Raw genomic sequence first — 57,671 nt, 5'->3', positions numbered from 1 at the left:
GATCGACGCCAACCAGCGGTGGGACCTGCCCGCGACATTCCGCGCCCTGGACGTGCTGGGGGAGTTCGGCCTTGAATGGCTGGAAGAACCCCTCCGGGCGGATGACCTGTGGGCCTACCGCAGGCTGCGCCAGCACTCGCCGGTACCCATCGCGCTGGGCGAGAACCTGCACAACATCTACCGCTTCCGCGATTTCATCGAGGCGGGAGCGGTGGACATCATCCAGCCCAACATCATCCGGGTGGGCGGCATTACCCCGTTCCGCCGCATCGTGGAACTCGCCCGCACCCACAGCATCAGGGTCATGCCGCACCTGCTGCCGGAACTCTCCGGCCAGCTCGCGCTGACCATGGCCGAGCCCACCCTGGTGGAGGACGTCGAGGACGCCTCCTTCGAACAGCTTGGCGTGCTGGACGAACCCTCACCCGTGCGGGTCGGCAACAGCCGGCTCACCCTCACGGGCCGGCCCGGGCTGGGGTTCGCCTTCTCCGGACCATCCGCTGACAACCAGAACAGGAATTCACTGTGACAACAGCAACCCTCGAACTCACCGCCCTGACGGCCGCCGCCACACGGGCGGCCAAAGCCGCCGCGGCAGCGCCCGACGTCGAACGGGCAGCCTGGCTGAACGCCGTCGCCGATGCGCTGGACGCCCACGTGACTGAACTGGTGGCCCTTGCCGATGCGGAGACCCGGCTGGGTACCGCGCGGCTCACCGGCGAGGTGGCCCGCACCTCGGGGCAGCTCCGGCTCTTCGCCGCGGTGATCACCGAAGGCTCCTACCTTGAAGCGGTCATCGACCACGCCGACCCTTCGGCCACTCCGCCCCGGCCCGACCTGCGGCGGCTGCTGAAGCCGATCGGCCCGGTGGCTGTCTTCTCGGCGTCGAACTTCCCGTTTGCGTTCTCGGTGGCGGGGGGCGACACCGCATCGGCGCTCGCCGTCGGCTGTTCCGTCATTGTGAAGGCGCACTCCGGCCACCTCAGGCTCTCCGAGCGGACGGCGGAAATCGTCACGGACGCACTGGCCGCGGCCGGTGCTCCCGACGGCCTGTTTGCGCTGGTCAGCGGACGGGACGCCGGCACCGCGCTGGTGCAGGATCCCGCCATCAAGGCCGTGGGTTTCACCGGGTCCATTCCCGGCGGCCGGGCGTTGTTCGACCTCGCGGTCTCCCGGCCCGAACCCATCCCCTTCTATGGCGAACTTGGCAGCCTTAACCCCGTCGTGGTCACGGCCGGGGCGCTCAAGGCCCGCGCCGGCGAGCTCGCTGCAGGCCTCGCGGGTTCCTTCACCCTCGGCGCCGGCCAGTTCTGCACCAAGCCGGGACTCGTGTTCATCCCCGCAGGAACCGACTTCCCGGGGCTGCTGGCGGAAGCCGCCAAGGACAAGGGCGCGGCCCCGATGCTGACGGAGCGCATCGCCGACGCCTACCCGGACGGACTCCGGGCGGTGGCTTCACTGACGGATGGGTCCGGCCGGGCCGCCGTACAGGTGGTCAGCGGCTCGGTTGACCAGGATGCCGCAGCGGACGGCGCGGCACCGGTGATCTTCAGGACCACCGCAGCCAGCGTCCTGGAGCGCCCGGAGGACCTGCTGGAGGAGTGCTTCGGCCCCACCACGCTGCTGATCGAATACTCCGGCAACGATGAGCTGACTGAGGCGCTCGCGCTGGTGCCCGGCAGCCTGACCGCCACCGTTCACGCGCAGCCGCGCGAGGACGTTTCCGGAATGGTGGAGCAGCTGTCCGGGCTCGCCGGCCGCGTGCTGTTCGACGGCTGGCCCACCGGTGTCGCGGTGAACTGGGCCCAGCAGCACGGCGGGCCGTACCCGGCCACCACCTCGCTGTTCACATCGGTGGGGGCGACGGCGGTGCGCCGCTTCCAGCGCCCCGTGGCCTACCAGGACGCTCCCGAAGCAGTCCTGCACCCCGCCCTGCGGGAAGCCAACCCGCTGGGAATACCGCGGCGTGTGGACGGCACACTGGTGCTGCCTTAGCCTCATGGGCCGGTTGGGGCGCAAGTGACACAGGAAAATCACCCTCCGGAAACGTTGCTGCAATCTTGCCGGGGGATGCTGTTCCCAGGAGTAGCACCAGGGGAGGGGCTCATCGTGGATACAGGCGGCAATACCATCGTCCGCACCAGCTCGGAGTTGTCGGCCGGGGAAGAAATCGAAGCCTGGCACAGGGGGCGGTTGTTCCACCGGGGTCTGGTTACGGAAACGATCCCGTCTGCGGACCTGTTCTGGATCGTGGATTCGCGGACGGGGGCGCGCAAGCTGCTGGACGTGGAAGCCCTGGAAATAGTCAGGGTGGAAAAGACTGTGGCGGTGGATTCTGCCCGCGTGGACAAGGTGGCCCGCGCGGAGCGGCTCGCCGCTCCGCGCGCAGCCCGGCGGGAACCGCACGTCGTGTGGTTCTCCAACGCCTGAGCCAGGCCCGCTTAGCGGGTGACTGCCGCGGCAGGGTCGAGGTGGCTGATGCTGTCCGGCGTGATCCGCAGGACCCGTGCCGTGGAGATGTCATAAAACAACCCCGCAACATGGATGCGCCCGGACTCGAGCGGTTCCTGCAGGCCGGAGTGGCGCCGGAGCCTGTCCAGCTGCACGGCAACGTTCACCATGGCCAGCTGGTCCACGGCACCGTAACCCGCCTCGGCTGCCGCGGCCTGCACCGGGTGCCCCTCGCGGAAGGCGGCCAGGCTTGGCCGTGCGTGGTCGAGCCAGACGTCGATGGCCCCACGCTCGTCCGCGCCGTCAGGATCAGCCCCGTCCGGATCAGCCCGCAGAGCGGTCATGGCACCGCAGCCCGAATGCCCGCAGACAACGATGGACTCCACCGACAGTTCGTTGAGGGCAAACTCCAAGGCTGCCTCGATGGAAGCGTCCCTGCCGTCGTCTCCCACCACATTGCCCACATTCCGGACGGTGAAGAGGTCGCCCGGGCCGCTGCTGGTGATCAGGTTGGGCACCAGGCGGGAGTCCGAGCAGGCCACGAACAGCGTGCCCGGATCCTGGAACGAGGACAGCTCCTGGACATGGGGACGCACCAGGTGCGCGTTGCGCCGGTGGTAGTTGTCCACGCCGGTCAGCACGGAACGCAGCGGTCCCGGAACCCCGGTGCCTGCAACCTCAGACCCCGAAAGTTCCGTTCCTGCAACAGCCGTCCCGGAGGCCGCGTGCCCGGCAAGCATCCGCCGCTGCCAGCTGCGCCAGGGGGCGAATCCGCTCCGAAGGGCGGAGCGTGAACTGCCGCGGCTCGGCGGGCCCGCCTGCGCATCGTGGAGCGTGGCCGTGCCGCTTTCCTCCATGACCACGGTGCCGTCGTTGCCCACGTGCCTGCTGCGCCAGGCATCAAGGGTGTCGTGGACGGGATGGTCCAGGAAGTCCACCTCCAGCTCTACCGTGACGTGCGCACCGGCAGGAACCGAGGCCAGCACGGCGCTCAGGCGCGGGAGGGAGAGGAAACTGCAGGAGCCGTCGATCACCACCCGCCAGCGGTTCCGGTCGCCGTCGCCGGTGCCGGCCGGTTCCGCGTGGATGCTGGCCCTCGCCACCCGCCAGAGAACCAGTGCAACGGCAAGGACCAGGCCGGTCAAAACTCCCGCGAGCAGGTTGACGAACACCACGCAGAACAGGGTCACACCGTAGACGGTCAGGTCGCCGGTCCGCCGTGCGGTCCTGATGTCGGCCGCCCGGACCAGGCGGGAGCCGATGACGATCAGCAGGCCTGCGAGGACAGCTTGGGGAATCAGCTGGATCAGGCCTGCCAGCAGCAGCGAGAAGACCAGCACCCAGACGCCGTGGAGTATCGCGGACTTCCGAGTCCGGGCGCCGGCCTCAATGTTGGTGGCACTCCGGACGATCACCCCGGTGACGGGCAGGCCTCCCAGCATCCCGGAGGTCACATTGGCGGCACCCTGCCCCAGGAGCTCGCGGTTGAAGTCCGTTCGCCGGCCGTGGTGCATCTTGTCCACGGCCACGGCGGAGAGCAGGGATTCCACACTGGCGATCAGCGCGATCGTCACCACGCCCATGACGACGGCTGCCCAGTTACCGTCGGGCAGCTCGGGAAGGGCCAGCGCGCCGAGCAGGGATCCATCGAAGGTGATCCGGTCCACGTTCAAGGGCAGGGAGAGGACGGTGGCTGCGATGACCGCAACGAGGGGCCCGGGAACCCTGCGTACAGCGGCGGGGAGGTGCTTCCAGCCGAGCAGCAGGGCGATGACCACCGCACCCAGTGCCGCGGCGGCGATGTCGGCGGCGATGAAGCTCCCCGGCATGGCCATGATGTTCTGCCAGGCTTCACTTGCCGACTCTGCGCCGAGCATCACGTGCAGCTGCTGCAGCACGATGGTGATGCCGATGCCGGCGAGCATGGCATGCACCACCACCGGCGCAATGGCCAGCGCGACGCGGCCCACCCGCGCCAGGCCCAGCATCGCCTGGAGCACGCCGGCCGCCGCTGTGATGGCGCAGGTGACGGGCCAGCCGAACTGTTCGATCAGGCCGGCAACGATGACCGTCAGGCCGGCGGCGGGTCCGCTGACCTGCAGCGGTGAGCCGCCCAGGCTGCCGGCAACGATCCCGCCCACGGCGGCGGCAATCAGGCCGGCCATGACCGGGGCGCCCGAGGCGGCCGCGATGCCCAGCGACAGCGGGACGGCCACCAGGAACACCACCAGCGATGCGGGCAGGTCCCAACGGAGACCGGTTGTCAGGAAACTCCGGAGGCTCCGGGTGCCTGGTTGGTCAGGCGAACCTCCCCGGGCTGTGGCGGGATCCTGTTCTTTCCGGTTCTGGCCTGTCTGTGCGGGCGAGTCCGTCTTGGCGGGTGCTGGTGGCATTGCAGTCCTTCGCTGGTGCTTCGCGGTCCCGTGCCACGCTATTGACGCTCCAGTTCAGCCCGCAAGGGACCAGATCGTGACAAAGAACACGCCCAGGAACCGCTCCCGCCGCGTAACGGAAGCTCAACATTCCCGGCGCGGAGGCCGGGTGAACCGCCCGTTTCCCCGCTGCAGGGAGCTGGCCCGGCCCCACCGAATCAGGCTAGGTTTTCAAGTCAAATCCACTCGATGGGGGATTTCATCGGCCTTCGGGGCGAAAAAATTCCGGCGGTTCCTTCCCGAAAGTACCTGCCGGTCTATACCAGTGACGTCATGTTGCGCGCTCACAGCTCCAGGGTCAGCGGCCGCCGGAGGCCGTTCACCACGGCGGCCGGCCAGCGCGGGTCCACGCTGAGGACGGTGATCCCCGAGTCGGTGAGCTGCACCGTGTCCTCGATCTTGACTCCCGGGGCGGAGGGATTCCAGGTGAAGGTCTGGTGAGGGACCACAGCGTCGTCGGTACCGGGAGTCGCCCGGGGATCGCGGCCCGCGTAACCGGCCGGACCGCCCTGGTGGTGGAGGGTCCACTGGTCCGCACCGAACCCGTGGCGGAGGTAGGCTTCCTGGATTTCCGCGAAGATGCCGCCAAGCCGCGCCCCCGGAACAGTGGCGTCAAAGATGTCCGCCTCTACTGCCGCAATGCGGGTTTCGGCGTCGAGCTCTTCCGGGGTCCCGGCGTCGAACCGCACCCAGCGGGTCACGTTGGCCACCAGCCCGTTGCGCCGTGCGCACACCACTGCCATGGCCCGCCGGCCGATCGGCGCGCGGGTGGGAAGCGGGTGGCGGAACGCGCTGCGTGCGGAACCGTTGCACAGGAGAACCAGCGGCTCGGCGCCCATCGCCACGACCCGCGCGGCCAGGGCCGAAGCCACAGCGAACTCGGTGGTTTCCGGGGTGGCGCCGGCGAGTACGTCGGTCATCGCGGCGGCCGCGTCAGCGCACAGCCGGGCGTACCGGGCGCTCTCGCCGGGCAGGAACTGCTGGCGTGCGGTCCTCAGCTCTGCAGCGACGTCAGCCTCTGCGAGCGGCTTACCGCCGGCGGCGAGCATGGCTGCGGCGGCATGCAGCTGCCCGTGCCAGGGCACGGTGTGGAGGGCGACGCCGTCGGGCAGCTCCTCCGCGGCGATACGGGCGGCCTCGTTGTTGTACGTGACCAGGTGGTCGCCGTCGCGGTCAACCAGCATGGCCGCGACGGGGTCGCCGGCCAGGCTGATGTGGACGCGGCTCCCGTCCAGGTACCAGGTCAGTGCCGTGTTGGTGGTCAGGAGGAGCGAGTCCCGGCCCACAGCGTCCAGGATATCCAGGACTCGGCGCCGTTTGACTGCCCGGTCGGCCGGGTTCCCGGGGGCGGCTGTTGCTGATGCGGCGTTCTGCTGTGCCTGTTGCGTAGCGGTGTTCACGTGGATTCCCCCAAAGTAGTGATGAGCTGTTCGATATCGCTGGTGGACAGGAGGCCGTCGGCCACCAGGACGGTGACGGTGCGGTGCAGCGGGGTGGCATGGCTGGCTGTTGCCGGCTGCTCCCACGCCAGGGACAGCCCGACGCCGGGGTACCCCGACATGCGGACAAACCAGGGATCGCGGGGCTGCTCCGGCTCCGGCCGGGGCAGGAAGACGAGCGTGGCCGGTCCGCCGTCGGGCTCTCCCTTCCGGAAGGTGCCCGCCCACGCCAGCCACGGCGCCGCAGCGGAGGGGACAGCGCCGTGGACGGCGTCTTCCCCTTCCGCGGAGGCTGTCCACACCCTTGCACCGTCGACGGCGGGAAGGCGCCAGAAGAAGCCACCGTAGCCGCCCTGCGGGCGGCCGTTCGAGCCCGGGCTGCCGAGCGCGACCGGGTCCGGCCCGGAGGGCGTCAGTGTGAAATCCAGCGTGAGCTGCCACGTGGAGGAGTCGACGGCGGCCCAGCTCCACGTCCGGCGTTCGCTGAGGAGGGGAACCGCGGGTTCCGTGGAGTTGTCCGGTGCCAGCCAGCTCAGGGTTTCGGTCCGCGAGCCTCTGTGGACGCCGCTTTCCACCCCGAGGGTGACGATCCGTCCGTGGTCCTTCCGCCAGACGTAGGCCCCGGCGTCGCGGGTATAGGTGCGGCCGCCCCAGAAATTGACGCCGTCCACGTCCTGGATGGCAACCCCCGCTCCGAGGTGCCACACGTGGTCCTCGGGCAGATGATCGGTCACCACGGTGCCGGCCAGGGTGCTGACCGGATGGAGGTAGGGGCGGGGCGATGACGTGGGTGTTATCCGGCTGCCGTCCGCGAGCCTCGCCACCGCTTTCCCGTTCACCGTGAATGCGGGCCGCGGCTCGTCTGCAGGCAGCTCGCGGGCCCAGGGCGCGCCGAGCTCCGCGAAGGTGGCCTGCGCCGCGGCGGCCCGGCGCACCAGCTGGCGGATTCCGCGGACCACGGGGTGGGCGTCATCGCCCTCGCCTTCCCAGACCACATGCGCCGCGCCGATCGCGCGGGGCTGCTCCACCGTCCGGATGGCCTCCAGCACCTTCATGAAAGCGCCGTTCCCGGCCAACGGGCTGAGCAGCTGCTGCGCGCTGCCAGGGGAACGGCGGGCAGCCAGGAGGTTTTCCAGCAGATCCGTACGGCCGTATGTTTCGGTGCGCTCGCCGTCGGGCGTTGTCACGGCCAGCCGGTCCTCGGTGTAGAAGAAGTCTGCCCGGCCCAGGGTGCCGTGGACAGTGACGGTCGGCGCGGTCTGTTCGTCGGCGCAGAGGGTCAGGGCGCAGAGGAGGACGGTGCCGCCGGAGGTGCGGACCCGGAGCACCGAGGTGTCGTCGCTTTCGGTCGCGTGGGCACGGTACAGGTCCGTTTCCACGGACAGGACGTCATCGGCCAATTCCGCACCCGCGATCTTCAGTCCGGTGGCCACCGCATGCGCCAAAGCATTGGTGGCTACGCCGTCCACCACATCCGTGCCGTCCAGGCTGCGTTTGCCTGCCCAGCGTGATCGCTTGAAATAGCCCTTGGTGCGCACCCACGTGCCGACGGCGCTCACTCCGCGGACCTCGCCGATTTCCCCGGACGCCACGAGCCGGTCCAGCGCCGGCAGGGCGTGGGAGCCCAGGCTCTGGAAGCCCACCTGGACCAGCCGGCCGGCCGCCTGGGCCGCGGCAAGCACGGCGTCGAACTGGGCCAGGGACGCCATGGGCGGCTTCTCCACGTAGACATCGGCCCCGGCGGCGATCGCGGCAAGGGCCAGCGGCGCGTGCGTCTGGATGGGCGTGGCCAGGATTACCACGTCAGGGGCCGGACCGGAGCCCAGCAGCTGTTCCAGGTCCTGGAAGGCGGCCACAGTGTCAGCGAGTCTCCCGGGGGCGGGGGGAGTGGGGTCAGCCACTGCCACCAGTTCCAGGGCGCCGGCTTCCTCGAGCCGCACGAGGTTGGCCAGGTGCCGCTCACCGAATCCGTGCACGCCCACCAGGGCTATGCGCGGGCGGGCGGCCGGGTATGCGGAGCCAGCAGCCGTGCGGCTGCCGAAATCCGCGGCGACGGATTGCTGAGTCATGAAGTGGTCCTCAATGGCTAGGGGGCTGAAAGGCGGGAAGGGGCCTGCGGTCGCTGCCCCGGGCGTCCAGGGCTGCTGCCAGGAAACTGGTTGCTTCATGCTGCATCCGGGCGGTGAAAACGTGGCCGCCGGGCCAGAAACTTCCGGTGTAGGCGCCCCGGGGATGCAGGGACTCCAGTTTGCCGTGGGCGTCCCTCATGCCGGCCTCTGGAAAGAGCGGGTCCGCCAGGGCGTACTGGACCAGGAAACTGCCGGCACCGGACCTGGTGGTCAGCTCCGGCCAGTCACCGAGCTTCCAGAGCCCCGGGGTCTGCAGCAGCCAGGAATGTGCGTCCAGGTAGGCGGGCAGCAGGGACCGGAACGTGGTCATCATGCAGGTCACCACGTAGGTCCGGATCCGGGGGCTCAAGGCTGCCAGAGTCAGCGAACGGCCGCCGCCGCCGGAGAACCCGATGCAGCCCAGCCGGTCCTGGCTGACCTCCGGCAGGGCGGCCAGAACTTCCAGGGCGGCGAGGTCGTCGTGCGCCACCATTCCGGCGAGGCTGGTGCCAAGCAGTCCGGCCGCCTTGGCCACCGTATCCTCGTGGAAGCCGGCGGCGGCATTGTAGAGGTCCGCTTCGGAGGGCTCGACGCCGTCCTCCCGCCACTGCGCCTTGCGTGCGGCCAACCCCGAGGCTGTCCGCCACGGCGGATCCGCCAGGTCGAAGCGGCGGCTGCCCCAGCCGAACGTGTCATGTGCCAGGACTGCGAAGCCCTGGCGCGCCACGTCCGTCGCCAGCGCGTGCCCGTCATAATGCCCCGCGCGGGCCGCCGCAGCGGAGGGGTGGGTGCGGGGAAGTTCCACGAGCCGGTCCGCCCCGCCGAACTTGTTCCCGCCGTGGCAGTGCAGGGCAAGGACGCCAGGCAGGGGCTTGCTGCTTCCTGCCGGGCGGACCAGCCAGCCCGTCGTCCGGGGGCCGAAGCCCAGCTGCCAGCTGAGCTGGGAGGTGGTGACGCCGTCGTGCGTGTCCTCCCAGTGGACCTGCAGGTCCACCGGGACGGACGGACCCGGCACACCGAGGGCGGCGGAAAGTTCCTGTGCGGCCGGCCCGTAAGCCTGGTACCGGGGGTGCTGCCGGACCCAGCCGGGCCAGTCCTCGTAGCCGGCGATCGCGCTGGGCCGGACCGGCGGGATGGTTTCGTTCACTGGCCTGCCTACTGTTCGTTGCCGCAACCGGTCAGTACCAACGCCGGTGCCGCCGTCGCGCCGGCAACACCCATGGCAAACTTCTTGAGAGCTAACTTCATTGTCCTGCCCCTCAGTTGTTGCTACGACGGTGAGTGACCGGCGCAACAGAAAACGTTTTCTCAAAAACTAACAAAGGGCTATACAGGAGTCAAGAAACCGTTTACTTTGGTACAAAGCCGCAGTTATTCAGCACCGTCGCAAGGTGCCGGAAGAGGCTGTTGCGGGGAATCCTGCAGTACGGCCGGATCGGCCGCCAGAACAGTGCATGACCTGATCGCGCCGACGATCACCAAGACGTGGAGGGCCACGATGACCAAAGGAGACCACATGGCCGCTAAACACATTCCCAGGGCTGCGCGCCCGGCAGGCTTGCCGGTGGAAGCGCGCCCGCTGTTCCGGACGGAGTCGATGCAGTGAGCGCCATTAGCGAACTCAGCTCAATCTCCCGCCGCAAGGGCAAAGCCACCGCAGAGGAGAAGAAGGCTAACGGCCGCGACAACAAGGCCGCCTACATTTTCCTGCTGCCATGGCTGGTGGGGCTCGTGGCCATCACCATCGGCCCCATGCTGATGTCCCTGTACCTGTCCTTCACGGATTACAACCTGCTCCAGCCGCCGGAATGGACCGGCCTGGACAACTTCACCCGCATGCTCAGCGACGCCCGGCTGCACAATTCGCTGCGGGTAACGTTCACCTACGTCTTCGTTGGCGTACCGCTCCAGCTGGCCGTCGCGCTGTTGATCGCGCTGGTCCTTGACAAGGGGCTTCGCGGGCTGCCGTTCTATCGTTCGGTGTTCTACCTGCCGTCCCTGCTGGGCGGCTCAGTTGCTGTTGCCATCCTGTGGAAGCAGATCTTCGGCACCACGGGCCTGGTGAACCAGGTCCTGGCCATGTTCGGCATCCAGGGGCCCGGCTGGATCTCGGATCCCAGTACGGCCCTGGGCTCGATCATCCTGCTGCACGTCTGGACGTTCGGCGCTCCCATGATCATCTTCCTGGCCGGCCTGCGGCAGATCCCGGTCATGTACTACGAGGCGGCCAAGGTGGACGGTGCAAGTACGCTGCAGCAGTTCCGGCGGATCACCATGCCGATGCTCAGCCCCATCATCTTCTTCAACCTGGTGCTCCAGATCATCGGCTCGTTCCAGTCGTTCACCCAGGCGTTCATCGTCTCCGGCGGCAATGGCGGCCCGTCCGACTCGACCATGTTCTTCACGCTGTACCTCTACCAGAAGGGCTTCGGCCAGTTCGACATGGGCTACGCCTCGGCCATGGCCTGGTTCCTGCTGGTCATCATCGGCGTGTTCACCGCCATCAACTTCATCGCTTCTAAGTATTGGGTTTTCTATGACGACTAAGCTTGAGACGCTGCCCGCTCCGGACAAGACGCCCGGCGCCGGCAAGCCTACGAACCGCAAGCCCAAGGTGCGCGAGTCCAGGGGGACCCTGGCGTTCAGCCGGGCGCAGCGCAGCAAGGCGCTGATGAAGCACGCCATCCTGATCGTCGCCGGCGGCCTGATGATCTACCCGCTCCTGTGGATGGTTGTGTCCTCGCTGCGGCCCAACGAACTGATCTTCCGCGAGCCCGGACTGTGGCTGAACAGCCTGGAAATGGGCAACTACACCGATGGCTGGTCCGCCCTGACCCACCCGTTCGGCCACTACATGCTCAACTCGGCGATCGTGGTCCTGGGATCCATCCTGGGAAACCTGATCTCCTGCTCCATGGCGGCCTACGCCTTCGCCCGGCTGCAGTTCACCGGCAAGAAGCTGTTCTTCGGCATCATGCTCCTGACCATCATGCTGCCGTTCCACGTGATCATCGTTCCGCAGTACATCCTGTTCTCGCAGATCGGCTGGGTGAACACCTTCTGGCCGTTGATTGTGCCCAAGCTCCTGGCGACGGATGCGTTCTTCGTGTTCCTGATGGTGCAGTTCATCCGGGGCATTCCCAAGGAGCTGGATGAGGCCGCCAGGATCGACGGCGCCGGGCACCCCCGCATCTTCCTGCGGGTCATCCTGCCGCTGATGGTGCCGGCCCTGGCAACCACCACCATCTTCACGTTCATCTGGACGTGGAACGACTTCTTCGGGGCGCTCATCTACCTCACTGATCCGGACATGTTCACTGTTCCGGTGGCGTTGCGGGCTTTCGTGGACTCGCAGTCCGCCACGAGCTGGGGGTCGCTCTTCGCGATGTCCATCGTGTCCCTGCTGCCGGTGTTCCTGGTGTTCCTGTTCGGGCAGCGCTTCCTGATCAAGGGAATCGCGACGACGGGCATCAAGTAAATCCTGCAGGTTCAGCTTTGAACGGGGCGGAGGGGCGTTCGTCGCCCGTCCACCCCTTTCGTTGGACGGCCGCAAAATCAGCAGGCTACCATCTTGTATTACAAGTATCTTGCTTGTATTCTCAGTAAGAGAAAACGTTTTCTCAATGACTTTTCGAACCACCCTGTTTCCCCTTAATCGACATCAAGATCAAAGAAGATCGGAGAATCCAGTGCCGCTATTTTCCCGCCCTGCCTCAGCCGCCCGTCGTGGCGCAGCTGAGGCCACATCCGCCCGGGCCGGGCGCAGGCTCCGCCGGGCCGGCGCAGTTGCCGCAGCTGCCGCCGTCGTCCTGGCCCTTAGTGCCTGCGGCGGGGGAGCCGCCCCGCAAAGTGCCGACGGCAAGGTTGAACTCCGTTTCTCCTGGTGGGGAGGGGACAAGCGGGCGCAGCTGACGCAGGCCGCGATCGCCGCCTTCGAAGCCGAGAACCCGAACATCAAGATCAAGCCGGAGTTCGGCGACTGGAGCGGATACTGGGACAAGCTCGCCACGCAGGTTGCTGCGAACGACGCCCCGGACATCATCCAGATGGACGAGAAATACATCACGGAGTACTCCAGCCGCGGCGCCCTGCTGGACCTGTCCAAGTACGACATTGACACGTCAAAGTTTGACGAAGCCGCCCTCAACGCCGGGAAGAGCGAGGATGGACTGACGGGCATTGCCGCCGGCATCAACGCGGCAACCATCCTGGCCAACCCGGCCGTCTTCAAGGCTGCCGGCGTTGAACTTCCCGACGACAGCAAGTGGACGTGGGAAGATTTCGAGCGCATCGCGGCCGAGGTCACCGCAAAGTCCCCGAAGGGCACCTACGGGGCTGCGGCCTACGGCACGGACGAAGCTTCGCTCGGCGTATGGCTTCGACAGAACGGAAAATCGCTGTACACCAGTGACGGGAAGCTGGGCTTCGAGCCGGGCGACATCGCCGAATGGTGGGCGTTCCTGAAGGAACTCAGCGAAAAGAAGGCCGTCCCTTCGGCATCAGAGGTGGTTGAGGCCGAGGCGGCACCGCTGGACCAGAGCGGCCTGGCGACCGGCAAGAACGGGCTCGCGTTCTGGTGGTCCAACCAGCTTCCGGCGCTGGAGAAGGCCGCCGGCGGAGAGCTTCAGATCCTGCGGTTCCCGTCCAAGACCGGCACCTCCGCGGACGCCAAGCTTTGGTACAAGGCCTCGCAGTTCTGGTCAGCCTCTTCACGCACCAAGCACCCGGAGGAAACCGCCAAATTCATCAACTTCCTGGCCAACAACACCAAGGCCGGCGAAACACTCCTTGCCGACCGCGGCGTTTACCCCAACTCCGACGTCCGGGCAGCAATCGAACCCAAGCTGACCCCCGCCGACATCAAGGTGGTCAAGTTCATTGACCAGATCAAGGGCGAACTCGGCGAGGCCCCGGCGCCGCCGCCGAAGGGGGCGGGTGCCATCCAGGAAATCGTCAAGCGCTACACCTCGGAGGTTCTCTTCAACCGGCTGTCCACTGAGGAAGCCGGCAAGAAGGCGGTCGATGAAATGAAATCAGCCATCAGCAGCTAGCAGGAGCGTCAGCTTCGCCGCAGTTCCTTACAGACGTGCCCCTATCTGCCTAGTGATTCGGATAGGGGCACGTTTGTCGCCGCCCCCAGATGGCATTTGGCGGAGATGCGGGGCGCCCGCACTGCCGCCAAATGCCATCTCGGAACAGGGTCAGTCCTCCGCGATCACCGCCACGCCGCCTGCCGGAACTGTGCCGGTGAACTGCTCTCCGGACAGCAGCTCAGCCCCGGCCACGCGCACGGAGGCGTCGGCGCGTGAGTGGTTGATGGCGAAGACGAAGCTGGTGCCGTCGCCGGAGCGTCGCCGCGTCAATTCGACTCCCTGGTCCGCTTCGGCCACTGCGGAAACTTCCGAGTCGGCGAGCAGCCGGTCCACCAGTGCCTCGATGCCGTCCCGGTCCGGGAAGGTTGCGAGGTACCAGGCCGAGCCGGTTCCGACGGAGCGCCGCGTCAGGGCGGGAACGCCCTCCAGCGGGTAGTCGGTGAATGTCTGCACCGGCTCGGCCCCGGGGGCCCCCGCGGCTCCGGCCACGTGCACATGCTCGCTCCACACCGTCCCCGCTCCGCCGTCGCTGAGTTTGACCGTGGACCCGGCCAGCAGCGGGTGGAATTCCTCCACCCTGACCCCCAGCAGGTCGCGGAACGCGCCAGGGTAACCGCCGAGCCGGACGTGGTCCTGTTCGTCGACGATGCCGCTGAAATAGCTGACCAGGACTGTTGCGCCGGCGCGCGCAGCCGAGGCGATGTTCGCGGCCGCGGCGTCGGTCACGTTGTACAGGGTGCACACCAGGACCAGGTCGTACCCCTCGAGCGAGGCCGCAGGGTGCACAAAATCCGTCGAAATTCCGCGCAGGAACAGGCTCCGGTGGAAGGCGCGCATCAGGTCCAGGTACTTCACGTCCTGGCTGGGGTGGGAGTCGAGTTCGCTGGCCCACCATGCCTCGTAGTCGAACACGATGGCCACTCGCGCCTCCACCCGGGATCCCCGGACGGACGCCAGCTTCTGCAGCGCGGAGCCGAGCCCCACCACCTCCTGGAAGACCCGCGTCTCGCGCCCGCCGTGCGGCAACATGGCGGAGTGGAATTTCTCCGAGCCGGCGAAGCTCTGCCGCCACTGGAAGAACATCACGGCATCCGCTCCGCGGGCCACGTGCGCCAGGGAGTTGCGCAGCATTTCGCCGGGCATCTTGGGCTGGTTGCGGGGCTGCCAGTTCACTGCCGACGTCGAATGTTCCATCAGGATCCAGGGGTCACCGCCGGCAACGCCGCGGGTGAGGTCCGCGCTGAAGGCGAGCTCGATCTGACGCTCCGGATCGGCGGCCACGAGGTAGTGGTCGTTGGCGATGACGTCCAGGTCCTTTGCCCAGTCGAAATAGTCCATGGACTTGGTGGCGCTGGAAACCATGAGGTTGGTGGTGGCGGGCACTCCCGGAGTCACTTCCCGCAGCACCTCCAGCAGCGACCGGTAATAGTCCATTAGGCCCCAGGAATTGAAGCGTTGGAAGTCCAGCTGCTGGCCCGGATTCAGGGTGGACGGCGCCACTCCGGGCGGCAGGATTTCCTCGAACGAGGCGTAGTGCTGGGACCAGAAGGCCGTTCCCCAGGATGCGTTCAGGGCATCAATGTCCCCGTACCGCCGCTCGAGCCAGCGGCGGAAGGCGGCGGCGTCCTCGTCGCCGTAGAACTCCGAAACGTGGCAGCCGAGTTCGTTGTCCACATGCCACAGCGCCAGTGCCGGGTGGTCCTTGTACCGCTCTGCCAGCACCCGGGTGATGCCCGTTGCGTACCGCCGGTAGACGGCCGACGACGGCGTGTAGTGCCGCCGGGATCCCGGTCCCAGCACGGTTCCGTCAGCCGTGACCGGGAGGATTTCCGGGTGTTTGCGCACGAGCCATGCCGGGGGAGCAGCGGTGGCGGTGGCGAGGGCCACCTTGATGCCTGCCGCCGCCAGGTTGTCCAGGACGTCATCCAGCCAGCCAAAGTCGTAGTTGCCCTCGGACGGTTCCAGCAGGCCCCAGGAAAAGATGCCTACGCTGAGGAAGGTGACACCGGCTTCCTTCATGAGTCCGAGGTCTTCCAGCCGTGTGCTGACCGGCCACTGTTCGGGGTTGTAGTCGCCCCCGTAAGCGATGCCTTCAAGGCTGCCCCACACCGCTGGTGGAGTGGATTTTTCCTGGGATGACATGGGACTCCTTCGTCGATGCTGGTACCCGATCGTGGCATGAAAGCTGATGTTTGGAAAACGCTTGCCCAAATCTGTGAATGAGGATATTGTATCGTTTCAGAAAGCACGTGTAAGCCACGTCACTGCTCTCGTCGCAGAGAATCACAGGGAATCGCGCTTACACAACCGAGCAAGGAGGCTCTAATGATCAGCAGAAGGAATTTCCTCACCACCGTGGCGCTGGGCACCGCATCTGCCGCTGCGCTGGCGGCTTGTGGCTCCCCGGCCCCCGCCCAGACGGGTTCGGCGGCGAACCCGGTCACCATCAACTACACCTGGTGGGGCAACGATGACCGCGCCACCCGCACCCGCAAGGCCATCGCACTGTTCGAGTCCAAGAACCCGGATATCAAGGTCAACGGCAACTTCACCGACTTTGCCGGCTACTGGCAGAAGCGCGCCACCGAAGCTGCCGGCGGCGGCCTGCCTGACGTGATGCAGTGGGACCTCTCCTACCTTCGTGACTACGGCCAGCGGAACCAGCTTCTTGACCTGGGCACCGTGAAGATTGACACCTCGGGCTTCGATAAGTCGCTGCTGCCGTCCGGCCAGATTAAGGGCAAGACCTACGGCATCCCCACCAGCACCAACGCTTTTGCCGTTTACTACGATCCCGCCAAGCTCAAGTCCCTCGGGGTCTCCGAGCCCGACGGCAGCTGGACCTATGACGAATACAAGTCCTGGCTCAAGGAGGTCGGCGCCAAGGGCAACGGCACCATCTTCGGGTCCACGGACTTCACCGGCATCTGGTGGCAGTTCAACATCTGGCTCCGCCAGAACAACATCGAAGCCTTCACCGAGGACGGCAAGCTGGGCTTCAGCAAGGACGACCTAAAGACCTGGTGGAACATGGCGTCGGACCTGCGCGGGACGCCAGCCCTGGTCTCCGAGGAGCGGGCCACCCAGCTGGCCCCGAAATCCCCGTTCGGCTCCAACGTGACCGTTGCGGAAAACACCTGGGACAACTTCATGGCCGGCTACCTCGCTGACAGCGGCGCCAAGGAGCTGAAGATCGTTCCCGTTCCCTCCGACGATCCGGACAACCTGGGCCTCTTCCTCAAGCCGTCGATGCTGATGGTTGCCAGCGCCAAGACCAAGTTCAAGGACGCCTCCGCACGCTTCATCGACTTCATGATCAACGACCCCGAGGTGGGCCAGATCTTCAAGACTTCCCGCGGCGTTCCCGCCTCGAAGACCCAGCGCGACGGCACCACCTTCGAAGGCACTGACAAGATCGTGGTGGACTACGAGAAGTCAATTGAGAAGTACCTCAAGGATGCTCCCGAGCCGCCCATCGTCGGTTTCGGCACCCTGGAGGCTTCGTTCAAGCGGATCAGCTCGGACCTCAACTTCGGCAAGCTGACCGTTGACTCCGCGGCCGACGCCTGGTTCAAGGAAGCCGAAGACCTCATCAAGCAGAACGCCTGAGCAGCGTATTGTCTGCCCGGCATTCACAACTGACGGAATGAACTCGTGACCCAAAGCCCAACCCTGAGCAGGCGTTCGTCGTCGTCGTCCTCGCCCCCGCTGCCGCGCAAATCGCGGCAGCGGGGGGCGGATGCCCGCGCCGGCTACACCTTCCTGCTGCCCTGGCTGCTGGGATTCATCGCCCTCACCGTGGGCCCGATGATCTCCTCGCTCTACCTGTCCTTCACCAACTACAACCTCTTCGAACCGCCCAAATGGATCGGGCTGGACAACTACACCACCCTGTTCCAGGACGAACGGTTCCTGCAGTCGGTGGGCGTGACCCTGTCCTACGTGGTCTTCGGTACCCCGCTGAAGCTCGCCGCCGCACTGGCCGTCGCCATGCTGCTCAACAGCAAGCGCAAGGGCCAGGGGTTCTACCGCTCGGCCTTCTATGCCCCGTCCCTGATCGGCGCGTCCGTGTCCATCGCCATCGTCTGGAAGGCGATGTTCGGTGACTCCGGCCCGGTGGACCAGGGCCTGTCCTTCTTCGGCATCAACCTGGGCGGCTGGGTGGGCAACCCGTCCATGACCATGCCCATGATGATCCTGCTGACCGTCTGGCAGTTCGGTGCCCCGATGGTGATCTTCCTCGCCGGCCTCAAGCAGATCCCGGCGGACCTGTACGAAGCCGCCTCCATGGACGGTGCCGGTCCGGTCCGGAAGTTCTTCAACATCACCTGGCCCATGCTTTCCCCGGTGATCTTCTTCAACCTGCTGATGGAAACCATCCACGCCTTCCAGATCTTCGCCTCGGCCTACATCATCTCCAACGGTGAAGGCGGCCCGGCCGGCTCCACCCTCTTCTACACCCTCTACCTCTACCTGCGGGGCTTCAGCGACTTCCGGATGGGCTACGCCTCGGCGATGGCCTGGCTCCTGGTGGTCGTGGTGGGCATCATCACCCTCATCTTCTTCAAAACCTCCAAGTCCTGGGTCCACTACAGCGGTGATTCGAAATGACAACCATGGCAACACCCACCCAGCCGAAAGCCGGCGGTACCGCACCCGTTCAGGCACCCGAGTACAACCCCAAATCCGAGTCCGTGGGGGCCAAGCGGGCCAAGAGCGTCATCTTCCACATCGTGGCGCTCGCCCTCACCGCCGTCGTCCTCTACCCGGCGCTCTGGATGGTGGCCTCCTCGTTCAAGCCGAACGCCGAAATCGGCGGCACCAACACCTCCCTGTGGTCCAGCAACTTCAGCTTCGACAACTTCACCACCGCCATGGAGGGGATCGGCGGGGTGTCCACCCTGCAGTTCTTCACCAACTCGCTGGTCCTGGCCATCGGCGCCGTGGTGGGCACCATCCTGTCGGCCAGCGTTTCGGCCTATGCCTTCGCACGGATCAAGTTCCCGGGCCGCAGCGCGCTCTTCGGCATGATGATCGCCACCCTGCTGCTGCCGTTCCACGTGGTGATCATCCCGCAGTACATCATCTTCCAGCAGCTGGGCCTCGTGGACACCTACATCCCGCTGCTGATCGGAAAGTTCCTGGCCGCGGACGCGTTCTTCGTGTTCCTGATGGTCCAGTTCATGCGCAACCTCCCGGCGGAACTGGACGAGGCAGCACGCATCGACGGCGCCGGCCACGTCCGGATCTTCACTTCCATCATGCTCCCGCTGATGAAACCGGCGCTGATTTCGACGTCCATCTTCTCCTTCATCTGGAGCTGGAACGACTTCCTGGGCCCGCTGCTGTACCTGAACACCCCGGAGAAGTACCCGCTGCCGCTGGCCCTGCGCCTCTTCGTGGACCAGACCCAGAGTTCGGACTACGGCGCGATGATCGCCATGTCCGTCCTGGCTCTGCTGCCGGTGCTGATCTTCTTCCTGGTCTTCCAGCGCTACATTGTTGAAGGCGTCTCCACCCAGGGCCTCAAGGGCTGACGGAAGACTGAGATAGAAAATGAGCATCATGGACAGCACCACGCCCGCCTCAGGCCACGACGACCGGATCCCGGTAAACCGCTTCGCCCTGTTTTCCGAGACCCTGCTGGCCGGAGTGCTGGTGCTGGTGCTGTCCATTCCGCTGGTGACCATCCCCGCTGCCTATGCCGCGGGGATCGCCCACCTTGAGCGCCACCTCTCCGGCAGGGATGACTCCCTCCGTGCCCTCTGGGGCACGTTCCGCTCGGCCCTGCCGGGCAGTTGGAAGCTGGGAATCACGACGGCGGCAGCCGCCGTCGTGATTGTCCTGAACCTCCTGCTCGCGACGGTGGGGCAGCTGCCCGGCCGGGAAGTGGTTCTTCCCGCCACCCTCGTGCTCGCAGCGGCCGGCGCCATCCTGCTCCTGCGCACCGCTGCTGCATGGTCTGACGCCGCCGGCAGCACGGCTCCACGCAGTGCCTGGGCCGGGGCCCTCGATGCCGCCAAGACGCTTTCGTTCCGCGACTGGACCGGTTCCCTCCTGCTGGCCACCGCCCTCTTTGCCGCCGTTGTGTTCGTCTGGATGCTGGCCGCCCTGTTCGTGGTGGTGCCCGGCACCCTGATCCTGGCCTCGGCCGCCGTCAAGATGCGCTCGGCGCGCGCCTAGCACCACCCGCGCCGCAACACCGTCCCAGCAGGTCCACTTCACTACCGAGTTGAGCCCGACGTGTCTTCCGACCGCACCCAGTCCGCTGAGTCCCTCCAAGGCCCCGGACAGTCCTCAGAACGGCCGTTGCGCTGGTACCACCCGCTGGCGCAGCGCAACTACCGACTCTTCGTTGCCATCCAGCTCGCCGGCAGCACCGGCGTGTGGATGCAGCGCCTCGCCCAGGACTGGCTGGTCCTGCAGCTGACGGGAAGTCCCGCTGCGGTGGGCGTGGCGGTGGCGCTGCAGTTCCTGCCCATGCTGGTGGTGGGCCCGCTCAGCGGCATCCTGGTGGACCTGTTCCCGAAGCGCCGCATCCTGCTGATCTGCCAGTCCATCGCCGCCCTGCTGGCCCTAACCCTCGCGGTCCTTGACGCCCGCGGCGGCATCACCGTCTGGGCCGTGTACGCCTGCTGCGTGGCCCTGGGCATCACGTCCGCCGTCGACGGTCCGGCCCGCCAGGTGTTCGTGAACGAGGTGGTGGGGGACGCCGCACTGCGTCCCGCGATCGGGCTGAACAACGCGATCGGCCAGCTCGGGGCGATGGTGGGACCCGCCCTCGGCGGCCTGCTGATCGCCAAGGCTGGCTCCGCCGCGGCCTTCGCCGCGAACGCGGTGGTGTGCCTGGCGGTGCTGGGCCTGATCACCGCGATCCGGACGTCCCAGCTTTATGCCGGCGCACCGCCTCTCCGGGGCCGCGGGCAGGTGCTCGCGGGCTTCCGCTATGTCCGACGCCGGCCGTCCCTGCTGCTGGTCATGCTGCTGGCCGGGCTCCTCGGTGCCTTTGGCATGAACGGGCCGGTGGTGCTCGCGGCGTTCGCCGAAGACGTCTGGCACAGCGGCGCCGCTGGATTCGGGATCTTCAACACGTTCAGCGCGGCGGGCGCCCTTGCCGGCGCGCTGCTGGCGGCGCGGCTGCGGACCCTGGGCCGGCGGGGGATCGTGGTGAGTGCCGGGCTGTTCGGGCTGACCCAGCTCGTAGCCGCGCTCATGCCCACGCAGGAGCTGTTCGTGGCCATGCTGGTGCTGGTGGGCGTCATGACGCTGCTCTTCCTGACCAGTGCAGCCACCACCGTCCAGCTGGAGGCCGGCGCGGAAGTCCGCGGCCGCGTCCTGGCCCTCTACCTGCCGCTGCTGCTGGGCGGGCATGCCCTCGGCGGACTGCTGGCAGGGTGGCTCACTGAAGAGTTCGGCGTCAGGACCGGGCTGGTGGTGACCGGCGCGCTCGGCATGCTGTCCGCCGCAGTCATCGGACTGCTGCTGTGGCTGAACGCCCGACGGCGGGCCTCGGCTGCCTAAGGGCCCGCGGCTGCCTGACGGCGGCGGGCGTGGTTTCCGGCCGCAATTTGCCGTCTTTGGCCGCTAAGCGCAGGTTATTCCGGCCAAAGACGGCAAAAGGCAGGCCACTCCTTGACTGTGGCCCGGTGACGCTGCGGTTCACCTGGCGGGCTCGGATGTCCGGCAGAGGATGACCCAGAAGCTCATTGACGCGTTCGAGGCCAAGAATCCGAACATCAAGATCGAGGGTGAATACGGTGAGTGGTCCGGCTACTGGGCCAAGCTCTTCCTGGCGAACAGCGTCGAGGCCGGCGGGATTGCGCTGGCTGACCGCGGCATCCCCGGCAATACCGAGGTGCGTGATGCGATCACGCCCAAGCTGAGCGCGGCCGACGCCGCCACGGCCGCCTTCATCAATGACATTGCGGATGAGGTGGGAGACGCTCCCGTTGTGCCGCCGGCAGGGTCCAGCCCGGCCCCGGAGATCCTGACCCGATTCACCACCGAGGTCCACTTCGGCAGGGTGAGCCCGGAGGAAGCCGCGAAGAAGTCGATGGAGGAGCTCAAGAGCGCACTGGCTAGCGCGCTCGGCCGGTGCACCTCGCCAACGCGGGTTAGCGGTGATCGGCCAATGACGCAGCTTCGGCCGCGGACAGCGTGCCGTCGGCGATCCACACGGTGAAGGAACGCCGGACGGATTGTCCCGCGGCGAGGATCACCGGCCGGTCCCAGGCCAGGGCCGAGCCCACGCCGGGGTAGCCGGACAGCCGGACGAACCAGGGGTCCGGCGCCTCGACGGGGGCGGCAAATACCAGGCTGGCCGTGCCCTGCGGGAAGGTCCCCATCCAGGCCAGCCAGGGCGAGACGGAGCCATGGACGGCTGCCTCGCCCTGCCGCTCTGCCGTGAAGACTTCCGCCGCGGAACACGCGGGGAGCCGCCAGAAGAACCCTCCGTAGCCGCTTCCGGCGGCACCGTTGGAGCCGGGGCCGCCCAGCGAAGCGTCGACGACCGCGGTCAGTTCCGTTGCCAGGTCCAGCCGCCAGGTGCGGGCATCCACCCGGCTGGCGCGGGTGGTGCGGCGCTCGCGGAGCAGCTCGCCACCGTCCGGCGCCTGCCAGCTGAGTTCCTGGCGGAGGGAGTCGCCGCCCGGCAACCAGGGTTCCGCTCGGGCGGACAACTGCTCGATCCGCCCGTGGTCCGGGCGTTCCTCGTATCGTCCGGAGGCACGGGTGTAGGTCTTGCCGCCCCAGAAGTTCGTACCGTTCACATCCTGCAGGCCGATGCCGGCGCCGAGGTGCCACGGGTGGTCCGCCGGAAAGTGGTCGGTGACCGTGACGCCGCCGAGCGACCGCACCGGATGCAGGTAGGGGCGGGGCGAGAGCCGGGCCCCAATGCCGGAGCCGTTCCGCAGGGTGGCCAGTGCGGGGGCGCTGCTGCGCGCGGCGGCTGCTGGGTCGCCGTCGTGCCCGGCGTCCTGCACGGAAAGTGACAAGGCGTCCGCCACGCCGGCCGCGGGCCGGGCCCAGGGCAGGCCCAGTTCGCTGAAGGTGGCGTGCGCCGCCGTCGCGCGTTCCAGGGCGTCTTCGATGCCGAATATCACGGCGTGGGCTGAGTCGCCGTCGCCCACCCACTCCAGGTGTTGCCCGGCGATGAGGGCCGGGGCTTCGGCGGTGCGGATGGCTTCAAGCACGCGCATGAATGCGCCGCTGTCCGCGAGGGAGCTGATCAGCTTCGTGCGGCCAGGCTGACCCTGCGGGCCGCGGTGCCGCAAGTGGTCCAGAAGGTTCTCGGTGAGGTCGTCCCGGCCAAACACGTCGTGGCGTTCGCCGGCGGCAGTGCTGATGCTGAGGCGGTCTTCGGTGTAGTGGAACACCGCGGTGCCTTCGCTGCCCTGCAGGGTGACATATGGTTCCACGGATTCGGTGGCGCAGAGGGTCAGCGCGCAGGTGATGGGAAGGCCGGAGGCGGTGCGGACACGGATGGCGGAGGTGTCGTCCGATTCGATGTCGTTGGCGCGGTAGAGGTCCGTTTCCACGGAGGCGAGATCGTCCACGGTCCGCGCGCCGGCGATCCTCAAGGCGGTGGCGATGGCGTGCGCCAGCGGGTTCGTGGCCACGCCGTCCACAACGTCGACGCCGTCCAGGCTGCGCTTCCCGGCCCAGCGCGACCGCTTGTAGTACGCGCGGTCCCGTACCCAGCGGCCGGTGGCTGAGATGCCCAGGAGGGTGCCGATTTCCCCGCCGGCGAGCAGGTCCTCGATGGCCCGCAGTGCATTCGAACCGAGGCTCTGGAAGCCCACCTGGACACTCCGCCCGGCCGTCGCGGCGGCATCCTGCAGCCGGTTGAAGTCGGCCAGGGAAGCCACCGGGGGCTTTTCCAGATACAGGTCGGCATGGGGGAGGGCTGTGAGTGCCAAGGGTGCGTGCGTCTGGATGGGCGTGGCCACAATGACGACGTCGAGCCCCGGCGTTGCAGCCAGCAGGTCGTCGAGGGTGCCGAACACTGCGGTGTCGGGAGGGAGGACGCCGTCCGCCGGCGGATTCGGGTCGGCAACAGCCACGAGCGTAACGGCCCCGGCCTGCTGGAGCCTTTCCAGGTTGCGGAGGTGGTGGGTTCCGAAACCGTGGACCCCCACCAGGGCCACCCTGGCCGCGGCGGAGATCATTCCGCCTTCCGCTGCGGGGATTTCGCGTTCTTCCGGGACGGGCGCGGACACGGTGCCCATGGCTCTCCTCTTCTGTCCCCGGGACGGGGTGTCTGACGACGATGTCGGTGCGGAAACCGCGGGGGCAGGTACACCCCTGTCCGCCGCTATCAGAGTAGGCCGGTGCGGCCCGCTGAAGCTTGTGGTAAGCGCTTTCCATCTTGCTTTCGCCAACAGTCTAACCCGAGGCGGTTCATTATGTAACGATTCAAAATTCGCCTTGACCACCGCTTCAAAAGCGTCTAGATTTTCGAGAAACCGCTTACTAACGTGACGTGGACCACTATGGCCCCCGTTTCTGCAACGATGGAGATCCGAAGGGGGCTAGCTGTGCTGGCTGGAAGTTTTAGCGCCAAGGCATATTCATTCTTCGACACCCTGCTGTGGATTGCATGCCTGAACCTGCTGTGGGTGGTGTTCTCGCTTGCCGGACTGGGCGTCCTCGGAGTGGGCCCCGCCACGGCGGCGGCGCAGATCCTGGTGCGCCGCCGGGTTCGGGGCGAGGCCGCTCCGCTGCTCCGCTCGTTCGCCAGGGAATACGGCCGCAACTTCGGCCGCGGCAACGCCCTGGCGCTGCCGGTCCTGCTGGCCGGCGCGGCCCTGGCCCTGAACTGGAACTACTTCTCCCGCTCCGGCGACCTCCTGTCGCAGCTGATGGCTGCCGGCGTGTTTGTGGCCGCGATCTTCCTGGTGGCGGTGGCCTGCCACGTCTTTCCGATGTTTGCCCGCTACGACCTTCCCCTCTCGCAGTACCTCCTGATGTCCTCGCGGTTTGCCCTCCGGCACCTCGCGGGCACGGCAATCCTGCTCTTCGTGACCGCCGCCGTGCTCTTCGCCAGCCGCGCAATGCCCGGGCTTATCCCGTTCTTCAGTGTCGGAGCGTGGCTCTACGTGACCGGCTGGCTGTGCGACCGGTTCTTCGCCGCGAACGATGAGTCCATTACCGGGGCCGCCGCGGAGGCCGCCACCGTCGGCCACGCGGCAGGCGCCACGCTAGGAACCCCGGCTGTAACCGTTGGAGCCCCCGTTGCCTGAGGCGTCGGACGCCCCCGACGTGCCGGCTGGAGGGCCCTGCCCGCCGGCACACCGGCCGGAAGGGTCCGCCGTTACCGGCTGCGCCGTGGCTGCGGCCATGAATGAAACGTATCAATATTGCGCCGCTGCCCTCCCCGCCAACTGACCTGCACCAACTGACCTGCAACTCACCCCGAACCCCGGAACCAAACCCCGAAGAAGTGGAAAAGGAAAACACCATGATCCGTAGAAAACTCAGCCTGGCGGCCGCCGTCGTGACCGCCGCCGCACTGACCCTCACGGCTTGCAGCGGGGGTGAAGCGCCGGCTGCGGATTCCTCGAAGATCAGCATCATGGCGCCGTTCCTGGAGGCGCAGCCGCCGTCCGCCGACGGCGCCGTGCAGAAGAAGCTCGAGGAGCTCACCGGCAAGGACGTGAACATCACGTGGGCGCCCAACGCCTCCTACGAAGACAAGATGAACATCACGCTGGCCTCGTCCGAGATCCCCCAGGTCATGGTGGTGCAGGGCAAGTCGCCCGGCTTCGTCAAGAACGCCGAGGCCGGCGCTTTCTGGGACCTCACCGACAAGCTGGATCAGTACCCCAACCTGAAAACCACCTTCCCGGAAGTGCAGAACAACGCCAGCGTCAACGGCAAGGTCTACGGCGTCTTCCGTGCACGCGGACCGATGCGCGCGGCCGTGATGTTCCGCCAGGACTGGCTGGACAAGCTGGGACTGAAGGCGCCGGAAACCACCGAGGACCTGTACAAGGTGGCCAAGGCCTTCACCGAGCAGGACCCGGACGGCAACGGCCAGAACGACACCTGGGGCATCACCATTCCCAAGTGGGGCGCCCTGGGCTCCAGCAGCCCCTACGACATCATCGAGGAGTGGTACGGCGCCGGTAACCGCTGGACCGAAAAGGACGGCAAGCTGGTTCCGAGCTTCGAAACCGAGGAGTTCCTGGAAGCCAACCGCTTCGTCAAGAAGATGGTGGACGAGAAGCTCATCAACCCGGACTTCGCCACTTTCGACGGCACCAAGTGGAACGAGCCGTTCTTCAACGGCAAGGGCGGCATCATTGTGGACGTCGATTCCCGGGTCAGCGTGCTGATCAACCTGTTCAAGCAGGCCAACCCGAACGACTTCCAGAACAAAGTGGGCTTCGTGGGCAACCTCAAGGGCCCGGACGGCGAACTGCACGCCCACCCGACGGATGGCTATTCCGGGTTCCTGGCCGTCCCCAAGACCAGCGTCCGCACCGAGGCTGGCCTGAAGAACGTCCTGGAATTCCTGAACACGATGAACGGCAAGGACGCGGCCACACTCCTGAACAACGGCATCGAGGGCGTGAACTTCACCGTGGAGGACGGCAAGGCCGCCACCATCAAGCCCGAAACCCCTGAAGGCAAGGCCGTGTCCACGGACATCAAGAGCTACGCGCAGCTTGGCACCAACGTCACCGGCAACAACTTCTACCCCGTCAAGCAGGCCTCGGAATATGAGCAGAAAGTCTTCGACAAGCGGGTTGAGGTCATGGCCCAGGACCTGAAGAGCGCCGTCTACAACCCGGCCGCGGCTTTCGTTTCGCCCACCTATGTTGCCAAGGGCGCGCAGCTGGACAACATCGTGGCCGACGCCCGGATCAAGTACCTGGCCGGCCAGATCGATGAGCAGGGCCTGAAGGATGCCATCAAGCTGTGGAAGACCAGCGGCGGCGACAAGGTCCAGGAAGAGATCAATAAGCTGTGGCAGGACAGCAAGTGACAACGTCCACCGTTGACGTCAAAACCCCGGAGCAGGCGCCGCCACCAGTGCCTGCCCCGGGGCGGCGACGCCGCTTCGCCGTCCACTTCGCCCACTACAAGTGGCTCTATCTCCTGCTGCTGCCGGGCGTCATCTACTTTGCGGTGTTCCGGTACGCCCCCATGTACGGCGTCAGCATTGCCTTCAAGGATTACGTCCCGTTCCTGGGCGTCAACGCCAGCCCGTGGGTGGGCTTCCAGCACTTCGAGGACTTCTTCTCCAACCCGGATTTCGGCCGGCTGCTGGGCAATACCCTGATCCTCGCGTTCCTCAACCTGGGGATCGCCTTCCCGCTGACCATCGTCATGGCGCTGCTGCTGAATGAGGTCCGGCTGTCCATCCTGAAGCGCACGGTCCAGACGCTCGTGTACATCCCGCACTTCCTGTCCTGGACCATCGTGGCGTCGCTGAGCTTCCTGCTGTTCGCCCTTGATTTCGGGCCGCTGTTCCTGTTCATCAACTCCGTGCTGGGCACCAACATCGACTTCCTGTCCGACCCCGCCTGGTTCCGGCCGCTCATTGTGCTGCAGGAAATCTGGAAGAACACCGGCTGGGGAACCATCATTTTCCTGGCCGCGCTGGCCACCGTGGACCAGGACCAGTACGAGGCCGCCATCATCGACGGCGCCGGCAGGTTCCGCCGGGTCTGGCACATTACGCTTCCGGGCATCCGGTCCACCATCATCGTGATGCTCATCCTGGCTATAGGGCAGATGCTGAACACCGGATTCGAACAGATCTACCTGATGACCAACGCCCTTAACCGCAGCGTGGCCGACGTCTTTGACACCTACGTCTACTTCGTGGGCATCACCCAGGGCGCGTACTCCTACTCAACCGCCGTAGGCCTGTTCAAGTCCCTGGTGGGCATCGTGCTGATCTTCGGCACCAACGCCCTGGCCAAGCGATTCAACCAGAGCGGACTGTTCTAATGAAGATCCATAACACCCGCGGCGGCCGGATCTTTGACGCCGCCAACTACGTCTTCCTGGTGCTGATCGGCGTCCTGACGCTGCTGCCCTTCATTTACGTGTTCGCCGGCTCCTTCGCCACCGAAGCGGAAATTACCCGCCGTGCCTTCTTCGTCTGGCCGGAGCAGTTCAGCCTGGGCTCCTACGAGTACATCTTCTCCACCGCGGCCTTCATCCGCGCGCTGGTCACCACGGTGCTGGTCACCGCAGTGGGAACGGTGGTGCAGCTGATCCTGACCGTCACCATGGCCTACCCGCTGGCCAAGCGGAACCTCCGCGGCCGCCAGCTGATCCTGTCCCTGGTGGTCTTCGCCATGGTGTTCTCCGGCGGCATGATCCCCACGTTCCTGCTGATCAAGGACCTCGGCCTGCTCAACAGCTACTGGGCGCTGATCCTGCCGGCTGCGATCAACCCGTTTAGCCTGATCATCATCAAGAACTTCTTCCAGGAGCTCCCCGCCGAGCTGGAAGAGTCCGCCAAGATGGACGGCGCCACGGAAATCGGGATCCTGTGGCGGATCCTGCTCCCGCTTTCCAAACCGGTGCTGGCCACGTTTGCGCTGTTCTACGCCGTGGGCATCTGGAACGACTTCATGTCGCCGCTGCTGTACCTGAGCGACAACTCCAAATGGACCCTGCAGATGTACCTGCGCCAGGTCACTGCCTCGTCCGACCTCCTCGGCACCGGCAACGTTGACCCGAACTACATCCCGCCGGAACAGGGCATCAAGTTCGCCGTGATCGTGGTGGCCACGCTGCCCATCCTGATCTTCTACCCGTTCCTGCAGAAGCACTTCGCCAAGGGCATGCTCATCGGGTCGGTGAAGGGCTAGCTGCCTGGAACGCCCTGTTTCCCGCAAGTCCCAACAGAAAGCACAGCATGAAAATCCTGCTCGCCGGAGATTCCACGGTGGCCAACTGTCCCACCCACGAGTACCCCATGAGCGGCTGGGGCGCGCAGCTGCCCCCGCACGTTTACACCTGGGCTGCCGTGCATAACTTCGCCAAGGGCGGGGCCAGCACGGAGTCCTTCCGCGAGGAGGGGCTGTGGGGGCAGCTCCTGGAAACCGCCGGGCCGGGCGATCTGGTGCTCATCCAGTTCGGCCACAACGACCAGAAACGCCCTCACCTTGCCGCCAGGACCGGGTACGCCGCGAACCTGCGCCGCATGGTGGCGGACGTCCGGACCCTCGGTGCGGTGCCGGTGCTCTGCACGTCGGTGGAGCGCCGGCACTTCCTGCCCGGAACCGTCGAGGACAGCTTGGAAGAAAGCCTGGAGGACTATCCCGAAGTGGTCCGCGAGATCGCGCTCGAGCTGCACCTCGCCGTCGTGGACCTCAACGCCTGGACCCGCGCGCTGTATACGAAGCTGGGCGTTGCGGAGTCGGAATCGCTGTTCTGCCATTTCGGTCCCGGCGAGCACGCCCACTGGCCGGACGGGCTGGCGGACAATACGCACTTTTCCCGTCGCGGTGCGTCGTTGGTCGCCGAGGAGGTTGCCGGCCGGCTTGCGCTGCTTGGCTTCGGCGGGGATGCCCTGCCGGACTCCCGGAAAGGCACGACGGCGGGGCTCTCGACGGCGGGAAGGGGCTAGGTGGGCGGGCCACTGCTGAGTCAAGAGACGTTCAGCACGGAACTGCTGTACGGCAACCCGCTTGCCGGGCCGGCCGACGTGGCCGGCTGGGTGGCGGAAGGACCCCTGAGCCTGGGCGCCCGCGACGGCGGGCTCGAGCTGTCGGGGGCCCTGAATGATGACGAGTTCGGGGACCACGCGCACTGGACGTTCTGGTGCCCCGTGGAGTTCCCGGACGGCATCCGGATCAGCTGGGAGTTCCTGCCCCTCGCGGAACCGGGCCTGGCCATGGTGTTCTTCGCGGCAACCGGCCACGCCGGCCGGGACCTGTTTTCGGCGGACCTCGCACCGCGCACCGGTTACTACCCGCAGTACCACTCGGGGGACATCGATGCCCTCCATGTCTCCTACTTCCGGCACAAGTACGACGCCGAACGGGCCTTCCGGACCTGCAACCTCAGGAAGAGCGCCGGGTTTGAACTGGTGGCCCAGGGCGCGGACCCGCTGCCGCCCGCGGAGGACGCCCGGGATTTCTACCGCATGGAACTCGTGAAGGATGGCCCGCGCGTGGCGTTCTCCATCAACGGGCTGCCCCTTTTCGAGTGGACGGACACCTCGGACAAGGTGCTGGGCGGAGGCTATCTCGGCTTCCGGCAGATGGCACCGCTGCGTGCCGCCTACCGGAACCTCACGGTCGAGAAGATCTAGCCCCTCACCCCGCGGTAGCGGCTGCTTCTTCGGAACTGCCCGATCGTGTTTCCGCGGAAGAACCCTCGGGGCCGGCGGTGCTTTGGCGCACCACCAGTTCCGGGGTGAAAATCACGGCCCGGTGCCTGGGCTTGTCCGAATCCAGTTCCTCCGCCAGCAGCTCGATGGCCGTCCGGCCCAGCGCTTCCGTGGGCTGCCGGATGGAGGACAGCGGCACCACGGCGGACACGGCAAAGTCGATGTCGTCGTAGCCGATCAGGGCGATGTCCTCCGGAATCCGCAGGGTGTGCAGCATGGTGAGGGACTGCATCACGCCGAGGGCCAGCAGGTCGTTGGCGCAAAACACCCCGTCCGGAAGTTCCCCGGCGGCGCGGCGGACCAGCTGATCGCCCACGCCCCGGCCGGCCAGGACCGTCTGCCCGGCCGAATCCAGTATTTCCAGTGACGCGTCCGGAACCTCGGCGACGGCGCGTTGCGCCCCCTGGAGGCGGTCCTCCACCTGGCGTATCGACGTCGGGCCTCCCACGAAAGCCAGCCGACGGCGGCCGGTGTCCAGCAGGTGCCGCGCCGCGAGGTAACCGCCGGCGTCGTCGTCTACGGACACGGAGCTGTACTTCGCCTCGTCAGCCAGCCTGTCCACGAGCACGGTGGGCACGCCGCGCTCACGCAGCTGGTCGAGGCGTTCGGTGACATCGCCTACCGGCGAGATCAGCAGGCCCTGGACCCGCTGCTCCTGGAAGAGGTCGATATAGTTCGACTCGCGGCCCGCATCGTGCCCGCTGTCCCCGAGCAGCACCGCACTTCCCTGCAGGGCGGCGGCATCCTCGGCGGCGCGGACCACGGAGGTGAAGAAGGGGTTGCCCACGTCCAGCACAATCAGGCCGATGGTGCGGCTGTGTCCGGCCCGGAGTTGCCGGGCGGCGTCGTTGCGGACGAAGCCGAGTTCGTCGATGGCCTGCAGGACACGGTCCTTGGTCCGCTGGGAAACCCTGTCCGGGTAGTTCAGGACATTGGACACCGTTCCCACCGCCACGCGGGCATGGTTGGCAACATCCTTGATGCTGGCTGACCGTGACATGTTTCTCCAAGCTCTCTCTTGCGGGGCGGCGTGTGCAACCGCTGGATCACCCCCCCGGGTCAATTGTCCTTGCCCGGCCGCGTTCCGTGACGAGCGAAACGGCATATGGCCGGATAAAGGGCTTTCCATCCACTGACAATTGCTTGACACCTACTCGACTTCAAGAGTACTTTGAATCGTAACAATGAAACGATTCAAAGAATCGGAAATTCAGGAGAGTCGTAGATGAGGGTGTGTTTTCGCTCCTCAGTCCAGCCCGGACTGATCGATGAGTACAGGCGCCGGCACGCCGCCGTCTGGCCGGAGATGCTCCGTGCGCTGAAGGATGCAGGCTGGCACAACTACTCCCTCTTCCTGGATGCGGACGGGCTGCTGGTTGGCTACGTGGAATGCGACGACTTCGACGCCGTCAGGGCGCGGATGGCGCTCACCAAAGTCAACGCCCGCTGGCAGGCGGAGATGGCAACGCTCTTCGAGGACACCGAGCAGCCCCCAGACACAGGATTTGTGGCGCTCGCGGAAATCTTCAACCTGGAAGACCAGCTGGCAACGGCCAATGCCGCGGACCAGGAAGCGTCAGAGCCGCGATCGCTGGCCAACGAACATCAGTGATTTGCGGGACGCACCGAACAGATGCCGCCGACGCGGGAGCCGGCGGACAGCAGACATAAGCACTACGAGAGACCGGAAAGAACCAACATGAATGACGTAGCAACGGCGCTGGGCAGGCTCGAGGAGCTTGCCATTGAAGTACCCTCCTGGGCCTACGGCAACTCGGGCACCCGTTTCAAGGTGTTCGGCACGCCGGGCACGCCGCGGACGGTGCAGGAGAAGCTGGCGGACGCCGCGAAAGTGCACGAGCTCACCGGCCTGGCACCCACCGTTGCCCTGCACATTCCGTGGGACAAAGTGGACGACTACGCCGCCCTGCGGGAGTACTCGGCGGGCCTGGGCGTGGGCCTTGGCACCATCAACTCGAACACCTTCCAGGACGACGAGTACAAATTCGGTTCCCTGACGTCCTCCAACGAATCGGTCCGCCGCAGGGCGATCGACCACCACCTGGAATGCATCGACATCATGCACGCCACCGGCTCCCGGGACCTGAAGATCTGGCTGGCTGACGGCACCAACTACCCGGGCCAGGACGACATCCGCGGCCGGCAGGACCGCCTGGCGGAGTCCCTGCAGGAAATCTACGCAGGCCTTGGAGAGGACCAGCGGCTGGTCCTCGAGTACAAGTTCTTCGAGCCCGCTTTCTACCACACGGACGTTCCGGACTGGGGTACCTCCTACGCCCAGACCCTTGCGCTAGGGGAGAAGGCATTCGTCTGCCTCGACACCGGCCACCACGCCCCGGGCACCAACATCGAATTCATCGTGATGCAGCTGCTGCGCCTGGGCAAGCTGGGCTCCTTCGACTTCAACTCGCGCTTCTACGCGGATGACGACCTGATCGTCGGTGCCGCGGATCCGTTCCAGTTGTTCCGCATCATGTATGAGGTGATCCGCGGCGGCGGCTTCGGCAGGAATTCCGGCGTGGCTCTCATGCTGGACCAGTGCCACAACCTGGAGGAGAAGATCCCCGGCCAGATCCGCTCAGTGCTCAACGTCCAGGAAATGACGGCGCGTGCGCTCATGGTGGACACCGCGGCCCTGGGTGAGGCCCAGCGGAACGGCGATGTCCTGGCCGCCAACGCCGTTTTCAACGACGCCTTCTACACGGACGTCCGACCGGCCCTGGCCGCATGGCGTGAATCCCGCGGCCTGCCCGCGGACCCGATGGCCGCCTTCAAAGCCAGCGGCTACCAGAAACAGATCAACGAGGACCGCGTGGGCGGCCAGCAAGCCGGATGGGGCGCCTAGGCATGAATATGCAAAACACTGTTAACAAAACTGTTGAAGAACTGATTGCCCGGTCCAACCGACTGGGTGCGGACAAGCGGAACACCAACTTCGCCGGCGGCAACACCTCGGCAAAGGGCACGGAGAAGGACCCGGTCACGGGCGATGACGTCCAGCTCCTCTGGGTGAAGGGCTCCGGCGGGGACCTTGGCACGCTGAAGAAGGAAAACCTTGCCGTGCTCCGCCTGGACCGGCTGAACGCACTGAAGAATGTCTACCCCGGGGTGGACCGTGAAGACGAAATGGTGGCCGCATTTGATTACTGCCTGCACGGCAAGGGCGGCGCTGCACCGTCGATCGATACCGCCATGCACGGGCTCGTGGACGCCGCGCACGTGGACCACCTGCACCCGGATTCCGGCATCGCGATTGCCACGGCCGTGGACGGGGAGGCACTGACCACCAAGATCTTCGGTGACAAGGTGGTGTGGGTTCCGTGGCGCCGCCCCGGGTTCCAGCTGGGCCTGGACATCGCCGCGATCAAGGACGACAACCCGCAGGCCGTCGGCACCATCCTGGGCGGCCACGGCATCACGGCCTGGGGCGCCACCAGCGAAGAGGCAGAGGCCAACTCGCTGTGGATCATCGACCAGGCTGAAAAGTTCATCGCCGAAAACGGCCGCCCGGAACCCTTCGGTCCCAAGCTGCCCGGCTACGGCGCTCTTCCCGAAGCCGAGCGCCGCGCCAAGGCTGCCGCGCTGGCGCCGGTGATCCGTGGCCTGGCGTCCACGGACAAACCGCAGCTGGGGCACTTCAGTGATGACGCCGTCGTGCTTGACTTCCTGGCGGCGGCCGAGCACCCGAGGCTCGGCGCGCTGGGCACGTCCTGCCCGGACCACTTCCTGCGCACCAAGGTCAAGCCGCTGATCCTGGACCTGCCGGCGGACGCGTCCGTCGAGGACTCCATCGCCAGGCTGCAGGAACTCCACGCCGACTACCGCGAGGACTACCAGGCCTACTACGAGCGCCACGCTTCTCAGGAGAGTCCGGCCTTGCGCGGCGCGGACCCGGCGATCGTGCTGGTGCCGGGCGTGGGCATGTTCTCCTTCGGGGCGAACAAGCAGACCGCACGCGTGGCCGGTGAGTTCTACCTCAACGCCATCAACGTGATGCGCGGCGCCGAGGCGATCTCCACCTACGCCCCGATCGAGGAATCCGAGAAGTTCCGGATCGAATACTGGTCTTTGGAGGAAGCCAAGCTGGCCCGGCTGCCCCAGCCCAAGTCGCACGCCACCCGCATCGCGCTGGTGACGGGTGCAGCGTCGGGCATTGGCAAGGCCATCGCCACCCGCCTCGCCGCGGAAGGCGCCTGCGTGGTCATCGCGGACCTGAACCTGGCGAACGCCCAGGCCGTTGCCGCGGAACTGGGCGGCGCGGACGTGGCCATCGGCGTGCAGGCGGACGTCACTGACGAAGCTCAGATCGCCGCGGCCATCCAGGAAGCGGTACTGGCATTCGGCGGGCTGGACCTGGTGGTCAACAACGCCGGGCTCTCCATCTCCAAGCCGCTGCTGGAAACCACCGAGAAGGACTGGGACCTGCAGCACAACGTCATGGCCAAGGGCTCCTTCCTGGTGGCCAAGGCCGCGGCGAAGGTCATGATCGACCAGGACATGGGCGGGGACATCATCTACATCTCATCCAAGAACTCCGTGTTCGCCGGCCCGAACAACATCGCGTACTCCGCCACCAAGGCCGACCAGGCCCACCAGGTCCGGCTCCTGGCAGCCGAACTGGGCGAATACGGCATCCGCGTCAACGGCATCAACCCCGACGGTGTGGTCCGCGGGTCCGGCATCTTCGCCGGCGGCTGGGGCGCCAAGCGCGCCGCCGTCTACGGCGTGGACGAGCAGGAACTGGGCAAGTACTACGCCCAGCGCACCCTGCTCAAGCGCGAGGTCCTGCCGGAGCACGTGGCCAACGCCGCCGCCGTACTCACCAGCGCCGAACTGTCCCACACCACCGGCCTCCACATCCCCGTGGACGCCGGTGTGGCCGCAGCCTTCCTGCGATGAGCGCCGTGCCAACTCCGAAAACCGTCCCGGCACCTGCCGGGGCGGTGTTCGCCGGCAGTGTGTTCGCCGCAGTCGATATCGGTGCCTCCTCCGGGCGGGTCATCCTGGGGCGCATTGCAGACCGCAGTGCCGGTTCTGAAGGCAAGGCGACGCTGGAAACGGTCCACCGTTTCCCCAACGGCGTGGTGGAGTCCGACGGCGGCCTGCGCTGGGATTTCCACGCACTTTTTGCCGAGGTGCTCACCGGCCTGGCTGCCGCGGCCCGCGTTGCGGGCGAGCGGGGCGAGGCCATCACCAGCATCGGGATCGACACCTGGGCGGTGGATTACGGCCTGGTGAACGCCGCCGGTGAACTCGTTGCCCAGCCCTTCAGCTACCGCGATGACCGCAGCCGCATCGCCGTTGCCCGGGTCCACGACAAACTGGACCCGGCCCGTCTCTACGCCACCACCGGCCTGCAGTTCCTGCAGTTCAACACGATCTATCAGCTGGCCAGCGAGCGGAACCTGGACGGGCTGCAGGCCCTGCTCATCCCGGACCTGATTGCGTTCCTGCTCACCGGCCAGCGCCGGACCGAGGCCACCAACGCCTCCACCACCGGCCTGTTCGACGCGGTAGCGGGGGAGTGGGCCACCGAATTCCTGGCTGCCTTGGACCTGCCTGCAAAGCTCTTCCCGCCGCTGATCCAGCCGGGGGAAACCGTGGGCACCCTGCTGCCCGGTATGGCCGCCAGCACCGGACTGGACCAGGCAACGAAGGTGGTGGCCGTCGGTTCGCACGACACCGCCTCCGCCGTTGCCGCCGTGCCCGCCGGGACAACCGGCGTTGCCGGGGCGGAGAACTTCGCCTACATCTCCTCGGGGACGTGGTCGCTGGTGGGCGTCGAACTCCGGAAGCCGGTGCTCACCGAAGCGAGCCGGCAGGCGAACTTCACCAACGAGCGCGGCGTGGACGGCACCATCCGGTACCTCCGCAACGTCGGCGGCCTCTGGCTGCTCAGCGAATGCCAGCGGACGTGGGCACAGCAGGGATACACGGCCGCGCTGGACGAACTGCTGGCAGCCGCCGCCGCGCTGCCGTTTGGCGGACCCCAGATCAACGCCGACGATCCTTACTTCATCGCCCCCGACAACATGCCCGAACGTATCCGCGCCGCCGTCCGCAACACCGGCGACGTCCTCACCGACAACCCCGCGGCAATCACCCGGTGCATCCTGGACAGCCTCGCCGCGGGCTATGCCCGGACCATCGCCGACGCCGAACGCCTCGCGGACGTGCCCGTCGATGTGGTGCACATCGTGGGCGGCGGCTCGCAAAACCGGCTTCTCTGCCAGCTCACCGCCGACGCCACCGGAAAACGCGTCATCGCCGGGCCCGTCGAGGCAACCGCCCTGGGCAACGTCCTGATCCAGGCCCGGGCGGCGGGCGCGGTGTCCGGAGGCCTCGGCGAACTCAGGGCACTGGTGCGCGGCTCGCAGCCGTTGGAAAGCTACCAGTCGGCGCTGGTCTGAGTGGCTGCTGGAAACTGCCGCGCGTGCCTGACACCATCACCACTACGCACCTATCAGCCCGCTTCACAGAACCGGAATCCCGATGCCCCTCTTCGACCTCCCGCTTGAGCAGCTCCGAAACTACACGTCCGCCGTCACCGCTCCCGCGGACCTTGACGCCTTCTGGGACCGCACCATCAGCGAAGCCCGGGAGCGCCCGCTGGACGCAGTCTTCGAGCCCGTGGACAACTACCTGACCGTGATCGACACCTTCGACGTCACGTTCTCCGGCTTTGGCGGTTCCCAGGTGAAGGGCTGGCTGCACCTGCCGGCGAACAGGCTGGCAGACGAGCCGCTTCCCGTCGTCGTGCAGTATGCGGGCTATTCGGGCGGGCGCGGGCTGTCCAACCAGGACACCAAGTGGGCGCAGGCCGGCTATGCGCACTTCATCATGGACACCCGCGGGCAGGGTTACGGCGGACTCCTGGGCCACACGGCGGACCCGCACCCTTCCGCGGGCGATGTGGCGCACGCGGGACTGATGACCCGGGGTGCTTCAAGCCGCGAGGACTACTACTACCGTCGGGTCTACGTGGACGCCTTCCGTGCGGTAGAAGCGGCGCAGTCGCATCCCGCCGTCGATGCCTCAAAGGTCGTGGTGGCGGGCGTCAGCCAGGGCGGCGGCATCACCGTTGCGGTGGCCGGCCTCGCGGCCGGAAGGCTCGACGGCGTGATCGCCGCGCTGCCGGACGTGCCGTTCCTGCAGGACTTCCCGCGCGCCATCGACATCACGCCGCGCGGGCCCTATCCCGAAATCGCCTCATTCCTGGCCCGCCACCGCGACCGCTACGAGTCTGTCCTGGCCGTGCTGAACTACTTCGACGGCGTCAACCTGGGACGGGCGGCAACGGCCCCGGCGCTGTTCTCGGCCGCGCAGGCGGACGACATCTGCCCGCCGTCGACCGTCTTTGCCAGCTTCAACGCCTACGGAACGGCCGCTGGAAACGAGGCTCCGGCGAAGGACATCGAGGTGTACCGCTTCAACAACCATGAGGGCGGCCAGGAACACCAGTGGAACCGCCAGCTGGAGTACCTGCGCAAGCTCCTCGGCTGAGGTTCCGCTTTCCCGGCCCACCCAACTGGCTCGCACTTAACGCTGCGAAATCGCGTTTTCGGAGCGTTAACTGCCAGTCAGTTGGGAGAGGCCGCGCGGTTAAGGCCCGCAATATGAGGTCGCGAAATGTGCATGAATTTGCGGACGGTTCGTTCGGCGGTTATGGTCTTGGCTATGACTAACCGTTGGTATGCGTATTTTTCGTTGTGCTCTGGAGGGGCCCGCGTCTAACTGACACGCATCCAACTTTCCTTCAGAGCCAACAGGGCAGAGATCATTCTCTGCCCTTCGCCATTTCTCCGGCGGGTTCTGATCTGGGCCCGCTCCGCACCACCCGGAACAGGACCCGCACACATGAGCACCGCAGCCGCTACCGAAACACAGCCTTCCTCTTCGCCGGAAGGCCCTGCGTCCGCGCAGAAATCCACGTCCAACCTGCGTGTCAGTGAATTCCAGGCGCTGCCGACTCCCCAGGACATGATCGCGGAACTGCCTCTGGACTCCCGGGTGGCAGACGTCGTGGAACGCGGCCGGGACGAAGTCCGGGCCATCATGGACGGCGTGGACGACCGCCTGCTGGTGATTGTGGGACCCTGCTCCATCCATGACCCCAAGGCCGGCCTGGAATACGCCCGCCGGCTGGTGAGCCAGGCCGAGAAGCACAAGGAAGACCTGCTGATCGTCATGCGGACGTACTTCGAGAAGCCCCGCACCACGGTGGGCTGGAAGGGCCTCATCAACGATCCCCACCTGGACGGCAGCCACGACATCGCCACGGGGCTGCGCGCGGCCCGCCAGTTCCTCAAACAGGTCACCTCGCTGGGCCTCCCCACAGCCACGGAATTCCTGGAACCCATCAGCCCGCAGTACATGGCAGACCTCGTCTCCTGGGGCGCTATTGGTGCCCGCACCACCGAAAGCCAGATCCACCGTCAGCTGGTTTCCGGGCTGTCCATGCCCGTCGGATTCAAGAACGGGACCGACGGCGACCTTCAGATTGCCGTCGACGCCTGCAGTGCCGCCGCGGCCCCCCAGGCATTCCTGGGAATCGACGGTGACGGCCGGGCCGCACTCGTGGCCACGGCCGGCAACCCGGACACCCACGTAATCCTCCGCGGCGGACGCAAGGGCCCCAACTACTCCGCGGCGGACGTCGAAGCAGCGTCGGCCAAACTGGCAGGCAAGCAGCTCAATCCGAGGCTCATTGTGGACGCCAGCCACGCCAACAGCGGCAAGAGCCACCACCGCCAGGCCGAGGTGGCACTGGAAATCGGCGCGCAGCTGGAGGACGGCGGAGCAGCGGCCGCGGCAGTTGCCGGCGTCATGCTGGAGAGCTTCCTGGTGGGCGGGGCGCAGAACCTCGACGTTGCCGAGCACGCCGCCGGTACTGACGAGCTGGTCTACGGCCAGAGCGTGACGGATGCGTGCATGGAGTGGGACGTTACGGCGTCGGTACTGGGCCAGCTGGCAGCATCCGCCCGCAAGCGGCGGGAGGCCTTGGCGGGCTGAATTTTCCCGGGGATACACCGAAAACTGGTACCGCCCAATGACTTTCACAATGGCACCATCAGCCACTAGAGTAACTAGCACAGGGTAGGTTGATGGCTCAGCATCGGCACACCGCAATGGGGTTTCAATGGGGTTGCCTTTATCAGCTGTTAACAAAGGAATAAGGGAAATGTCCGCAGAGTCGAACTTCTCGAACGCTCAGTTCTTGACTGTGGCCGAAGTGGCCGAGCTCATGCGCGTTTCCAAAATGACCGTGTACCGCCTTGTCCATTCCGGAGAGATGCCGGCCGTCCGCTTCGGCCGGTCCTTCCGGGTTCCGGAGTCCGCCGTCGAACAGTACGTCAAGGGTGCTGTTGTGGAAGGCCAGTCGGACACCGCCTGAGCTCCTCGCGGCCGCCCCGGAGGTGTCCCTTCGGGAGTGCGGTCAGTGGGTGCGCCGGATAAGCGGTACCCTGTTAGGGAACGTTTTTCGTTATTGTAAGAATCTGTTTGTTGTTTAGTCTGTTGCCTAGTCCACGGACCTCTTCCATCAGACAGGTACTCCATCTAGTTTGTAAGGAACTTTCGTGGGTTCAGTTATTAAGAAGCGTCGCAAGCGTATGGCCAAGAAGAAGCACCGCAAGTTGCTTCGTAAGACCCGCCACCAGCGCCGTAACAAGAAGTAGAGATACTTCCTACAGCGTGAGATGCCCGTTGCCTTTGGCAGCGGGCATTTTTCTTTGGGCCGTGTGGTTCCGGCAGCAGCGCTTCGGGGCGGGCAGGCGGAAGCCGCGTTAGACCGTGGGGCCGCGTTAGACCGTGGGGCCGCGGAAGCGGGTGAAGCCCCTCCAGAGGCCGTACACGGCGCCACCAACCGTGGCGGCCTTGAGGCCAAGCGTGGCGGCGCGGCGTCCCGAGCGGAAATCGTACACCGGCCAGTTGTTCTCGCGGGCGTGGCGGCGGAGTCGGGCATCGGGGTTGATGGCCACGGGGTGGCCCACCATGCTCAGCAGCGGAATGTCGTTGTGGGAATCGCTGTAGGCCCAGCAGCGCTTAAGGTCCAGGTCCTCGGCGTCAGCGATGCCCTGGACAGCCACCGCCTTGGCCTGGCCGTGCAGGATGTCGCCCACCAGCCGGCCGGTGTAGGCGCCGTCCTCGATTTCGCCCACGGTGCCCAGTGCACCGGTCAGGCCGAGCCGGGTGGAAATCACCGTGGCCACCTCAATGGGGGTCGCCGTGACCAGCCACACCATGCGTCCCACCCGGAGGTGCTGCTGGGCCAGTGCCTTGGCGCCGGGCCAGATCCTGGACTCGATCATTTCGTCGAAGACTTCTTCGCCGAGGGCCTTGATGTCCTCGACGGTGATTCCGGCGGCCAGCGTCAGGGCCGAATCCCGGACTGCATGGACGTCGTCCATGTTCTCGCCGCGCAGGATGAACTTGAACTGCTTCCATGCCATCCCGGCAGCCTGCGGCAGGGTGAACGCGCCGCGCTGATGCATTTTCCGGGCCACGTGGAAGAGGCTGGCGCCCTTCATGAGGGTGTTGTCGACGTCGAAGAAGGCGGCCTCGCCGTGCTGCAACGCACCGGCCGGCTGCCGGACTACGGCGACGTACTTCTCCTCGGGCATGACTTGAGTCTAGTCAATGGTCGACTCCACGCTGTCCCGGCCCGGCTGTCGTGGCCCCGCCGTCGCGGCGGGGCGGCAGCCCGGGCTACGGTTAAGGCATGGCAAAACCCGACGTCGTCCTGATCACCAAAGCTGACTGCCACCTCTGCGAGGCCGCGCGCGACGCCGTCGGACGGGTCACTGCCGCTTTGGGACTTGAGTGGACGGAACAACTGGTGGATAACCAGCCGGAGCTGCGCGAGCGTTACGCAGAAGAGATCCCCGTGGTGCTGGTGGACGGGATCCAGCGTGACTTCTGGAAGATCGATGAAACCCGCTTGGAACGGATCCTTCGCCAGGCCGTGGCCAAGTAGGCGCGGCGACTCCTGCTTTGTTGGCAGCGCGGACGGGGCTCTAGAGTGGACTCACAACGCGACGCAATGGAGCAGATAGTGACTTCGCTGGATTCATCCCCCGAGGCTGTGCACGGGGACAGCGGAACTGCGGCCAAGCAGATTCCGCCCGCGGCCGTGGCACGGCTGACCATCTATTTGCGCGCCCTCACCACCATGCTGGCCGAAGGCGTGGAACGCGTCTCCTCCGAGTCCCTGGCGGAAGCTTCCGGCGTCAGCTCGTCCACCCTCCGTAAGGACCTCTCGCACGTGGGGTCCTACGGCACTCGCGGGGTTGGCTACGAAGTGCAGTACCTCAGCCGCAACATTTCGGCCGCACTCGGACTCACCCGCGACTGGAAAGTGGCAATCGTGGGCGCAGGTAACCTCGGCAAGGCCCTGGCGCGGTATGGCGGCTTCGAATCGCGGGGATTCGACGTCGTGGCCATTTTCGATGCCGACCAGATGGTGGTGGGCAATGAGGTGGGCTGGCTGCGGGTCAGCGACGTAGCGGACCTCGAACCGGTCCTCCAGCGGACCGGCGCCAACATGGTGGTGCTGGCACTGCCAGCCGCCGTGGCGCAGGGCGTGTGCGACCGCGTCATCGCCGCCGGAGTGCGGAGCATCCTCAGCTTTGCGCCGGTCATGCTTCAGGTGCCGCCGGGCGTGAACCTGCGCAAGGTTGACATGGCCACCGAGCTCCAGATCCTGGCCTACCACGCCCAGCGGATCCAGTCCCCGGACGACGGCGAGTAGCACCGCCGTTGGCGGCCGGTACACCCTCCGTTCAGGCGTTAGCGGCCGTAAGGGTAACCCGGCTGCCCGTAAGGGCTTGCGAACGGGTGGTACCTCCTGAAATACGGCGCCGCGGCGGGGAGGTACAGGAGCACCATCGCAGCGACCCCGGCCAGGATGGCCGGCGTGCCCAGCCCCATTTGCAGAACGCCCAGCAGGGAGAATGCCGCCAGGACGGTGCCAAGGACCCGGGCCCAGTTCCGCCCCTTCCGAATGTTGAACGCCACCAGCGCATACATCAGCACCCCGATGGCAGCCATCAGCACCACCATTCCGACGATGATGCCCTTGAGGGCCTCAAAATCCATGTCAGCCCCGCTGGTTGCCAGCCTTGCGTCGAACTGCCGGCGCATGGCGGGGTCGTCGATTGAACCCAGCGAGAGGAACACCGAGCCAGCCCACAGGAGGCAGGCGAGGACCAGCAGCCAGAAGGAGGCATTCACCAGCGGGGGAGCGGCGCTTGCCGCCGAGTTTCCCCGTTGCGGCATTTCCGACGGGTAGACCATGTACTGCTGCTGCTGCCCGAACTGCTGCGGCTGCCCGAACTGCTGCGGCTGCCCGAACTGGGGTGCCTGACCGTATTGCGGCTGCCCGAACTGGGGCTGCGCGTACTGGGGCTGCGCGTACTGGGGCGCTTGCGCGTACTGTGAGGGGCCCTGGCCGTATGGGGGCTGTGCGTACTGCGGCGCCTGGCCGTACTGACCGCCGGATGCGGAATCGCCGGGGTACGACGGCGGGACGGGCGGAGTGCTCATGGTTGATCCTTTGCAAGTCGGTTACTGAGTAACGGGCCCACCGGGATCAGCCACATCATCCTGCCCCCAGCGTGATTTTGCTAACACGGTACCGCGTGCAGGGGCTATCTGTGCATAGTTTCCGCCTCAATTTCGGCTCAAGAGGCATCCGGACCAACGCAAAGGGCGCGGACTCCGGAGGCTGGCGATTGATCTCGCCTGGGCCGTCCAAAGTCCACGCCCTCTGGCTGTGGAACGGTGGTGCTGACGCGGTTAGCGGCCGTACGGGTTACCCGGCTGCGAGTAGGGGCCGCCGAAAGGCTGCTGCTTCTGGAAGTAGGGTGCCGACGCCGGGAGGTAGAGCATCACGATGGCCGCGATGCCAAGCAGTGCCGAGATGGTGCCGATGCTCAACGGAAACAGGCTGAAAATCGACAGGGCGGCCAGGACGGTGCCCAGGATGCGTGCCCAGTTCTTGCCCTTGCGCACGTTGAAGGCGACCAGGGCGTACAGGCCGGCGCCGATAAGGCCGATCACCACCATCATGCCGATGATAACGGGCTTGATGGACTCGAAATCCACGTCCGCCCCGCTGGCCCTCATCTGATCCTCGAACTGGCTCCGCATAGCCGGATCGTTCAGCGCGGGGATGGCTATCAGCATGGAAATGACATAGAGGACGCCCGCCGCAACGATCATCCAGAACGCATTGTTGACCATTTTCGGGACCCCGCCGGCTGCGGCACCCTGCGGCTGTTCGGACGGGTACTGGGCGTACGGGGACTGGCCATACTGCTGCGGCGCCTGGCCGTATGGCTGCTGGCCGAACTGGGGAGCGTTCTGCCCATACTGCTGCTGCCCGTACTGCGGGGCGTTTTGGCCGTACTGGGGCGCTGCCGGGGGCTGCTGGCCGGGCTGCGGAGCGTCGGGGCCAGGCTTGCCGTTCTCCGGTTCGTTCGGGTTGGCCGGGTTTGCTGGGGGCGTGCTCATAGTTGGTCCTTTGCGGGTCGACAACTGACTAAACGGGTACCGGGATCAGAAACGGTTCCCTGCCCCCAGCATGGTTTGGTTCAACCGTACCCCGCTCTGGCTCGAGGGTGGATCATTCCGGAGAGGTATTCCGGCCGGCCGGATGATGCGGCCGGATGATGCGGCCCGGGGTGCGTCGGCGGGCGCGCCGGCGCACGCGGGAGCGTGAGGCATAGCAAACCGCGTTAAACACAGCACCCGCTCCGTCGCGGTGACGGTGCGGGTGCTGTGTGTCGACTAAGCGCAGTAACTACGCGGCAGGTGCGATGAACGCGAGCTCGAGGTTGATGCCAACCTTGTCGCTGACAAGCACGCCGCCGGCTTCGAGGACGGCGTTCCAGGTCAGGCCGAAGTCCTTGCGGCTGATGGTGGTTTCGGCGGTCAGGCCGGCGCGGGTGTTGCCGAAGGGATCGACAGCCACACCGTGGAGCTCGGTCTCGAGGGCCACGGGGCGGGTGACGCCCTTGATGGTCAGATCGCCCTGAAGCTCGTAGGCGTCGCCCTTGGGAACGATGGCGTTGGAAACGAAGGAGATTTCCGGGAACTTCTCGACGTCGAAGAAGTCTTCGCCGCGGACGTGGCCGTCGCGGTTGACGTCGCCCGAGTCAAAGCTGGCGGTCTGGATGGTGGCGTTGACCTTGGATTCGGCAACGTTCTCGGAAAGTTCCAGGGTCGCCGCGGCGTCTTTGAACTGGCCGCGGACCTTGCTGATTCCTGCGTGGCGCACGGTGAAGCCGATTTCGCTGTGGGAGTTGTCGAGGGTCCAGGTGCCGGTGGTGACGTTGGCGGGCAGTGCCATGGTGTTGCTCCTTGTGATCTGTGGTGGAAAGACTCTTGCGGAAGGACATCTGATCGCCAGCTGATCCTTCTTGCTTGAAGTCTCAACTAACTGCTTCACCCAGTATAAACATGCATTTGCATCTTTTATTCCAACTCCGGGGAACATTTTTGAAAACTCCTAAGTTCTACTCCTTGTAGAAGATTTCAGATCACCCGACATCTTTGAGAAACTGGTACACATGCCCCAAGCCACTGTTCATCTCCTCCGCCACGGCGAGGTCCATAATCCGGACGGCGTCCTCTACGGACGGCTGCCGGAATTCCACCTCTCCGAACTCGGGCAGCAGATGGCCAGGACGCTCGCTGTGCACTTCAGCGACCGCGTTGCCGGCGGGGCGAACATTGTGCATCTGGTGGCCTCGCCACTCACCCGCGCGCAGGAAACCGCCCTCCCCATTTCGGAAGCGCTAAACCTCGAAATCCACACCGAGGCCCGCATCATTGAAGCCGGAAACCACTTCGAAGGACTCCGGGTCAACAAGGCGGAGCTCCTCAAGCCCAAGCACTGGCTGCACCTGCGCAATCCGTTTGTTCCGTCATGGGGCGAGCCCTACAAGGACCAGGCGGCCCGCGTTATTGCCGCCGTCCAGGATGCCCGCCGCCGCGCCATCGAGCTGGGCGGCGACGATGCCGAGGCCATCCTGGTCAGCCACCAGCTCCCCATCTGGTCCACCCGCCTGAGCGCCGAGGGTAAACCCCTCTGGCACGATCCCCGCAAGCGGGAATGCACCCTGACGTCCATCACCTCGCTGGTGTTCGACGACGACGGCACCCTCCTCCGCGTGGACTACAGTGAGCCCGCTGCCGCGCTTTTGCCCGGCGCCTCGAGCACTCCGGGGGCCTGAGCGTGTCCGGATCCAACGTCAACAACTCAGGCAGCGCGGACAGCAAAGTGATGCGCTGCGCCTCGCGCCGCAGTGTCCTGGCCGCAGGCGGTCTGGGGCTGGCCGCCCTTACCCTGGGCCTTTCTGCGTGCGCCCAGGAGGATGCACTGGCCAAACAGGCCAAGGCCGGGGACAACAAGAACTACGTGGCCGGCGACGGGTCCGTGACCGAATTCGCCGCTGCCGACCGTAAGTCCGCCGTCACCATCAAGGGGACCCTCTTCGACGGCACCGCAGTGGAGCCCGCGGACTTCGTCGGCAAGGTCACCGTGCTCAACTTCTGGTTCGCTGCGTGTGCGCCGTGCCGCGTCGAGGCGCCGTCGCTGGAAGCCCTCCACCAGGAATTCAAGGGGCAGGGCGTGCAGTTCTACGGCGTGAACCTCCGGGACGAGAAGGCGGCCGCTGAGGCGTTCGACAAGACTTTCAACCTGACCTACCCCAGCTTCAATGACAAGGACGGCGGCGTGCTCCTGGCCGTGTCCGGGCTAGTTCCTCCCGGTGCCGTGCCCACCACGCTGGTGCTGGACAAGCAGGGCCGGGTAGCCTCCCGGGTCCTGGGCGAAATCCAAAAGGGCACACTCAAGGCCCTCATTACCGCCGCCGTGGCAGAGTAACGGCGGCGCCCGTACCGTGAACAGCCCCTTCGCCGAAGCCATCCTGAACGGTTCCCTGCTGCTTGCCATTCCCGTGGCACTGCTCGCCGGACTCGTCTCCTTCCTCTCACCGTGCGTCCTTCCGCTGGTGCCGGGCTACCTCGGCTACGTCACCGGACTGACAGGCGTGGACCTGGAGAAGCAGAAGCGCGGCCGGATGCTGGCCGGAATCGGCCTGTTCGTGCTCGGCTTCTCGGTGATTTTTGTCCTGCTGGGCGGAGCGTTCGGCCAGCTGGGATCCATGATCAGCGGCGGCCAGAACGCCTGGATCACGCAGGTGCTGGGCGTCCTCGTGATCATTATGGGCGTGGTGTTCATGGGTGGCTTCGGCTGGCTGCAGCGGGACGCCAAGATCCACGCCAAGCCTCCTGCCGGGCTGTGGGGAGCGCCGTTGCTGGGCATCACCTTCGGCCTGGGGTGGGCGCCGTGCATCGGCCCCACGTACTCCGCCGTCCAACTGCTGAGCATGTCCGGCGGGTCCTCCGCCGCCAAGGGCGCTTTCCTGGCCTTCGTCTACAGCCTCGGACTGGGCATCCCCTTCCTGCTGATTGCCCTGGCCGTGCGCCGGGGCGTCGGTGTGATGTCCTTCTTCCGCAAGCACCGGCTCGCCATCCAGCGGATCGGCGGAGGAATCCTGGTGGTCCTCGGCCTCTTGATGGCCAGCGGCGTGTGGGGTGCCTGGGTTTCCGGGTTGCAGTACTGGTTCCAAACCGATGTGAAATTGCCGATCTGATGAGCGAGCGAGTGAACGACAAGAAGAAGCCTGCACCGCAAAAAACACCGGACAACGCTACAGCCACCCCGGTGGCCAACGCCAAGGCGGAAGCCGCCCTTCCGGCGCTGGGAATCAAGGGCATGCTCCGCTGGGCCTGGACCCAGCTGACCAGCATGCGCACCGCGTTGTTCCTGCTCCTGCTGCTGGCTGTTGCCGCGGTGCCCGGATCCCTGTTCCCGCAGCGGCCCGCGAACCCTTCGATCGTCACGCAGTACATCAAGGACCACCCCGAGTACGGCAAGATCCTGGATTCCCTCCAGCTCTACGACGTCTACTCCTCCGCGTGGTTCTCCGCCATCTACATCCTGTTGTTCATCTCGCTGATCGGCTGCGTGGTTCCCCGCGCCATTGCCCACTACAAGGCAATGCGCTCCCAGCCCCCGCGGACTCCGGCCAGGCTCTCCCGCCTGCCCGAATACGGCACACTCGTGATCCCCGCGGACGCCGGGATCCCGGCGTCGCGCGCTATTACGGACGCTGCCGCGAAGCTGAAGAAGCGCGGCTACCGCGTGGATGTCAGGGGCGACGACGGCGCGCGGCCCTCTTTGGGGGCCGAGCGCGGCTTCCTGAAGGAAGTGGGCAACCTGGTGTTCCACACCTCGCTGATCGGCGTCCTGGTGTCCGTGGCGGCCGGCGGCCTGTTCGGCTACAGCGGGCAGCGGATCCTGGTGGAGGGCGACACCTTCGTGAACACCCTGGTGGGTTACGACCAGTTCACCCCGGGCACCAACTTCCAGAGCAGCCAGCTCCAGCCCTACTCCATCCAGCTGGACAAGTTCCAGATCACGTTCGACCGCGAATCGAAGGGCAAGTTTGGCCAGCCCATCGACTTCAAGGCGGACGTGACCACCCGGGAAACCCCGGACGCGGCGCCCGAGAAGCAGGTGCTGAAGGTCAACGATCCCGTCAGCCTGGGCGGCACCAGCATCTACCTCACCGGCAACGGTTACGCCCCCGTGGTCACCATCCGCGACGGCGCCGGCAATGTTGCCATGCAGGGACCCGTGGTGGCCAAGCTGCAGGGGGACAACTACTACTCCTCCGTGGTGATCAAGGTACCCGATGCCCGGCCGGACCAGCTCGGGTTCGCCGGCTTCTTCCTGCCCACCGCATTCGTCACCGAGGAAGGCGTTTCCTTCAGCGGGGACCCGGAGCTGATCAACCCGCAGCTCACGCTGAACTCGTACTTCGGTGATCTCGGCCTGGACGCCGGCTCCCCGCAGAACGTCTTCGAACTCGATGTTAAGAAGCTGACGCCGCTCAACGCCCGGAACCTTGACGCCGGCGGCATCACCCTGGCTCCCGGCAGCACCTACACGCTCCCGAACGGCAAGGGCTCCATCAGCTTCGACGGCGTGAAGCGCTACATCGGCGTTGACATCCACCATAACCCGGGCCAGCTGTACGCCCTGATTTTCGCCCTGCTTGCCGTGGCCGGGCTGGTGACGTCCCTGTATGTGAACCGACGCAGGGTGTGGGTCCGCACGGGCACGCATCCGGACGGCCGCACCATGGTGGAATACGGACTCCTGGCCCGCGGCGAAGACCACCGCCTCGCGGCTGAAGCAGAAACCATACGCGGCCTGCTGACGGACGAATGGGGCCTGGACTCCCAGAAAGCTCCCAGCGGGACGGTGGATAATGGCCCGGCGGACACTGTCCATGCAGGCAGTGCCCCCAACGAGGCGTCCACGGAACCGCGCAACGAAGACTTCATCCAGTCAACAGCAGGCTCAGCCGAGTCGAAGAAGGACCAGTAATGTTCCCCATCAACGAAACCATGGGCCAGTACAGCGAGCTCTTTATGCTCCTGGCTGCCGGCACGTACACCGTTGCCTTTATCGCCTTCGCCTGGGACCTGGCCAAGAGCAGCAAGGCACTCCGGGCGATTGACCTCAAAGCTGCCGCCGCCGCGTCCGCGACCGCGACCGCCAAGGTCCCGGTGGGCGCCGGCGTGGGTGCAGGCGGCTCCGTTGAGCGCGCCGATGCCGATGCTGATGTTGACCGCGCAGCTTCGGACGTCAGCGGGCCTGCCGGCCGGGCCGAGCGGCCGTCGTCGGCTACCGGCCGAGCGTCCAAAGGTGCCGGTTCAGGCGCCGGGCAGACCGCCGACGGCGACATGCGCTATGCCGCCGAACGCCGCGTCCCCGCCCGTGTTGCGGTTGCCCTGACGGTGCTGGGTGCCGTGATCCACGCCGCGGGTGTGGTCACGCGTGCCCTCGGTGCAGGCCGCGTGCCGTGGGGCAACATGTACGAGTTCCTCACCACCGGCGCCTTTGTGGCCGTGGCTGTCTTCCTCTTGGTGCTGATCCGCCGCGACCTGCGGTTCCTGGGAACGTTCGTGATCGGCCTGGCCATCATCATGCTCGTGGCGGCCTCCGTGGCCTACTGGACGCCCGTGGGCCACCTGGTGCCGGCGCTGCAGAGCTACTGGTTGATCATCCACGTGTCCATCGCCGTGATGTCCTCCGCGCTGTTCACCCTGACGTTCGCGATGTCCGCCCTGCAGCTGGTACAGGCGCACCGGCAGAAGGCGATCGCGGCCGGCGGCCAGGACAAGCTGGGCTTCATGCGCCTGGTGCCGTCCGCGCTGAGCCTGGAAAACCTGTCCTACCGCATCAACGCGATCGCCTTCGTGGGCTGGACCTTCACCCTGATGTTCGGTGCCATCTGGGCCGAGAAGGCCTGGGGCCGCTTCTGGGGCTGGGACACCAAGGAAGTCTGGACGTTCGTGATCTGGGTGGTCTACGCAGGCTACCTGCACGCCCGTGCCACCCGCGGCTGGACGGGTACCCGTGCCGCGTGGCTGTCGATCGTGGGTTACCTCTGCGTGATCTTCAACTTCACCATCGTCAATCAGTTCTTCAACGGCCTGCACTCCTACTCGGGGCTGTAGCCGGCACACGCGTCCCCGCGGCGCGATGGGCTCCATGATTTGCCGCTTAAGGCCGCTAAGCCAATGGTTTAGCGGCCTTAAGCGTCAAACGGGCGACGACGGGTTGTAGGCTAACGACGGCGGGAATCCTGCCCGGGATCTCGGCTCGGGCGCCCGCCCTGCTGGACGCATCTTTTGCCACTTTTGGCCGCTAAGCCAATGGTTTAGCGGCCTTAAGCGTCAAACGGGCAATGTATTGCGTTGGTTCAACGACGACGGCGGGCCGGTTCCGGTGTCCAGCCCCGATCCACGAGCGCTTTGCGGACCCGGGTGACGGCCCGGGGCTCCATCCCGGGTGCGAGTACGTCGAGGTCCGCCTGGGTCAACACCACCACCCGCCACCCGGCTTCCCTGGCATTCTCGTCGCGGAAGATGTCGCTTCGCCGTTGAACTGCCGAGGCGTGGTGCCCGCCGTCGTACTGGATGGCCACTTTCTCGCGCTCGTACGACATGTCCGGGTCCTGGATCCAGCGGCCCATTTCATCAAACATGGGTACGTTGATGGCGGGCTCGGGAAGGCCGTGGCGGCACAGCAGCAGCCTTACTTCCGTCTCCTTGGCTGAGTCTGTGTTGGCCCGCAACAGGACACGGGCCCGCATGGCGCTGCGGTAGCCTGGTCTGCCGGCCTTGCCCGCCAGGAAGATGTCCAGCTCAGCAAGCGAGGACAACGGATCCTTCCGCCGGATGAGGAAATCTCCGGCGCTCACCAGGTCATCGAGGCCAAGAATGCCGGCAAGGTCGAACCAGGTCCGCAGGGGAGAGGTGCACCGGAGGTGCCGGCCGGCTGTGATCTCGCCGGGTGCCAGGTCCAGTTGGTGGCCCACCACACCCTTCCGCCGGACCGCCCGCTGACCGAGGGGAGAGGTCAAATGGATGAGTTCAATACCTGGCCACTCCAGCGGAAGCGGAAATCCCCACAGGGCCGCTGCGGAAAGATGGCTCACCACGGCCCCCGTGACCGCGCCCAGGGCGGAGGCGCGGAGCAGCAGGGTGTCCTCAGCCGCCGCTGAAATCCGTGCCCCCGTGCACGGCCGCACCAGGTCGCGGGCTCGAAGACGACGCCTGGTGAGGCCTGCTGACCGGGCCTGCTCCAGCGTGAAGGGCCGGTGTCGGAGAGCCTCGGGGAGCTGGGGTGGAGGGCGCATAGGAGCATTGTGCCCCGGCGGAATGAAGGCATTCGGCTTATCCACAGTCTGGTGCTGATGTGGAGGAGAAGTGCCGGGCGACGGGCGTGGGCGGGGCACGCCGGACGCGGGCGGAGCGGGCGGGAACGGGCACCCCGCGGACGCGGCCTCTTGCCACAATTGGCCGCTTAAGACGGGCCATAGCGGCCAAAATCGGCAAACGGGTGACGTGCCGGCGCGTGCCGGGGCGATGGCAGAGCGGGCGCGGCGCGTGCCGGGGCGATGGCAGAGTGGGCCGACGGGTGGAGGGGTGCTCCCAGGCCTTACTTGACCTCGTCAGTGCCGTGCGAGTCGGTCTCGGGGTGGTGTGATTCCTCGGGGTGGGTGTCGCCACGGCGGCCCCCGTTCGGCTTACCGGTGCCCTCTGCGCCGCCCGCGCCGGACGTGCCGCCGTTGACCTTGCGTTCCTTGGCCTGCAGCTCGTCCTTGAGCTTCTTGAGGCGGTCCGCTTCAGCCTGGTTGCGCCGGCGGAGTTCGAGGTTGCGCAGGAAATCGGGGTCATCATCCGGTGCCGTGGTGTGGCTGTAGGTCTGCGGAACGGGACGGTTGCCCCGCGGCCGTCCGATGATGAACCACAGTGCCGCACCCACAACGGGAAGGACAACCACAACGACGATCCAGGCAGTCTTGGAGATGCCCCTGGTGAGGTTCTTGTCAGTCCGGATCACGTCCACGATGCCATAGACATATATGGCAAGAACGGCAACGGCGACCAGTACACGGGGCATACCACCAGTCTACCGTCAGGTACGCCGGTGCCGGACGGCTAAACTTGGACTGTGGCCTTTATGAGATACTCCCTGATCCGTCTGGCACTCTTTGTGCCGCTGTTCGTACTGTTCAGCTTCCTCCAGCTCGGCATGCTGCTCTCCGCAGTCTGCGCCGGCCTGATCGCTTTCGCCATCAGCTACCTGTTCTTCCAGAAGCAGCGCGACGCCGCTACCGCCACCCTGCATGAACGGTTCTCCGGCCGGGCCAAGCCCATCCGCAGCGCCGGTGAGGTTGAAGACGCGGACGCCGAGGACACCCTCGTGGATGCCAACCCGGACATCACCGTCCGCTCCGAAATCCCCCGCACGGAAGCTCCCGGCAAGGAAGCCTGAGCCGTTCCGCTTACAGGCCGTGGCTGAGCACAAGGCCCAGGGAGAACAGCACGCTGTAGCCCAAATTGATCAGGCCCGTCTGCTTCAGGACGGGGATCAGGCTCTTGCGCTTGCGGCCGTTGATCATCAGCCATGACGGCATCAGGCTGGCGGGGATCAGCAGCAGCACAACGAGCATCCACGGGCGTCCCGGTGCCAGGACGATCACCAGCAGGATGGCGACAGCAAGCATCAGGACGTAGCTCTCGCGGGCGTGCTTGTCGCCCAGCCGCACGGCCAGCGTCTTCTTGCCCGCCTGCATGTCCGTGGGGATATCCCGGACGTTGTTGGCCATCAGGAGAGCGCACGCAATCAAGCCGGTGCCGATCGCGCCGATGACGGCTGGCAGGCTGACCTGTCCCGCCTGCGTGTAGGTGGTGCCCAGGGTGGCCACCAGGCCGAAGAACACAAACACGAACACGTCTCCCAGGCCCATGTAGCCATAGGGGTTCTTGCCGCCGGTGTATCCCCAGGCGGCCAGGACGCAGCCCAGACCCACCAGGATCAGCCACCACGCCTGCGTGATGAGCACCAGGACCAGGCCGAACAGCATGGCCACGCCAAATGCCGTGAACGCCGCGCGCTTCACCATTTCCGGCTTGGCGGCGCCGGAGCCCACCAGGCGGAGCGGGCCCACGCGGTCCTCGTCGGTGCCGCGGATGCCGTCCGAGTAGTCGTTCGCGTAGTTCACCCCGACCTGGAGCAGCAGCGCCACCAGCGCGGCCAGGACGGCGTTGAGCGGCTTGAAGGCGTCCAGGTCGAAGGCTGCGGCGGTGCCGATCAGGACCGGCGCGATGGCAGCCGGAAGAGTGCGCGGGCGGGCGCCTTGGATCCATTGTGCGGCTGTAGCCACGGTAAGTACTCCGATTGGTTCGTTGTTCGGTTCAGCTTGGGAAGAGCTTCTCTATTTTCCCTGATGCCGGGCGTCCAGCAGAACAGTCATGCCCAGCCGGTCCGGTTTGCCGTTGGGCAGCATCATCAGTTCGCCGGCTGCGAGGACGGTTTTCGGCGCCAGCGGACCCAAAACGCCCAGGGCGTCGTGCCGCTTTTCGGTGAAGTCTTCGACGCCGGCGGGGGAGTCGTCCTCCACTGCAAGGTAAGCCGCCACGGCCTGGCCCCACTCCGCTGACGGTACGCCGGCAACAAAAGCCGCGCGCACGCCATCAAGCTTTTCCAGCTCTGCCTGCACGTGCGCGGCGGAAACCTTCACGCCTCCGGTGATGATGACGTCGTCGGCCCTGCCCAGCACAGTGAGCTTCCCGGTGGCGTCAATGGAGCCGAGGTCGCTGGTGCGGTACCAGCGCACGCCGTCCTCCTCGAAGAACGCATCGGCAGTGAGGCCGGGTTCGTCGAGGTAGCCGGCGGCCAGCGTTGCTCCGCCCAGCAGGATCCTGCCGTCCCCGTCCACCCGGGCCAGCACGTCTTCGAGCGGGAAGCCGTCGTACACGCAGCCGCCGCAGGTTTCCGCGGAGCCGTAGGTGGTGATCACGCGGGCGCCGGCGTCGCGGGCTGCCGCAAGTAATTCGGGTGACGCGGGGCCGCCGCCCAGCAGGATGCCATTGAACCGGCGCAGAACGGCGAGCGTTTCAGCCGAGGGCGAGTCCAGCAGCCGCTGGAGCTGGGTGGGAACCAGTGAGGTGAAGCGGATCTTGTCCGTGAGCTCCTGGGCTGCCGCGGTGAACGCCTCCGGCGTGAACCCGTCCGAGAGGTCCATGGCCCACGGGCGGGTTCCGGCGAACAGGGAACGCACCAGTACCTGGACGCCGGCCACGTACTGGAGGGGGAGGGCGAGCAGCCACTGGCCCTCGCCCTTGAGCGCGAAGGCGGTGGCCACGGAGGACGCCGCCAAGGCCTCCACCGTGAGGACCGTCGCCTTGGGCGTGCCCGTTGAACCGGAGGTTCGCACCACCACGGCGGCATCCTCGTAGCCCGGCTTTTCCACAGCGGAGACCACGAGGTTCCCGTCGGCGCCGGCGGAAAGTTCGACGGCGGGTCCCTCACCGTGGAGGGCGTCCGCCAGCGCTTTCAGCGCGGGTTCGATGTTCGGGGGCTGGGAAGTCACAGGCTGCCTTCGGGGTAGGTCGGGCTTAGAAGTAGTACGGGAACTGCGACCAGTCGGGATCGCGTTTCTCCAGGAAGGCTTCCTTGCCCTCCACGGCTTCGTCCGTCATATACGCCAGCCGGGTGGCTTCGCCGGCGAACACCTGCTGGCCGGCCAGGCCGTCGTCGGCCAGGTTGAAGGCGAACTTGAGCATCCGGATGGCCTGCGGCGACTGCCGGGCGATGTCCGCCGCATACTCCAGCGCCACGTCCTCGAGCCGGTCGTGGTCCACGGCCTCGTTCACGGCGCCCATCCGCACCATGTCCTCGGCCGAGTATTCGCGGGCCAGGAAGAAGATCGCACGCGCGGCCTTCTGGCCGATCTGGCGGGCCAGCAGCGCGGAGCCGTAGCCGGCGTCGAAACTTCCCACCGTGGCGTCCGTCTGCTTGAATTTGCCGTGCTGGCGGGAGGCGATGGTGAGGTCGGAGACCACGTGCAGCGAGTGGCCGCCGCCGGCAGCCCAGCCGTTCACGACGGCGATGACCACCTTGGGCATGGTGCGCATCAGCCGCTGGACTTCCAGGATGTGGAGCCGGCCGGCGCGGGCGGGGTCGATGGTCTCCTTGGTCTCGCCCTCTGCATAGCGGTAGCCGTCCCGCCCGCGGATCCGCTGGTCACCACCGGAGCAGAAAGAGTGCCCGCCGTCCTTGGGCGATGGCCCGTTGCCGGTGAGCAGCACGGTGGCCACATTGGGGGTCATCCGGGCGTGGTCCATGGCGCGGTAGAGCTCGTCCACCGTGCCGGGGCGGAAGGCGTTCCGGACCTCCGGGCGGTTGAAGGCAATGCGGACCGTGGGGAGGTCCCGCAGCACTGCGCCGTCCGAATCCCGCTCCACCTGCCGGTGGTACGTCATGTCCTGGAAGTCGTCGAAGCCGGCCACGGTGCGCCACCGCGAGGGGTCAAAGACGTCGGATACCTTGGCTGGGAATACGTTGCTCACAGACCGAGTCTAGTAATCGCCTCAGCTGATGCAGAACTCGTTGCCTTCCGGGTCCGCCATGGTGTGCCAGGAATGCGGGCCCTGGCTGGCGCTCCAGAGGAACGTTGCACCCCGCGCTTCGAGTTCCTGGCGGGCCACGTCCTTGTCCTTGCCCACAAGGCGGACGTCCCAGTGCACGCGGTTCTTGACGGTCTTTTCCTCCGGTGCGGTCTGGAAGAGCATGCGGCGCGCGGGTGCCTTGGCGTCGATTTCTTCCGCCGGGCGGATCGCCGCACCGGCCTGCCAGACCAGCTTGCCGTGATGGGTGGTGGTCTCGGCTTCGGTGGCGAACCCCTGCTCGATCATGGACCGGATGAATGCTTCGTCCTGCGGCTCCACCGCCCACTCCAGGGTTTCGGCCCACCAGTCGGCAAGCTCATGCGGATTCCTGCAGTCGATTGCTATCTGAATGTTGAGTCCCATTACTCAAAACTACGACGCCGGCGTCCCCGCCGGAAGGGGCCCGCGGACCTGCACATGCCCGCGAGTGGGCATTTAACGGCAGTGTTTCCGCCCGGAACTGCGGTGATCTGCCACCTCGACGCCCCATCAGGACGCCGCCCGGGTCAGGGCTGGACCTGCTGCAGCTGTTCCATCAGTTCGGGCGGGATGGCGTAGATGAACACCACGGCCAGCAGGTTCTTGGCGGCGTGGACAAAGTAGGAGAACATCAGGTTCTTCCCGGTCCACACGTAGACAAACACCAGGGTGGCGCCCATGGCGAGGTACGGCATCAGCACGGGCAGGGTCAGTGTTTCCTGGCCCACGATGTGCAGTGCCGCGAAGAGGAAGGTGGACAGGACACAGCACACCCAGATGTTGACGCGCCGGCTCAGCTTGCCGGTCAGCAGGTGTCGGAAGATGTACTCCTCCACGAACGGGCCCACGATCACCAGCAGGGGTACGATCAGCCACGGTGGAACCTGTTGCACGAGGGCCTGCACATTGGCCTGGTTGGCGGAGCCCTGCACGGGTCCGGTGAGGGCCACCAGGATGGCTGTCAGGATCAGCATGGCCACCACTGCCACCGGGATCATGATCAGCGTGAACCAGGGCCTCGTGGCCAGCACCCGCACGTCGCGGGAGGCAACCCGGCGGGCGGCGGCGACGGCCAGTACGCCCACGCCGCCGTAGAACAGCAGGTTGACCGAGTACACGGCAATGGTGGGGTCCGGGGACAACTGGAGCAGCAGCGGCTGCAGCAGCGGACCCGCAACGGCGAAGAGCGCAGCGACGGCCACGTAGAGCCCCACCGTGGTGTAGTCGAGCGCGGAGAAACGGTAGAGCTCCGGCTGTGGCGCCGGGGAATTGCGGACGGCTGTTCCCATGCGTCCAGCCTAGCGGTGCATCAGGTGCAGGGAGGCCGCCCGAAAACACGCGGCGGTGAGACGGGATCTACGTTAGGACTGCCCTGTGATGGTCAGGGCGATGAGGACGCAGTTCAGGCCGACGATCAGCGTCGCGCTGGTCCATCCGGCGACTTTGAGTGCCATCGAGTCCGTGTGGATGCCCATGACATCGCGTTTGCCGGTGAGCCGGATGAGCGGGATCAGGGCGAACGGTATGCCGAAGCTCAGGAGTACCTGGCTCAGGACCAGGGCGAGGGTCGGTTCGATGCCGGCACCCAGAATGACCAGGGCAGGGATCAAGGTGATCATGCGGCGGGTGAGCAGCGGCACCTTGACCTTCAGCAGTCCGCCCATGATGGTGGCGCCGGCGTAGCAGCCCACGGAGGTGGAGGCCAGCCCGGAGGCCAGTAGCCCGATCGCGAACACAACGCCGATGACCGGGCCCAGCGCCGAGGTGACTGCGGCATGCGCGCCGGCGATGGTGTCGGTTCCCTCGATGCCGCGCAGGCTGGAAGCGGCCAGCAGGAGCATGGCGATGTTCACGACGCCGGCCAGCATCAGGGCGCCCGCAACATCGAACCGGGTGGCCCGGATCAGCCGCGTCCGCTCTGCCGGATCCTCGGAGAAGCCATGCCTGTCCCGGGCGAGGGCGGAGTGCAGGTAGATGGCGTGCGGCATGACCGTTGCCCCGAGCATGCTGGCGGCCAGCAGGACCGTGTCCGTTCCCTCAAAGCGCGGGACGAGGCCGCCCAGGGCGCTTCCGGCATCAGGCGGATTAACAAAGAGCCCGGAGACGAATCCCACGGCGATGATCCCCAGAAGGACCAGAATGGCGTATTCGAAAGACTTCTGGCCCTTGGAGGACTGCAACGCCAGCAGCAGCATGGATGCCAGGCCGATGATGACGCCGCCGGCCAGCAGGGGAAGCCCAAAAAGCAGGTTCAGCGCCACGGCGCCGCCGATGACTTCCGCCATGTCCGTGGCCCCGGCCACGACTTCCGCCTGGACCCAGTACAGCCTCCGACGCCGGGTGCCCAGGCGCTTGCCCAGGATTTCCGGAAGGCTCATGCCCGTCGCCAGCCCAAGCTTGGCGGACTGGTACTGGACCAGGACGGCCATCGCGTTCGCGGCAACAAGGACCCAGACGAGCAGATATCCGTAGTTTGCACCGGCGGTTAGGTTGGCGGCGACATTTCCCGGATCCACATAGGCGATGGCGGCGACGAACGCCGGCCCCATAAGCAGTAGGCGCGACCATTTCCTGCCGCTGGCCGGTTTTACCGGGAGGGTGGAGATAGCCATCGTTGTTCCTCGTCATCGGGGGTGCTGATAGGACGAGAATAGCTTAATTTAGGCATACCGAAAAGTAGAGTTTCG

The 57,671-nt window shown here is 66.3% G+C and carries 53 protein-coding genes (1 of these 53 only partly in view); 34 read left to right on the top strand and 19 right to left on the bottom strand.

The window, feature by feature from the left end; translation table 11 throughout:
* From TV39_RS16845 to TV39_RS16835, 3 genes are all read left to right on the top strand, one after another.
* A protein-coding gene (locus tag TV39_RS16845; RefSeq protein WP_144406453.1) for a mandelate racemase/muconate lactonizing enzyme family protein crosses the window boundary here: on the top strand, positions 1–529 show its final stretch. 569 nt of this gene lie to the left of the window's left edge; only the last 529 of its 1,098 coding nucleotides appear in the window; its start codon lies beyond the left edge, outside the window; the stop codon is at positions 527–529.
* Positions 526–1,995 (top strand): aldehyde dehydrogenase (NADP(+)), encoded by a 1,470-nt coding sequence (locus tag TV39_RS16840; RefSeq protein ID WP_043483700.1) that lies wholly within the window; start codon positions 526–528, stop codon positions 1,993–1,995. The genes TV39_RS16845 and TV39_RS16840 overlap by 4 nt, the downstream gene beginning before the upstream one ends.
* A 114-nt stretch (positions 1,996–2,109) precedes the next feature.
* Entirely contained in the window at positions 2,110–2,430 is a 321-nt protein-coding gene (locus TV39_RS16835) for a hypothetical protein (protein ID WP_043483698.1), read from the top strand.
* Between the two features lie 11 nt (positions 2,431–2,441).
* Here TV39_RS16835 and TV39_RS16830 read toward each other — a convergent pair whose 3' ends face one another.
* From TV39_RS16830 to TV39_RS16815, 4 genes are all read right to left on the bottom strand, one after another.
* A complete protein-coding gene (locus TV39_RS16830; RefSeq protein ID WP_043483696.1) occupies positions 2,442–4,844 on the bottom strand; it encodes a SulP family inorganic anion transporter in 2,403 nt (800 codons plus the stop codon).
* A 323-nt stretch (positions 4,845–5,167) separates the two neighbouring features.
* The gene (locus TV39_RS16825; RefSeq protein WP_043483694.1) at positions 5,168–6,283 is read right to left on the bottom strand and encodes a M24 family metallopeptidase; all 1,116 of its coding nucleotides are present in this window, start codon (positions 6,281–6,283) and stop codon (positions 5,168–5,170) included.
* Positions 6,280–8,391: a DUF6807 family protein gene (locus TV39_RS16820; RefSeq protein WP_043483692.1), complete on the bottom strand. Its 2,112-nt coding sequence runs from the start codon at positions 8,389–8,391 to the stop codon at positions 6,280–6,282. Before TV39_RS16820 ends, TV39_RS16825 begins: the two co-directional genes overlap by 4 nt.
* A gap of 10 nt (positions 8,392–8,401) precedes the next feature.
* Positions 8,402–9,577 (bottom strand): acetylxylan esterase, encoded by a 1,176-nt coding sequence (locus TV39_RS16815; RefSeq protein WP_043483691.1) that lies wholly within the window; start codon positions 9,575–9,577, stop codon positions 8,402–8,404.
* 455 nt (positions 9,578–10,032) lie between these two features.
* Between TV39_RS16815 and TV39_RS16810 the strand changes: the two genes are divergently transcribed.
* From TV39_RS16810 to TV39_RS16800, 3 genes are all read left to right on the top strand, one after another.
* Positions 10,033–10,977 (top strand): carbohydrate ABC transporter permease, encoded by a 945-nt coding sequence (locus TV39_RS16810; RefSeq protein ID WP_043483689.1) that lies wholly within the window; start codon positions 10,033–10,035, stop codon positions 10,975–10,977.
* The gene (locus TV39_RS16805) at positions 10,967–11,908 is read left to right on the top strand and encodes a carbohydrate ABC transporter permease (RefSeq protein ID WP_043483687.1); all 942 of its coding nucleotides are present in this window, start codon (positions 10,967–10,969) and stop codon (positions 11,906–11,908) included. Before TV39_RS16810 ends, TV39_RS16805 begins: the two co-directional genes overlap by 11 nt.
* A gap of 211 nt (positions 11,909–12,119) precedes the next feature.
* Positions 12,120–13,481 (top strand): ABC transporter substrate-binding protein, encoded by a 1,362-nt coding sequence (locus tag TV39_RS16800; protein ID WP_043483684.1) that lies wholly within the window; start codon positions 12,120–12,122, stop codon positions 13,479–13,481.
* A 150-nt stretch (positions 13,482–13,631) separates the two neighbouring features.
* Here the strand turns inward: TV39_RS16800 and TV39_RS16795 are convergent, their stop codons facing one another.
* On the bottom strand, positions 13,632–15,665 hold the full coding sequence (locus TV39_RS16795; RefSeq protein ID WP_043483680.1) for a beta-galactosidase: 2,034 nt from the start codon (positions 15,663–15,665) through the stop codon (positions 13,632–13,634).
* Between the two features lie 183 nt (positions 15,666–15,848).
* Here TV39_RS16795 and TV39_RS16790 point away from each other — a divergent pair, with 183 nt between their 5' ends.
* The 6 genes from TV39_RS16790 (at position 15,849) to TV39_RS16765 (ending at position 21,705) form a co-directional block, all read left to right on the top strand.
* Positions 15,849–17,132 (top strand): ABC transporter substrate-binding protein, encoded by a 1,284-nt coding sequence (locus TV39_RS16790; RefSeq protein WP_043483677.1) that lies wholly within the window; start codon positions 15,849–15,851, stop codon positions 17,130–17,132.
* Between the two features lie 45 nt (positions 17,133–17,177).
* Complete coding sequence (locus TV39_RS16785) at positions 17,178–18,134, top strand: carbohydrate ABC transporter permease (protein WP_043483674.1); 957 nt, start codon at positions 17,178–17,180, stop codon at positions 18,132–18,134.
* Positions 18,131–19,060 (top strand): carbohydrate ABC transporter permease, encoded by a 930-nt coding sequence (locus TV39_RS16780; protein ID WP_043483671.1) that lies wholly within the window; start codon positions 18,131–18,133, stop codon positions 19,058–19,060. The genes TV39_RS16785 and TV39_RS16780 overlap by 4 nt, the downstream gene beginning before the upstream one ends.
* A gap of 19 nt (positions 19,061–19,079) precedes the next feature.
* Positions 19,080–19,706, top strand: coding sequence for a hypothetical protein (locus TV39_RS16775; protein WP_043483668.1), 627 nt, complete (start codon positions 19,080–19,082; stop codon positions 19,704–19,706).
* A 60-nt stretch (positions 19,707–19,766) separates the two neighbouring features.
* Entirely contained in the window at positions 19,767–21,044 is a 1,278-nt protein-coding gene (locus tag TV39_RS16770; RefSeq protein WP_082049829.1) for an MFS transporter, read from the top strand.
* Between the two features lie 169 nt (positions 21,045–21,213).
* Positions 21,214–21,705 (top strand): hypothetical protein, encoded by a 492-nt coding sequence (locus tag TV39_RS16765; RefSeq protein ID WP_043483662.1) that lies wholly within the window; start codon positions 21,214–21,216, stop codon positions 21,703–21,705.
* On the opposite strand, the gene TV39_RS16760 is transcribed toward TV39_RS16765, so the two are convergent.
* Positions 21,638–23,749: a DUF6807 family protein gene (locus TV39_RS16760; protein ID WP_082049827.1), complete on the bottom strand. Its 2,112-nt coding sequence runs from the start codon at positions 23,747–23,749 to the stop codon at positions 21,638–21,640. The genes TV39_RS16765 and TV39_RS16760 overlap by 68 nt on opposite strands.
* Before the next feature lie 309 nt (positions 23,750–24,058).
* Here TV39_RS16760 and TV39_RS16755 point away from each other — a divergent pair, with 309 nt between their 5' ends.
* From TV39_RS16755 to TV39_RS16730, 6 genes are all read left to right on the top strand, one after another.
* The gene (locus tag TV39_RS16755) at positions 24,059–24,763 is read left to right on the top strand and encodes a YesL family protein (RefSeq protein ID WP_043483660.1); all 705 of its coding nucleotides are present in this window, start codon (positions 24,059–24,061) and stop codon (positions 24,761–24,763) included.
* 218 nt (positions 24,764–24,981) lie between these two features.
* Positions 24,982–26,511 (top strand): extracellular solute-binding protein, encoded by a 1,530-nt coding sequence (locus TV39_RS16750; protein WP_043483925.1) that lies wholly within the window; start codon positions 24,982–24,984, stop codon positions 26,509–26,511.
* Positions 26,508–27,482: an ABC transporter permease gene (locus TV39_RS16745; protein ID WP_144406448.1), complete on the top strand. Its 975-nt coding sequence runs from the start codon at positions 26,508–26,510 to the stop codon at positions 27,480–27,482. The genes TV39_RS16750 and TV39_RS16745 overlap by 4 nt, the downstream gene beginning before the upstream one ends.
* A complete protein-coding gene (locus TV39_RS16740) occupies positions 27,482–28,354 on the top strand; it encodes a carbohydrate ABC transporter permease (RefSeq protein ID WP_043483657.1) in 873 nt (290 codons plus the stop codon). The genes TV39_RS16745 and TV39_RS16740 overlap by 1 nt, the downstream gene beginning before the upstream one ends.
* A 47-nt stretch (positions 28,355–28,401) precedes the next feature.
* Positions 28,402–29,115, top strand: a complete 714-nt coding sequence (locus TV39_RS16735) for a rhamnogalacturonan acetylesterase (protein WP_043483655.1) — start codon at positions 28,402–28,404, stop codon at positions 29,113–29,115.
* The gene (locus tag TV39_RS16730; RefSeq protein WP_235347425.1) at positions 29,116–29,802 is read left to right on the top strand and encodes a DUF1961 family protein; all 687 of its coding nucleotides are present in this window, start codon (positions 29,116–29,118) and stop codon (positions 29,800–29,802) included.
* 4 nt (positions 29,803–29,806) lie between these two features.
* On the opposite strand, the gene TV39_RS16725 is transcribed toward TV39_RS16730, so the two are convergent.
* Complete coding sequence (locus TV39_RS16725) at positions 29,807–30,880, bottom strand: LacI family DNA-binding transcriptional regulator (protein ID WP_043483652.1); 1,074 nt, start codon at positions 30,878–30,880, stop codon at positions 29,807–29,809.
* A 225-nt stretch (positions 30,881–31,105) separates the two neighbouring features.
* On the opposite strand from TV39_RS16725, the gene TV39_RS16720 reads away from it, so the two are divergent.
* The 8 genes from TV39_RS16720 to TV39_RS21830 all read left to right on the top strand — a co-directional run bounded on the left by TV39_RS16720 (position 31,106) and on the right by TV39_RS21830 (position 39,578).
* Positions 31,106–31,492 (top strand): L-rhamnose mutarotase, encoded by a 387-nt coding sequence (locus tag TV39_RS16720; RefSeq protein ID WP_043483650.1) that lies wholly within the window; start codon positions 31,106–31,108, stop codon positions 31,490–31,492.
* A gap of 87 nt (positions 31,493–31,579) precedes the next feature.
* A complete protein-coding gene (gene rhaI / locus TV39_RS16715) occupies positions 31,580–32,746 on the top strand; it encodes an L-rhamnose isomerase (RefSeq protein ID WP_043483648.1) in 1,167 nt (388 codons plus the stop codon).
* 2 nt (positions 32,747–32,748) lie between these two features.
* Positions 32,749–34,800, top strand: a complete 2,052-nt coding sequence (locus TV39_RS16710) for a bifunctional aldolase/short-chain dehydrogenase (protein WP_200891046.1) — start codon at positions 32,749–32,751, stop codon at positions 34,798–34,800.
* Positions 34,797–36,311, top strand: a complete 1,515-nt coding sequence (locus TV39_RS16705; RefSeq protein ID WP_043483644.1) for a rhamnulokinase — start codon at positions 34,797–34,799, stop codon at positions 36,309–36,311. The genes TV39_RS16710 and TV39_RS16705 overlap by 4 nt, the downstream gene beginning before the upstream one ends.
* 82 nt (positions 36,312–36,393) lie before the next feature.
* Positions 36,394–37,404: an acetylxylan esterase gene (locus TV39_RS16700; protein ID WP_043483642.1), complete on the top strand. Its 1,011-nt coding sequence runs from the start codon at positions 36,394–36,396 to the stop codon at positions 37,402–37,404.
* A gap of 354 nt (positions 37,405–37,758) precedes the next feature.
* Positions 37,759–38,913, top strand: a complete 1,155-nt coding sequence (locus TV39_RS16695) for a 3-deoxy-7-phosphoheptulonate synthase (RefSeq protein ID WP_043483640.1) — start codon at positions 37,759–37,761, stop codon at positions 38,911–38,913.
* A gap of 169 nt (positions 38,914–39,082) precedes the next feature.
* Positions 39,083–39,295: a helix-turn-helix domain-containing protein gene (locus TV39_RS16690; RefSeq protein WP_043429999.1), complete on the top strand. Its 213-nt coding sequence runs from the start codon at positions 39,083–39,085 to the stop codon at positions 39,293–39,295.
* Between the two features lie 184 nt (positions 39,296–39,479).
* On the top strand, positions 39,480–39,578 hold the full coding sequence (locus TV39_RS21830; protein WP_003792170.1) for a 30S ribosomal protein bS22: 99 nt from the start codon (positions 39,480–39,482) through the stop codon (positions 39,576–39,578).
* A 126-nt stretch (positions 39,579–39,704) separates the two neighbouring features.
* Here the strand turns inward: TV39_RS21830 and TV39_RS16685 are convergent, their stop codons facing one another.
* A complete protein-coding gene (locus TV39_RS16685; protein WP_043483638.1) occupies positions 39,705–40,523 on the bottom strand; it encodes an HAD family hydrolase in 819 nt (272 codons plus the stop codon).
* 98 nt (positions 40,524–40,621) lie between these two features.
* Here TV39_RS16685 and TV39_RS16680 point away from each other — a divergent pair, with 98 nt between their 5' ends.
* Together TV39_RS16680 and TV39_RS16675 are read left to right on the top strand one after the other, a co-directional pair.
* Positions 40,622–40,876: a glutaredoxin family protein gene (locus TV39_RS16680; protein ID WP_043483637.1), complete on the top strand. Its 255-nt coding sequence runs from the start codon at positions 40,622–40,624 to the stop codon at positions 40,874–40,876.
* A 78-nt stretch (positions 40,877–40,954) separates the two neighbouring features.
* Positions 40,955–41,650, top strand: a complete 696-nt coding sequence (locus TV39_RS16675; protein WP_043483635.1) for a redox-sensing transcriptional repressor Rex — start codon at positions 40,955–40,957, stop codon at positions 41,648–41,650.
* A gap of 38 nt (positions 41,651–41,688) precedes the next feature.
* On the opposite strand, the gene TV39_RS16670 is transcribed toward TV39_RS16675, so the two are convergent.
* The 3 genes from TV39_RS16670 to TV39_RS16660 form a co-directional block, all read right to left on the bottom strand.
* Positions 41,689–42,444, bottom strand: coding sequence for a hypothetical protein (locus tag TV39_RS16670; protein WP_043483632.1), 756 nt, complete (start codon positions 42,442–42,444; stop codon positions 41,689–41,691).
* A 252-nt stretch (positions 42,445–42,696) separates the two neighbouring features.
* On the bottom strand, positions 42,697–43,413 hold the full coding sequence (locus tag TV39_RS16665; protein ID WP_043483629.1) for a hypothetical protein: 717 nt from the start codon (positions 43,411–43,413) through the stop codon (positions 42,697–42,699).
* 289 nt (positions 43,414–43,702) lie between these two features.
* Positions 43,703–44,251, bottom strand: a complete 549-nt coding sequence (locus TV39_RS16660; protein ID WP_043483627.1) for a YceI family protein — start codon at positions 44,249–44,251, stop codon at positions 43,703–43,705.
* A 220-nt stretch (positions 44,252–44,471) separates the two neighbouring features.
* On the opposite strand from TV39_RS16660, the gene TV39_RS16655 reads away from it, so the two are divergent.
* From TV39_RS16655 to ccsB, 5 genes are read left to right on the top strand one after another with little or no spacing between them, the layout of a single operon-like run.
* Positions 44,472–45,137, top strand: a complete 666-nt coding sequence (locus TV39_RS16655) for a histidine phosphatase family protein (protein ID WP_043483624.1) — start codon at positions 44,472–44,474, stop codon at positions 45,135–45,137.
* Positions 45,138–45,187: 50 nt separating this feature from the next.
* Positions 45,188–45,790, top strand: a complete 603-nt coding sequence (locus TV39_RS16650; RefSeq protein ID WP_043483917.1) for a TlpA family protein disulfide reductase — start codon at positions 45,188–45,190, stop codon at positions 45,788–45,790.
* Positions 45,791–45,806: 16 nt separating this feature from the next.
* Positions 45,807–46,562: a cytochrome c biogenesis CcdA family protein gene (locus TV39_RS16645; protein ID WP_043483621.1), complete on the top strand. Its 756-nt coding sequence runs from the start codon at positions 45,807–45,809 to the stop codon at positions 46,560–46,562.
* Positions 46,562–48,364, top strand: a complete 1,803-nt coding sequence (gene resB / locus TV39_RS16640) for a cytochrome c biogenesis protein ResB (RefSeq protein WP_082049825.1) — start codon at positions 46,562–46,564, stop codon at positions 48,362–48,364. The genes TV39_RS16645 and resB overlap by 1 nt, the downstream gene beginning before the upstream one ends.
* Complete coding sequence (gene ccsB / locus TV39_RS16635; RefSeq protein WP_043483619.1) at positions 48,364–49,500, top strand: c-type cytochrome biogenesis protein CcsB; 1,137 nt, start codon at positions 48,364–48,366, stop codon at positions 49,498–49,500. Before resB ends, ccsB begins: the two co-directional genes overlap by 1 nt.
* A 245-nt stretch (positions 49,501–49,745) precedes the next feature.
* Here the strand turns inward: ccsB and TV39_RS16630 are convergent, their stop codons facing one another.
* The gene (locus TV39_RS16630) at positions 49,746–50,684 is read right to left on the bottom strand and encodes a hypothetical protein (RefSeq protein WP_043483617.1); all 939 of its coding nucleotides are present in this window, start codon (positions 50,682–50,684) and stop codon (positions 49,746–49,748) included.
* 302 nt (positions 50,685–50,986) lie between these two features.
* Positions 50,987–51,451, bottom strand: coding sequence for a PLDc N-terminal domain-containing protein (locus tag TV39_RS16625; RefSeq protein ID WP_043483615.1), 465 nt, complete (start codon positions 51,449–51,451; stop codon positions 50,987–50,989).
* A 60-nt stretch (positions 51,452–51,511) separates the two neighbouring features.
* Here TV39_RS16625 and TV39_RS16620 point away from each other — a divergent pair, with 60 nt between their 5' ends.
* Positions 51,512–51,826 carry a DUF4229 domain-containing protein gene (locus tag TV39_RS16620; RefSeq protein ID WP_043483613.1) on the top strand — a complete coding sequence of 105 codons (315 nt, stop codon included), beginning with the start codon at positions 51,512–51,514 and terminating at the stop codon, positions 51,824–51,826.
* Between the two features lie 10 nt (positions 51,827–51,836).
* On the opposite strand, the gene TV39_RS16615 is transcribed toward TV39_RS16620, so the two are convergent.
* The 6 genes from TV39_RS16615 to TV39_RS16590 all read right to left on the bottom strand — a co-directional run bounded on the left by TV39_RS16615 (position 51,837) and on the right by TV39_RS16590 (position 57,596).
* A complete protein-coding gene (locus tag TV39_RS16615) occupies positions 51,837–52,718 on the bottom strand; it encodes a 1,4-dihydroxy-2-naphthoate polyprenyltransferase (RefSeq protein ID WP_043483611.1) in 882 nt (293 codons plus the stop codon).
* A gap of 51 nt (positions 52,719–52,769) precedes the next feature.
* Complete coding sequence (locus TV39_RS16610) at positions 52,770–53,927, bottom strand: AMP-binding protein (protein WP_043483610.1); 1,158 nt, start codon at positions 53,925–53,927, stop codon at positions 52,770–52,772.
* Between the two features lie 25 nt (positions 53,928–53,952).
* On the bottom strand, positions 53,953–54,906 hold the full coding sequence (locus TV39_RS16605) for a 1,4-dihydroxy-2-naphthoyl-CoA synthase (protein ID WP_043483609.1): 954 nt from the start codon (positions 54,904–54,906) through the stop codon (positions 53,953–53,955).
* Positions 54,907–54,927: 21 nt separating this feature from the next.
* Positions 54,928–55,368, bottom strand: coding sequence for a VOC family protein (locus tag TV39_RS16600; protein WP_043483608.1), 441 nt, complete (start codon positions 55,366–55,368; stop codon positions 54,928–54,930).
* A gap of 143 nt (positions 55,369–55,511) precedes the next feature.
* Positions 55,512–56,273, bottom strand: a complete 762-nt coding sequence (locus TV39_RS16595; protein ID WP_043483606.1) for a CPBP family intramembrane glutamic endopeptidase — start codon at positions 56,271–56,273, stop codon at positions 55,512–55,514.
* Positions 56,274–56,345: 72 nt separating this feature from the next.
* On the bottom strand, positions 56,346–57,596 hold the full coding sequence (locus tag TV39_RS16590; RefSeq protein WP_043483603.1) for an Nramp family divalent metal transporter: 1,251 nt from the start codon (positions 57,594–57,596) through the stop codon (positions 56,346–56,348).
* Positions 57,597–57,671: the final 75 nt, after the last annotated feature.

The organism is Arthrobacter sp. SPG23 (assembly GCF_000876655.1).
Classification (GTDB): Bacteria; Actinomycetota; Actinomycetes; order Actinomycetales; family Micrococcaceae; genus Arthrobacter.
This window is presented reverse-complemented; position numbering and strand designations above follow the sequence as displayed.

Bases quoted from the DNA above. Each gene is read 5' to 3' on its own strand.
- TV39_RS16750 (WP_043483925.1), top strand. From the start codon at position 24,982: ATGATCCGTAGAAAACTCAGCCTGGCGGCCGCCGTCGTGACCGCCGCC.
- TV39_RS16620 (WP_043483613.1), top strand. From the start codon at position 51,512: ATGAGATACTCCCTGATCCGTCTGGCACTCTTTGTGCCGCTGTTCGTA.
- TV39_RS16760 (WP_082049827.1), bottom strand. From the start codon at position 23,749: ATGGGCACCGTGTCCGCGCCCGTCCCGGAAGAACGCGAAATCCCCGCA.
- ccsB (WP_043483619.1), top strand. From the start codon at position 48,364: ATGTTCCCCATCAACGAAACCATGGGCCAGTACAGCGAGCTCTTTATG.
- TV39_RS16710 (WP_200891046.1), top strand. From the start codon at position 32,749: ATGAATATGCAAAACACTGTTAACAAAACTGTTGAAGAACTGATTGCC.
- rhaI (WP_043483648.1), top strand. From the start codon at position 31,580: ATGAATGACGTAGCAACGGCGCTGGGCAGGCTCGAGGAGCTTGCCATT.
- TV39_RS16790 (WP_043483677.1), top strand. From the start codon at position 15,849: ATGATCAGCAGAAGGAATTTCCTCACCACCGTGGCGCTGGGCACCGCA.
- TV39_RS16665 (WP_043483629.1), bottom strand. From the start codon at position 43,413: ATGAGCACGCCCCCAGCAAACCCGGCCAACCCGAACGAACCGGAGAAC.
- TV39_RS16830 (WP_043483696.1), bottom strand. From the start codon at position 4,844: ATGCCACCAGCACCCGCCAAGACGGACTCGCCCGCACAGACAGGCCAG.
- TV39_RS16685 (WP_043483638.1), bottom strand. From the start codon at position 40,523: ATGCCCGAGGAGAAGTACGTCGCCGTAGTCCGGCAGCCGGCCGGTGCG.
- TV39_RS16590 (WP_043483603.1), bottom strand. From the start codon at position 57,596: ATGGCTATCTCCACCCTCCCGGTAAAACCGGCCAGCGGCAGGAAATGG.
- TV39_RS16655 (WP_043483624.1), top strand. From the start codon at position 44,472: ATGCCCCAAGCCACTGTTCATCTCCTCCGCCACGGCGAGGTCCATAAT.
- TV39_RS16805 (WP_043483687.1), top strand. From the start codon at position 10,967: ATGACGACTAAGCTTGAGACGCTGCCCGCTCCGGACAAGACGCCCGGC.
- TV39_RS16775 (WP_043483668.1), top strand. From the start codon at position 19,080: ATGAGCATCATGGACAGCACCACGCCCGCCTCAGGCCACGACGACCGG.
- TV39_RS16705 (WP_043483644.1), top strand. From the start codon at position 34,797: ATGAGCGCCGTGCCAACTCCGAAAACCGTCCCGGCACCTGCCGGGGCG.
- TV39_RS16720 (WP_043483650.1), top strand. From the start codon at position 31,106: ATGAGGGTGTGTTTTCGCTCCTCAGTCCAGCCCGGACTGATCGATGAG.
- TV39_RS16680 (WP_043483637.1), top strand. From the start codon at position 40,622: ATGGCAAAACCCGACGTCGTCCTGATCACCAAAGCTGACTGCCACCTC.
- TV39_RS16670 (WP_043483632.1), bottom strand. From the start codon at position 42,444: ATGAGCACTCCGCCCGTCCCGCCGTCGTACCCCGGCGATTCCGCATCC.
- TV39_RS16765 (WP_043483662.1), top strand. From the start codon at position 21,214: ATGACCCAGAAGCTCATTGACGCGTTCGAGGCCAAGAATCCGAACATC.
- TV39_RS16735 (WP_043483655.1), top strand. From the start codon at position 28,402: ATGAAAATCCTGCTCGCCGGAGATTCCACGGTGGCCAACTGTCCCACC.
- TV39_RS16700 (WP_043483642.1), top strand. From the start codon at position 36,394: ATGCCCCTCTTCGACCTCCCGCTTGAGCAGCTCCGAAACTACACGTCC.
- TV39_RS16630 (WP_043483617.1), bottom strand. From the start codon at position 50,684: ATGCGCCCTCCACCCCAGCTCCCCGAGGCTCTCCGACACCGGCCCTTC.
- resB (WP_082049825.1), top strand. From the start codon at position 46,562: ATGAGCGAGCGAGTGAACGACAAGAAGAAGCCTGCACCGCAAAAAACA.
- TV39_RS16780 (WP_043483671.1), top strand. From the start codon at position 18,131: ATGACAACCATGGCAACACCCACCCAGCCGAAAGCCGGCGGTACCGCA.
- TV39_RS16725 (WP_043483652.1), bottom strand. From the start codon at position 30,880: ATGTCACGGTCAGCCAGCATCAAGGATGTTGCCAACCATGCCCGCGTG.
- TV39_RS16650 (WP_043483917.1), top strand. From the start codon at position 45,188: ATGCGCTGCGCCTCGCGCCGCAGTGTCCTGGCCGCAGGCGGTCTGGGG.
- TV39_RS16690 (WP_043429999.1), top strand. From the start codon at position 39,083: ATGTCCGCAGAGTCGAACTTCTCGAACGCTCAGTTCTTGACTGTGGCC.
- TV39_RS16660 (WP_043483627.1), bottom strand. From the start codon at position 44,251: ATGGCACTGCCCGCCAACGTCACCACCGGCACCTGGACCCTCGACAAC.
- TV39_RS16695 (WP_043483640.1), top strand. From the start codon at position 37,759: ATGAGCACCGCAGCCGCTACCGAAACACAGCCTTCCTCTTCGCCGGAA.
- TV39_RS16740 (WP_043483657.1), top strand. From the start codon at position 27,482: ATGAAGATCCATAACACCCGCGGCGGCCGGATCTTTGACGCCGCCAAC.
- TV39_RS16820 (WP_043483692.1), bottom strand. From the start codon at position 8,391: ATGACTCAGCAATCCGTCGCCGCGGATTTCGGCAGCCGCACGGCTGCT.
- TV39_RS16625 (WP_043483615.1), bottom strand. From the start codon at position 51,451: ATGCCCCGTGTACTGGTCGCCGTTGCCGTTCTTGCCATATATGTCTAT.
- TV39_RS16595 (WP_043483606.1), bottom strand. From the start codon at position 56,273: ATGGGAACAGCCGTCCGCAATTCCCCGGCGCCACAGCCGGAGCTCTAC.
- TV39_RS16795 (WP_043483680.1), bottom strand. From the start codon at position 15,665: ATGTCATCCCAGGAAAAATCCACTCCACCAGCGGTGTGGGGCAGCCTT.
- TV39_RS16600 (WP_043483608.1), bottom strand. From the start codon at position 55,368: ATGGGACTCAACATTCAGATAGCAATCGACTGCAGGAATCCGCATGAG.